At 35.5% G+C, this 57,671-nt stretch carries 56 protein-coding genes, 1 pseudogene and 1 riboswitch (1 of these 58 running past the window's edge); of the genes and pseudogenes, 44 read left to right on the top strand and 13 right to left on the bottom strand.

Annotated elements, in window-relative coordinates; translation table 11 throughout:
* From rpsC to BW926_RS02865, 23 genes are all read left to right on the top strand, one after another.
* Positions 1 to 503 carry the 3' portion of a 30S ribosomal protein S3 gene (rpsC, locus tag BW926_RS02975; RefSeq protein WP_076444036.1) on the top strand. 253 nt of this gene lie to the left of the window's left edge, so the window shows 503 of its 756 coding nt (coding positions 254-756); its start codon lies beyond the left edge, outside the window; its stop codon occupies positions 501 to 503.
* 97 nt (positions 504 to 600) lie between these two features.
* On the top strand, positions 601 to 1,026 hold the full coding sequence (gene rplP, locus BW926_RS02970; RefSeq protein WP_002983219.1) for a 50S ribosomal protein L16: 426 nt from the start codon (positions 601 to 603) through the stop codon (positions 1,024 to 1,026).
* A 12-nt stretch (positions 1,027 to 1,038) separates the two neighbouring features.
* Positions 1,039 to 1,224 (top strand): 50S ribosomal protein L29, encoded by a 186-nt coding sequence (rpmC, locus tag BW926_RS02965; RefSeq protein WP_076444034.1) that lies wholly within the window; start codon positions 1,039 to 1,041, stop codon positions 1,222 to 1,224.
* Positions 1,225 to 1,236: 12 nt separating this feature from the next.
* Positions 1,237 to 1,491: a 30S ribosomal protein S17 gene (gene rpsQ, locus BW926_RS02960; protein WP_029297775.1), complete on the top strand. Its 255-nt coding sequence runs from the start codon at positions 1,237 to 1,239 to the stop codon at positions 1,489 to 1,491.
* 2 nt (positions 1,492 to 1,493) lie between these two features.
* Positions 1,494 to 1,862 (top strand): 50S ribosomal protein L14, encoded by a 369-nt coding sequence (gene rplN, locus BW926_RS02955; RefSeq protein ID WP_007839504.1) that lies wholly within the window; start codon positions 1,494 to 1,496, stop codon positions 1,860 to 1,862.
* A 20-nt stretch (positions 1,863 to 1,882) separates the two neighbouring features.
* The gene (rplX, locus tag BW926_RS02950) at positions 1,883 to 2,209 is read left to right on the top strand and encodes a 50S ribosomal protein L24 (protein ID WP_039364078.1); all 327 of its coding nucleotides are present in this window, start codon (positions 1,883 to 1,885) and stop codon (positions 2,207 to 2,209) included.
* A gap of 13 nt (positions 2,210 to 2,222) precedes the next feature.
* Positions 2,223 to 2,774 carry a 50S ribosomal protein L5 gene (rplE, locus tag BW926_RS02945; RefSeq protein WP_007839502.1) on the top strand — a complete coding sequence of 184 codons (552 nt, stop codon included), beginning with the start codon at positions 2,223 to 2,225 and terminating at the stop codon, positions 2,772 to 2,774.
* Between the two features lie 3 nt (positions 2,775 to 2,777).
* The gene (gene rpsN / locus BW926_RS02940) at positions 2,778 to 3,047 is read left to right on the top strand and encodes a 30S ribosomal protein S14 (protein ID WP_029297771.1); all 270 of its coding nucleotides are present in this window, start codon (positions 2,778 to 2,780) and stop codon (positions 3,045 to 3,047) included.
* A 147-nt stretch (positions 3,048 to 3,194) separates the two neighbouring features.
* Positions 3,195 to 3,593, top strand: a complete 399-nt coding sequence (gene rpsH / locus BW926_RS02935; RefSeq protein ID WP_076444032.1) for a 30S ribosomal protein S8 — start codon at positions 3,195 to 3,197, stop codon at positions 3,591 to 3,593.
* 17 nt (positions 3,594 to 3,610) lie between these two features.
* Positions 3,611 to 4,156, top strand: a complete 546-nt coding sequence (gene rplF / locus BW926_RS02930) for a 50S ribosomal protein L6 (RefSeq protein WP_076444030.1) — start codon at positions 3,611 to 3,613, stop codon at positions 4,154 to 4,156.
* Between the two features lie 15 nt (positions 4,157 to 4,171).
* Positions 4,172 to 4,525: a 50S ribosomal protein L18 gene (gene rplR / locus BW926_RS02925; protein WP_076444028.1), complete on the top strand. Its 354-nt coding sequence runs from the start codon at positions 4,172 to 4,174 to the stop codon at positions 4,523 to 4,525.
* Between the two features lie 19 nt (positions 4,526 to 4,544).
* Positions 4,545 to 5,066, top strand: a complete 522-nt coding sequence (gene rpsE, locus BW926_RS02920) for a 30S ribosomal protein S5 (protein WP_062162717.1) — start codon at positions 4,545 to 4,547, stop codon at positions 5,064 to 5,066.
* Between the two features lie 11 nt (positions 5,067 to 5,077).
* Complete coding sequence (gene rpmD / locus BW926_RS02915; RefSeq protein ID WP_007839493.1) at positions 5,078 to 5,254, top strand: 50S ribosomal protein L30; 177 nt, start codon at positions 5,078 to 5,080, stop codon at positions 5,252 to 5,254.
* Positions 5,255 to 5,273: 19 nt separating this feature from the next.
* Positions 5,274 to 5,723 (top strand): 50S ribosomal protein L15, encoded by a 450-nt coding sequence (gene rplO / locus BW926_RS02910; protein WP_076444026.1) that lies wholly within the window; start codon positions 5,274 to 5,276, stop codon positions 5,721 to 5,723.
* Positions 5,724 to 5,732: 9 nt separating this feature from the next.
* Positions 5,733 to 7,112: a preprotein translocase subunit SecY gene (gene secY / locus BW926_RS02905; RefSeq protein WP_076444025.1), complete on the top strand. Its 1,380-nt coding sequence runs from the start codon at positions 5,733 to 5,735 to the stop codon at positions 7,110 to 7,112.
* 3 nt (positions 7,113 to 7,115) lie between these two features.
* Positions 7,116 to 7,331: a translation initiation factor IF-1 gene (gene infA, locus BW926_RS02900; RefSeq protein WP_029297754.1), complete on the top strand. Its 216-nt coding sequence runs from the start codon at positions 7,116 to 7,118 to the stop codon at positions 7,329 to 7,331.
* Positions 7,332 to 7,441: 110 nt separating this feature from the next.
* Complete coding sequence (gene rpmJ, locus BW926_RS02895; RefSeq protein ID WP_007839480.1) at positions 7,442 to 7,558, top strand: 50S ribosomal protein L36; 117 nt, start codon at positions 7,442 to 7,444, stop codon at positions 7,556 to 7,558.
* 9 nt (positions 7,559 to 7,567) lie between these two features.
* On the top strand, positions 7,568 to 7,945 hold the full coding sequence (rpsM, locus tag BW926_RS02890; protein ID WP_076444023.1) for a 30S ribosomal protein S13: 378 nt from the start codon (positions 7,568 to 7,570) through the stop codon (positions 7,943 to 7,945).
* A gap of 12 nt (positions 7,946 to 7,957) precedes the next feature.
* Complete coding sequence (rpsK, locus tag BW926_RS02885) at positions 7,958 to 8,347, top strand: 30S ribosomal protein S11 (RefSeq protein WP_034694697.1); 390 nt, start codon at positions 7,958 to 7,960, stop codon at positions 8,345 to 8,347.
* A 19-nt stretch (positions 8,348 to 8,366) separates the two neighbouring features.
* Positions 8,367 to 8,975 carry a 30S ribosomal protein S4 gene (gene rpsD, locus BW926_RS02880; RefSeq protein WP_076444022.1) on the top strand — a complete coding sequence of 203 codons (609 nt, stop codon included), beginning with the start codon at positions 8,367 to 8,369 and terminating at the stop codon, positions 8,973 to 8,975.
* Between the two features lie 33 nt (positions 8,976 to 9,008).
* Complete coding sequence (locus BW926_RS02875; RefSeq protein ID WP_076444020.1) at positions 9,009 to 10,004, top strand: DNA-directed RNA polymerase subunit alpha; 996 nt, start codon at positions 9,009 to 9,011, stop codon at positions 10,002 to 10,004.
* A gap of 6 nt (positions 10,005 to 10,010) precedes the next feature.
* Positions 10,011 to 10,538 (top strand): 50S ribosomal protein L17, encoded by a 528-nt coding sequence (rplQ, locus tag BW926_RS02870; protein WP_076444018.1) that lies wholly within the window; start codon positions 10,011 to 10,013, stop codon positions 10,536 to 10,538.
* A gap of 144 nt (positions 10,539 to 10,682) precedes the next feature.
* Positions 10,683 to 12,563, top strand: a complete 1,881-nt coding sequence (locus BW926_RS02865; protein WP_076444015.1) for a glycoside hydrolase family 35 protein — start codon at positions 10,683 to 10,685, stop codon at positions 12,561 to 12,563.
* Between the two features lie 55 nt (positions 12,564 to 12,618).
* On the opposite strand, the gene BW926_RS02860 is transcribed toward BW926_RS02865, so the two are convergent.
* Positions 12,619 to 13,041, bottom strand: a complete 423-nt coding sequence (locus BW926_RS02860; RefSeq protein ID WP_076444184.1) for a hypothetical protein — start codon at positions 13,039 to 13,041, stop codon at positions 12,619 to 12,621.
* Positions 13,042 to 13,107: 66 nt separating this feature from the next.
* On the opposite strand from BW926_RS02860, the gene BW926_RS02855 reads away from it, so the two are divergent.
* The 5 genes from BW926_RS02855 (at position 13,108) to ctlX (ending at position 20,597) form a co-directional block, all read left to right on the top strand.
* The gene (locus BW926_RS02855) at positions 13,108 to 14,976 is read left to right on the top strand and encodes a glycoside hydrolase family 35 protein (protein WP_076444013.1); all 1,869 of its coding nucleotides are present in this window, start codon (positions 13,108 to 13,110) and stop codon (positions 14,974 to 14,976) included.
* Positions 14,977 to 15,200: 224 nt separating this feature from the next.
* Positions 15,201 to 16,493, top strand: a complete 1,293-nt coding sequence (eno, locus tag BW926_RS02850) for a phosphopyruvate hydratase (RefSeq protein ID WP_076444011.1) — start codon at positions 15,201 to 15,203, stop codon at positions 16,491 to 16,493.
* Between the two features lie 82 nt (positions 16,494 to 16,575).
* The gene (locus BW926_RS02845) at positions 16,576 to 17,862 is read left to right on the top strand and encodes a citrate synthase (RefSeq protein ID WP_076444009.1); all 1,287 of its coding nucleotides are present in this window, start codon (positions 16,576 to 16,578) and stop codon (positions 17,860 to 17,862) included.
* Positions 17,863 to 18,677: 815 nt separating this feature from the next.
* Positions 18,678 to 19,592 (top strand): dimethylarginine dimethylaminohydrolase family protein, encoded by a 915-nt coding sequence (locus BW926_RS02835; RefSeq protein WP_076444007.1) that lies wholly within the window; start codon positions 18,678 to 18,680, stop codon positions 19,590 to 19,592.
* Between the two features lie 81 nt (positions 19,593 to 19,673).
* Entirely contained in the window at positions 19,674 to 20,597 is a 924-nt protein-coding gene (gene ctlX, locus BW926_RS02830; RefSeq protein WP_076444005.1) for a citrulline utilization hydrolase CtlX, read from the top strand.
* A gap of 68 nt (positions 20,598 to 20,665) precedes the next feature.
* Here the strand turns inward: ctlX and BW926_RS02825 are convergent, their stop codons facing one another.
* From BW926_RS02825 to BW926_RS02815, 3 genes are all read right to left on the bottom strand, one after another.
* Entirely contained in the window at positions 20,666 to 21,487 is an 822-nt protein-coding gene (locus BW926_RS02825) for a glycine betaine ABC transporter substrate-binding protein (protein WP_076444003.1), read from the bottom strand.
* Positions 21,484 to 21,954: a RidA family protein gene (locus tag BW926_RS02820; RefSeq protein WP_076444001.1), complete on the bottom strand. Its 471-nt coding sequence runs from the start codon at positions 21,952 to 21,954 to the stop codon at positions 21,484 to 21,486. The genes BW926_RS02825 and BW926_RS02820 overlap by 4 nt, the downstream gene beginning before the upstream one ends.
* 94 nt (positions 21,955 to 22,048) lie before the next feature.
* Positions 22,049 to 22,345, bottom strand: coding sequence for a hypothetical protein (locus tag BW926_RS02815; protein ID WP_076443999.1), 297 nt, complete (start codon positions 22,343 to 22,345; stop codon positions 22,049 to 22,051).
* A gap of 213 nt (positions 22,346 to 22,558) precedes the next feature.
* Between BW926_RS02815 and BW926_RS02810 the strand changes: the two genes are divergently transcribed.
* Complete coding sequence (locus BW926_RS02810; protein WP_076444182.1) at positions 22,559 to 24,313, top strand: discoidin domain-containing protein; 1,755 nt, start codon at positions 22,559 to 22,561, stop codon at positions 24,311 to 24,313.
* A 146-nt stretch (positions 24,314 to 24,459) separates the two neighbouring features.
* Here the strand turns inward: BW926_RS02810 and BW926_RS02805 are convergent, their stop codons facing one another.
* The 5 genes from BW926_RS02805 to recJ all read right to left on the bottom strand — a co-directional run bounded on the left by BW926_RS02805 (position 24,460) and on the right by recJ (position 31,485).
* Entirely contained in the window at positions 24,460 to 26,748 is a 2,289-nt protein-coding gene (locus BW926_RS02805; RefSeq protein WP_076443997.1) for a TonB-dependent receptor domain-containing protein, read from the bottom strand.
* Positions 26,749 to 27,173: 425 nt separating this feature from the next.
* Complete coding sequence (locus tag BW926_RS02800; RefSeq protein WP_083672245.1) at positions 27,174 to 28,274, bottom strand: acyltransferase family protein; 1,101 nt, start codon at positions 28,272 to 28,274, stop codon at positions 27,174 to 27,176.
* A 476-nt stretch (positions 28,275 to 28,750) separates the two neighbouring features.
* Positions 28,751 to 29,089, bottom strand: coding sequence for a DUF3817 domain-containing protein (locus tag BW926_RS02795; RefSeq protein ID WP_076443993.1), 339 nt, complete (start codon positions 29,087 to 29,089; stop codon positions 28,751 to 28,753).
* An 83-nt stretch (positions 29,090 to 29,172) separates the two neighbouring features.
* Positions 29,173 to 29,757 (bottom strand): nicotinate (nicotinamide) nucleotide adenylyltransferase, encoded by a 585-nt coding sequence (nadD, locus tag BW926_RS02790; protein ID WP_076443991.1) that lies wholly within the window; start codon positions 29,755 to 29,757, stop codon positions 29,173 to 29,175.
* A gap of 15 nt (positions 29,758 to 29,772) precedes the next feature.
* Positions 29,773 to 31,485, bottom strand: a complete 1,713-nt coding sequence (gene recJ / locus BW926_RS02785; RefSeq protein WP_076443989.1) for a single-stranded-DNA-specific exonuclease RecJ — start codon at positions 31,483 to 31,485, stop codon at positions 29,773 to 29,775.
* A 292-nt stretch (positions 31,486 to 31,777) separates the two neighbouring features.
* Here recJ and BW926_RS02780 point away from each other — a divergent pair, with 292 nt between their 5' ends.
* Both BW926_RS02780 and BW926_RS02775 read left to right on the top strand, forming a co-directional pair.
* The gene (locus BW926_RS02780) at positions 31,778 to 33,514 is read left to right on the top strand and encodes a T9SS type A sorting domain-containing protein (RefSeq protein WP_083672244.1); all 1,737 of its coding nucleotides are present in this window, start codon (positions 31,778 to 31,780) and stop codon (positions 33,512 to 33,514) included.
* Between the two features lie 318 nt (positions 33,515 to 33,832).
* A complete protein-coding gene (locus tag BW926_RS02775; RefSeq protein WP_076443985.1) occupies positions 33,833 to 34,639 on the top strand; it encodes a T9SS type A sorting domain-containing protein in 807 nt (268 codons plus the stop codon).
* 64 nt (positions 34,640 to 34,703) lie between these two features.
* Here the strand turns inward: BW926_RS02775 and BW926_RS02770 are convergent, their stop codons facing one another.
* Positions 34,704 to 36,326 (bottom strand): ABC-F family ATP-binding cassette domain-containing protein, encoded by a 1,623-nt coding sequence (locus tag BW926_RS02770; protein WP_076443983.1) that lies wholly within the window; start codon positions 36,324 to 36,326, stop codon positions 34,704 to 34,706.
* Positions 36,327 to 36,527: 201 nt separating this feature from the next.
* Here BW926_RS02770 and smpB point away from each other — a divergent pair, with 201 nt between their 5' ends.
* The 5 genes from smpB (at position 36,528) to BW926_RS02745 (ending at position 41,245) form a co-directional block, all read left to right on the top strand.
* Positions 36,528 to 36,986 carry an SsrA-binding protein SmpB gene (gene smpB, locus BW926_RS02765; protein ID WP_076443981.1) on the top strand — a complete coding sequence of 153 codons (459 nt, stop codon included), beginning with the start codon at positions 36,528 to 36,530 and terminating at the stop codon, positions 36,984 to 36,986.
* Positions 36,987 to 37,063: 77 nt separating this feature from the next.
* The gene (locus BW926_RS02760; protein ID WP_076443979.1) at positions 37,064 to 38,560 is read left to right on the top strand and encodes an OmpA family protein; all 1,497 of its coding nucleotides are present in this window, start codon (positions 37,064 to 37,066) and stop codon (positions 38,558 to 38,560) included.
* A gap of 91 nt (positions 38,561 to 38,651) precedes the next feature.
* Positions 38,652 to 39,392: a YebC/PmpR family DNA-binding transcriptional regulator gene (locus BW926_RS02755; protein WP_076443977.1), complete on the top strand. Its 741-nt coding sequence runs from the start codon at positions 38,652 to 38,654 to the stop codon at positions 39,390 to 39,392.
* A 57-nt stretch (positions 39,393 to 39,449) separates the two neighbouring features.
* Positions 39,450 to 40,277, top strand: a complete 828-nt coding sequence (locus BW926_RS02750) for a UDP-2,3-diacylglucosamine diphosphatase (RefSeq protein WP_076443975.1) — start codon at positions 39,450 to 39,452, stop codon at positions 40,275 to 40,277.
* Entirely contained in the window at positions 40,274 to 41,245 is a 972-nt protein-coding gene (locus tag BW926_RS02745) for a glycosyltransferase family protein (protein WP_076443973.1), read from the top strand. The genes BW926_RS02750 and BW926_RS02745 overlap by 4 nt, the downstream gene beginning before the upstream one ends.
* Here BW926_RS02745 and BW926_RS02740 read toward each other — a convergent pair.
* The gene (locus tag BW926_RS02740) at positions 41,234 to 41,524 is read right to left on the bottom strand and encodes a GNAT family N-acetyltransferase (protein WP_076443971.1); all 291 of its coding nucleotides are present in this window, start codon (positions 41,522 to 41,524) and stop codon (positions 41,234 to 41,236) included. The two genes, BW926_RS02745 and BW926_RS02740, sit on opposite strands and share 12 nt — an antisense overlap.
* A gap of 345 nt (positions 41,525 to 41,869) precedes the next feature.
* Here BW926_RS02740 and BW926_RS02730 point away from each other — a divergent pair, with 345 nt between their 5' ends.
* Positions 41,870 to 42,301 carry an OsmC family protein gene (locus tag BW926_RS02730; protein WP_076443969.1) on the top strand — a complete coding sequence of 144 codons (432 nt, stop codon included), beginning with the start codon at positions 41,870 to 41,872 and terminating at the stop codon, positions 42,299 to 42,301.
* Between the two features lie 619 nt (positions 42,302 to 42,920).
* Here BW926_RS02730 and BW926_RS02725 read toward each other — a convergent pair.
* Positions 42,921 to 45,536 (bottom strand): MGH1-like glycoside hydrolase domain-containing protein, encoded by a 2,616-nt coding sequence (locus BW926_RS02725; RefSeq protein ID WP_076443967.1) that lies wholly within the window; start codon positions 45,534 to 45,536, stop codon positions 42,921 to 42,923.
* A gap of 189 nt (positions 45,537 to 45,725) precedes the next feature.
* Positions 45,726 to 45,834, top strand: a riboswitch (SAM riboswitch).
* A gap of 58 nt (positions 45,835 to 45,892) precedes the next feature.
* Here BW926_RS02725 and BW926_RS14715 point away from each other — a divergent pair.
* The 7 genes from BW926_RS14715 to metF all read left to right on the top strand — a co-directional run bounded on the left by BW926_RS14715 (position 45,893) and on the right by metF (position 55,632).
* Complete coding sequence (locus tag BW926_RS14715; RefSeq protein WP_410493239.1) at positions 45,893 to 46,831, top strand: alpha/beta fold hydrolase; 939 nt, start codon at positions 45,893 to 45,895, stop codon at positions 46,829 to 46,831.
* Positions 46,832 to 46,834: 3 nt separating this feature from the next.
* The gene (locus BW926_RS14710) at positions 46,835 to 48,376 is read left to right on the top strand and encodes an ACT domain-containing protein (RefSeq protein ID WP_410493238.1); all 1,542 of its coding nucleotides are present in this window, start codon (positions 46,835 to 46,837) and stop codon (positions 48,374 to 48,376) included.
* A gap of 102 nt (positions 48,377 to 48,478) precedes the next feature.
* Positions 48,479 to 49,639, top strand: coding sequence for an O-succinylhomoserine sulfhydrylase (locus BW926_RS02715; protein ID WP_076444180.1), 1,161 nt, complete (start codon positions 48,479 to 48,481; stop codon positions 49,637 to 49,639).
* A 95-nt stretch (positions 49,640 to 49,734) separates the two neighbouring features.
* Positions 49,735 to 50,745 (top strand): homocysteine S-methyltransferase family protein, encoded by a 1,011-nt coding sequence (locus BW926_RS02710; protein ID WP_076443965.1) that lies wholly within the window; start codon positions 49,735 to 49,737, stop codon positions 50,743 to 50,745.
* Positions 50,746 to 50,828: 83 nt separating this feature from the next.
* Positions 50,829 to 51,920 carry a fatty acid desaturase family protein gene (locus tag BW926_RS02705; RefSeq protein WP_076444178.1) on the top strand — a complete coding sequence of 364 codons (1,092 nt, stop codon included), beginning with the start codon at positions 50,829 to 50,831 and terminating at the stop codon, positions 51,918 to 51,920.
* 5 nt (positions 51,921 to 51,925) lie between these two features.
* Complete coding sequence (gene metH / locus BW926_RS02700) at positions 51,926 to 54,586, top strand: methionine synthase (RefSeq protein ID WP_076443963.1); 2,661 nt, start codon at positions 51,926 to 51,928, stop codon at positions 54,584 to 54,586.
* 86 nt (positions 54,587 to 54,672) lie between these two features.
* The gene (metF, locus tag BW926_RS02695; protein WP_076443961.1) at positions 54,673 to 55,632 is read left to right on the top strand and encodes a methylenetetrahydrofolate reductase [NAD(P)H]; all 960 of its coding nucleotides are present in this window, start codon (positions 54,673 to 54,675) and stop codon (positions 55,630 to 55,632) included.
* Between the two features lie 704 nt (positions 55,633 to 56,336).
* Here metF and BW926_RS02690 read toward each other — a convergent pair.
* Positions 56,337 to 57,671 (bottom strand): annotated as a pseudogene (locus BW926_RS02690) (hypothetical protein); the annotation flags it as partial.

The raw sequence follows: 57,671 nt of genomic DNA, 5'->3' as shown, positions 1-57,671 counted from the left end.
AATTAAAAGAAGAGTTGAAAAAATTGACTAAGAAGGATATTCAAATCAACATCTTCGAAATCAAAAGACCTGAGCTGGATGCAGTATTAGTTGCTGATAGCATTGCTAAGCAAATCGAAAACAGAATCTCTTACAGAAGAGCTGTTAAGATGGCAATGGCAGGTACAATGAGAATGGGTGCAGAAGGTATCAAAGTTCAAATCTCTGGTAGATTGAACGGAGCTGAAATGGCAAGATCAGAATCTTTCAAAGACGGAAGAATTCCATTGTCTACTTTCAGAGCAGATATCGATTACCATATCGGTGAAGCACTTACTCAGTACGGAAAACTAGGTGTAAAAGTTTGGATCATGAAAGGTGAAGTTTACGGTAAAAGAGAACTTTCTCCACTAGTGGGACAACAGAAAAAGGGAGGTCAGTCAGATAGAAGAGAGAACAGAGGAGGAGACAGAGATAACAGAAGACCTAGAAAGAACAATAACAATAATAACAATAATAATTAAAAATTTTAGATAGAAATTTTGAATTTTAAATTACCGTTACTTTTTTAAAATAAAAAAAATCTAAAATCTAAAATCTAAAATCTAAAATTTAGAAATTATGTTACAACCAAAAAGAACCAAGTTCCGTAGAGTTCATAAGATGAAAATGAAGGGGAATGCCCAAAGAGGTAGTCAACTTGCTTATGGAACTTTCGGAATCAAGGCGACAGAAGGTGCTTGGATCACTGCAAGACAAATTGAAGCTGCTCGTATCGCTGCGACAAGATATATGAAGAGAGAAGGTCAACTATGGATCAAAATCTTCCCGGACAAACCAATTACTAAAAAACCAGCGGAAGTACGTATGGGTAAAGGTAAAGGTGCTGTGGAATATTGGGTAGCTGTAGTAAAACCAGGTAAAATTATGTTCGAAGTAGGAGGTGTTCCTTACGAAGTAGCGAAAGAAGCTCTTAGACTTGCTGCACAGAAATTACCAGTAGTTACAAAATTCATCGTTGCAAACGACTTTGTTAAACCTCTATAATCTTTGAATACAATGAAAAAAGCTGATATTAAAAATTTAAGCGCAGGGGACATTCAAGCTCAATTAGCTGATGCAAAAGCTCAATATTCTAAAATGAAATTGGCCCACAAAATCAGCCCACTTGAAAACCCAATTCAAATCAAAGATTTGAGAAAGACAATCGCAAGATTAAATACTGAGTTAACTAACAAACAATAATTTCATTTTACAATGGATAGAAATTTAAGAAAAGAAAGAATCGGAGTGGTTTCCAGTAATAAAATGGAAAAAACTATTGTTGTTAGCGAGACTACAAGAGTAAAGCACCCGATGTACGGTAAATTCGTTTTGAAAACGAAAAAATATACTGCACACGACGAGAACAACGAATGCGCAGAAGGAGATACAGTTCTGATCCAGGAAACTAGACCTTTGAGCAAAAATAAGAGATGGAGATTAGTAAGAATCATTGAAAAAGCTAAGTAATAATGTTACAAACAGAATCAAGATTAAAAGTTGCTGATAACACAGGTGCGAAAGAAGTACTAGTTATTAGAGTTCTGGGAGGAACCAGAAGAAGATATGCTTCAGTTGGTGATAAAATCGTTGTTACGATCAAAGATTCTACACCATCAGGAAACGCTAAAAAAGGTCAGGTATCTAAAGCTGTAGTAGTAAGAACTAAAAAAGCAGTAAGAAGAAAAGATGGTTCATACATCAAATTTGAAGACAATGCTTGTGTATTACTAAACGCAGCGGGAGAAATGAGAGGAACTCGTGTTTTCGGACCAGTTGCTCGTGAGTTGAGAGACAAAGAATATATGAAAATCATTTCATTAGCTCCTGAAGTACTTTAATATTTAAAATTTTAAAAAAAATGTCAAAGTTAAAAATAAAAAGAGGAGATAACGTAATCGTAACTACAGGTAAGAAAGGTCTTAAAGGTAGTACAGGTGAAGTTATTGAAGTGATCAAAAAAGAAGGAAGAGACCCAAGAGTAGTAGTTGCAGGACTTAACATCATCAAAAAGCACGTTAAACCCTCAGCTTCAAATCCTCAAGGAGGAATCGTTGAAAGAGAAGCTTCTATTCATATCTCAAACGTAGCTTTAGTTGGTAAAGACGGAAAAGCTATCAAAATCGGTTACAAAATCGAAGGAGATAAAAAAGTAAGAATCAACAAAAAAACGGGTGAAACTTTATAATTTTAAATAACACATGGAATATATAGCAAGACCCAAAAAAGCATATAAAGAAACGATTGTTCCAGCAATGATGGAAGAATTCGGATACAAATCAGTAATGCAGGTACCAAGACTTGAGAAAATCATTTTATCTCAAGGTTTAGGAGACGCTACTGCTGATAAAAAGATCATAGACTATGCTGTTGAAGAATTAACAAACATCACTGGTCAGAAGGCTGTTGGTACGATCTCTAAGAAAGACGAAGCTGCTTTCAAATTAAGAAAAGGAATGCCGGTAGGAGCGAAAGTTACTCTTAGAGCTAATAAAATGTATGAGTTCTTAGATAGATTAACTTCTTCTGCATTACCACGTATTAGAGATTTCTCTGGTATTAAAGCTGACGGATTTGATGGTAGAGGTAACTATAACTTAGGTATCACTGAACAAATCATCTTCCCTGAGATCGTAATCGACAAAGTGAAAAAAATCCAAGGGATGGATATTACTTTCGTTACAACTGCGAAAACAGATAAAGAAGCTAAAGCATTATTAACTCACTTCGGTTTACCATTTAAAAAGAACTAAGAAATGGCTAAAGAATCAATGAAAGCGCGTGAGCGCAAAAGAGAAGCACTAGTTGCTAAATACGCTGCTAAAAGACAAGCTCTTAAAGAAGCTGGTGATTACGAAGGACTTCAAAAATTGCCTAAAAATGCTTCTCCTGTAAGATTGCACAACAGATGTAAACTAACAGGTAGACCAAGAGGATACATGAGAACTTTCGGTATTTCCAGAGTAACTTTCAGAGAAATGGCAAATAACGGTCTTATCCCGGGAGTTAAAAAAGCTAGTTGGTAATAATTACTAATTAAAAAATCGGGACAATTAAGTTGTTCAGATACTAAAGATAAAAATATCAGACCGAAGTTTTCTGAAGTCTGATATTTTACTCTTCAAGTCTTTGCAAAACTGATTGTTCTTTAACCAATAATTTATAAAAGAAAAATGGTAACAGATCCAATTTCAGATTTCCTAACTAGAGTAAGGAACGCACAAAGCGCAGGCCACAAAGTGGTGGAAATTCCTGCATCGAAAATCAAAAAGGAGATTACTAAGATTTTATTTGATCAAGGGTATATCTTAAACTACAAGTTTGAAGATAGCGCTGTTCAAGGTACAATCAAAATCGCTTTAAAGTATGATAAGCAAACCAACAAACCAGCTATCAAGTCTATCCAAAGAGCTTCTAGACCAGGTTTGAGACAGTACAAAGGCTCATCTGAGCTTCCAAGAGTACTAAACGGTTTGGGTATTTCTATCATCTCTACTTCTAAAGGAGTAATGACTGACAAGAAAGCTAGAGAAGAAAAAGTAGGCGGTGAAGTAATCTGCTATGTTTATTAATTTTTAATCACAGGAAAATGTCAAGAATTGGTAAAGCAATTATAACAATTCCAGCAGGAGTTACAATCACTGAAAACAACGGTGTAGTAACTGTAAAAGGTCCTAAAGGAGAACTTTCTCAGGAGCTTACAGCAGGAATTACTATAGAACAGAAAGATGGTGAACTGAATGTAAACAGACCATCTGATGCTAAACAACACAAAGCGCTTCACGGTTTATACAGAGCGTTAATCAACAACATGATTGTTGGTGTAAATACTGGTTTCGAGAAGAAACTTGAATTAGTAGGGGTAGGATACAGAGCTTCACACGCAGGTCAAAAACTTGAGTTGGCTTTAGGATTCTCTCACGGTATTGTACTAGAACTTCCAAACGAAGTAAAAGTTGATACATTGACTGAAAAAGGTAAAAACCCAATTATTACTTTAACGTCTCACGACAACCAACTTCTAGGGATGGTAGCTGCAAAGATCCGTTCTTTCAGAAAGCCTGAACCATACAAAGGAAAAGGGGTAAGATTCGTAGGAGAAATTGTTAGACGTAAAGCTGGTAAATCTGCTTAATAAATTATAAGTATTATGGCATTAAGTAAATTAGAAAAAAGAATAAGAATAAAAAGAAGAGTAAGAGGAAAAATCTCTGGATCTTCTGAATTGCCAAGATTATCTGTATACAAAAGTAATAAGGAAATTTACGCTCAGTTAATCGACGATAACAGTGGAAAAACTTTAGCTTCTGCTTCTTCTAGAGAGAAAGGTGTTGAGGCTAACGGTACTAAAACTGAAGTTTCTGCTGCTGTAGGTAAAGCTATTGCTGCTAAAGCGAAAGCTGCAGGAATCGAAAATATTGTATTTGATAGAAACGGATTCGTATATCACGGGAGAATTAAAGCCCTAGCTGATGGTGCGAGAGAAGGTGGACTTAAATTCTAATCATTAAAATTTCGGAAATATGTTAGGACTAGATAATATAGAAAGAGTAAAACCGGGAGGATTAGAACTTAAAGATCGTCTCGTAGCTGTTAACAGAGTAACAAAAGTAACTAAAGGAGGTAGAGCTTTCGGATTCTCTGCTATCGTAGTTGTAGGTAACGAAGATGGAGTTATCGGTTACGGATTAGGAAAATCTAAAGAGGTTGCTTCTGCAATTGCTAAAGCAGTTGAAGACGCTAAGAAAAACCTTGTAAAAGTTCCTGTAATGAACCACACTATTCCTCACCAAACTACTGCTAGATACGGAGGTGCAGATATCTTCTTAAGACCCGCTTCTCATGGTACAGGGCTTATCGCCGGAGGTGCGGTAAGAGCGGTACTTGAGTCTGCCGGTATCCACGATATCCTTTCAAAATCTAAAGGATCTTCTAACCCTCACAACGTGGTGAAAGCTACTTTCAAAGCGTTATTGGATATCAGAAGACCTGAAGAAATCGCTAGAATGAGAGGAGTTTCTCTAACTAAAGTGTTTAACGGTTAAAATATAAAACAATGGCAACAATCAAAGTAAAGCAAGTAAGAAGCGCTATTGGAAGAACAAAAACCCAAAAGAGAACGCTTGAAGCATTAGGATTTAAGAAACTTCACCAAGTTGTAGAACACGAAGCTACTCCTTCTATCTTAGGAATGATAGCTGCAGTTAGTCACTTACTTGAAGTTCAAAAATAATTTTTAAAATAATTTTAAAATGAATTTAAACAACATAAAGCCAGCTGCAGGATCTACTTTCAATTCAAAAAGAATTGGTAGAGGACAGGGTAGTGGAAAAGGCGGTACTTCTACAAAAGGTCATAAAGGACAGAAATCAAGAGCCGGATATTCTCAGAAAATCGGTTTTGAAGGAGGTCAAATGCCCTTACAAAGAAGATTACCGAAATTCGGATTCAAAAACGTAAACAGAAAAGAGTTTAGAGGAATTAACCTTGATACAATCCAAACTTTAATTGAAAATAAATCTATCACTGGAGATATTACAAGAGAAGTTATGATTGAAAACGGTCTAATTACTAAAAACGAATTAGTGAAAATTATGGGTAGAGGAGAATTGAAATCTGCGGTTTCTATCTCAGCTGACAAATTCACTAAATCTGCAGAAGAGTTAATCTCTAAAGCAGGTGGAAAAGCAATTACCTTATAATAATTACTAATGAAAGAATTTATACAAACACTTAAAAATATTTGGAGTCTTAAAGAACTTAGAGATAAAATTCTCTTCACTTTAGGTATTATCCTTGTGTATAGATTCGCATCTTATATCTCTCTTCCGGCGATTAATCTCGCTGAAGTAGGAGATCTCTTAGAGCATTATAAAAGTCAAGGCGGAAACAAGCAAGGAGCAGGTCTTCTTGGCTTGCTTTCGTCATTTACAGGGGGGGCATTCAGCCACGCTTCTGTGATGGCGTTAGGAATCATGCCTTATATTTCTGCTTCTATTATCGTTCAGTTGATGGGAATGGCTATTCCTTATCTTCAGAAACTTCAGAAAGATGGAGAGTCAGGTAGAAATACATTGAACCAAATTACAAGATGGTTAACTATCGGAGTTTGTTTAGTACAAGCACCTTCTTATTTAACTTCTATTACTCAATTATTCTTACCATATGCTCAATTCTCTTCTGCATACTATGTAGAGCCTAATTCTATCATGTTCTGGTTGCCAAGTATTGTAATCTTGGTTGCTGGTTCAGTATTCGCAATGTGGTTGGGTGAGAAGATTACCGACAAAGGTATCGGAAACGGTATCTCTATCCTTATTATGGTGGGAATCCTTTCAAGATTACCAGAAGCATTCGTACAGGAAATGGCCGTGCAGAACGGAAAAGGAGGAATGGGGTCTATCATGATCCTTATTGAAGTATTGTTCTGGATGTTGGTTGTTCTTTTAGCAGTAATTCTATCAGTTGCTGTTAGAAAAATTCCAATTCAGTATGTAAGCAGAGCTCAAGCAAGAGGAGGTGTAAACAGAAATCTAATGCAAGGGGCAAGACAGTGGATTCCACTAAAAGTTAATGCTGCCGGTGTAATGCCGATCATCTTTGCTCAGGCACTGATGTTCGTACCAGGTTTATTAACGAAAGTAGATGAATCTAATACTTTTCTTGCAGGTTTCAAGAATGTTTTTAGCTGGCAGTACAATGTATTGTTCGCATTGCTAATTATTATTTTCTCATTCTTCTATACTGCGATCACAATTCCGGTAAACCAAATGGCTGATGATTTGAAGAGAAACGGAGGTTTAGTACCAAAGGTAAGACCAGGAAAAGAGACCGCTGATTATTTAGATGATATTTTATCAAAAATTACCTTGCCAGGTGCAATATTTTTGTCTATCTTTGCAGTCCTTCCGGCAATTGTACACGGAAGCTTTGTTCAGACAGATGCGTTCGCCCTATTTTTCGGTGGAACATCATTATTGATTATGGTTGGAGTAATTTTAGATACTGTTCAACAGATTAATACTTATCTGCTGAACCATCATTATGATGGCTTAATGCAGTCTAAATTATCAAGAACGACTGGATATTAATTTATGGCAAAACAAAAACATATTGAACAAGACGGCGTTATCACGGAAGCTCTTTCGAACGCTCAGTTCCGCGTAGAACTAGAAAATGGGCATGTTCTTATTGCTCACATTTCCGGTAAAATGCGTATGCACTATATTAAGTTATTACCTGGTGATAAGGTGAAATTAGAAATGTCCCCTTACGATCTATCGAAAGGGAGAATTACATTTAGATATTAAAACAATGCCAAATGGAGCACCCGTTCCATTTGGCTATTGTTAAAAAATAAATACTATTAAAATGAAATCGAAAGATTACATTTGACAGTTAAAAAAATAAATATTTTCAAATGAAAGTAAGAGCATCAATTAAAAAAAGAAGTGCTGATTGCAAAATCGTACGCAGAAAAGGTGTACTATTCGTAATCAACAAAAAGAACCCAAAATTTAAACAAAGACAAGGCTAAAATTAAATTATGGCGAGAATTTCAGGTATTGATTTACCAAAAAACAAAAGAGGTGTTATCGGTTTAACTTACATCTACGGAATTGGAAGAAGTACTTCTTCAGAAATCCTTAAAGCTGCCGGTATCAGCGAAGACAAGAAAGTCAACGAATGGAATGACGATGAATTGGCTGCAATCAGAACGTATATCTCTGAAAACATTAAAGTAGAAGGAGAATTAAGATCTGAAGTGCAATTGAACATTAAAAGATTAATGGACATAGGATGCCAACGAGGAATACGTCACAGACTTGGATTACCTTTAAGAGGCCAGAGAACGAAAAACAACTCTAGAACACGTAAAGGGAAGAGAAAAACTGTTGCTAACAAGAAAAAAGCTAGTAAATAATCGTTAGGAATTATGGCAAAACAAACTAAAGTAGTTAAAAAAAGAAAAGTAAAAGTTGAAGCTATTGGTGAAGCTCATATTCAAGCTTCTTTCAATAACATCATCATTTCTTTAACAAATAAAAACGGAGAGGTTATCTCTTGGGCTTCTGCCGGTAAAATGGGATTCAGAGGTTCTAAAAAGAATACTCCATTTGCTGCTCAAATGGCGGCTGAAAATTGCTCTGCTGTAGCTCACGAAGCTGGTTTAAGAAGAGTGAAGGTGTTTGTGAAAGGTCCAGGTGCAGGTAGAGAATCTGCAATCAGATCTATCCACAATTCAGGAATTGAAGTTTCAGAAATCGTTGACGTGACTCCTATGCCACACAACGGATGTAGACCACCAAAAAGAAGAAGAGTTTAATTTTTAGAATTTACCCATTATGGCAAGATATATTGGACCTAAAACTAAGATTGCTAGAAAGTTTGGTGCTGCAATCTACGGAGATGATAAAAACTTCGAAAAAAGAAAGAACCAACCGCCAGGACAACACGGTCCTAACAAGAGAAGAGGTGCTAAAAAATCAGAATATGCAGTTCAGTTAGCTGAAAAACAAAAGGCTAAATATACTTACGGTATTTTAGAAAGACAGTTTGCTAACCTATTTGATAAGGCACACAGAAGTAAAGGTGTAACAGGTGAAGTTCTATTACAACTTTGCGAATCTAGATTGGATAACGTAGTTTACAGATTAGGTTTTGCTAAAACAAGATCTGCTGCTAGACAGTTAGTTTCTCACAGACACATTACAGTGAATGGTGAGCTTGTAAATATTCCATCTTATTTGCTAAAAGCTGGTGACGTAATCGCTGTAAGAGAAAAATCTAAGTCTCTTGAAGTGGTTGCAAATGCATTAGCTTCTAAGGCAAATTATGAATGGTTACAATTCAACGATGAGAAGAAAGAAGGTACTTTCGTTTCTGCTCCTGAGAGAATCCAAATTCCAGAGGATATTAAGGAACAGCTTATCGTCGAACTTTACTCTAAATAATTTTTTAATCAAATTTTTGCTCAACCCAATAATATGGCAATTTTACAATTCATAAAACCCGATAAAGTAATTTTACTTAACTCTGATGAATTTAGAGGTCAATTTGAATTCAGACCACTAGAACCAGGTTTCGGGCTTACAATCGGTAATGCTTTGAGAAGAGTGTTGCTTTCTTCTCTGGAAGGTTATGCTATTTCATCTATCAAAATAGAAGGTGTAGAGCACGAATTTTCAACTATTCCAGGAGTAATCGAAGATGTTACCGAAATTATTCTTAACCTTAAGCAGGTAAGATTAAAGGCTACGGCAGAAAACCAGGCTAATGAGCAGGTTGTTGCTAAAGTTTCGGGTCAGACGGTTATTACTGCTGGTGATTTAGGGAAGTCTATCAACGGATTTGAGGTGCTGAACCCGGATCTTGTGATCTGTAACCTAAACAGTGATGTAACTTTCGAAATTACTTTCAATATAGAAAAAGGAAGAGGGTATGTACCTTCTGAACAAAATAAGTCAAACAATGCACCTGTAGGAACTATTGCGATAGACTCTATTTTCACGCCAATTAAGAAAGTACAATATAGCATTGAAAATTATCGTGTAGAGCAAAAAACAGACTACGAAAAACTTGTATTAGATATAGAGACTGATGGTTCTATCAGCCCTCAAAATGCTTTAACTGAAGCTTCTAAGATATTAATTTATCACTTCATGTTGTTCTCTGATGAGAGAATCACTCTTGAAACTGAAGCCGTAAAAGCATCTATCCAATATGATGAGGAAACTCTTCATACAAGACAACTACTTAAGTCTAAATTAGCAGATATGGATCTTTCTGTAAGAGCCCTTAACTGTCTGAAAGCTGCTGAAGTAGAAACTCTTGGAGAATTGGTTTCTTACAGTAAGTCTGATTTGATGAAATTCAGAAATTTTGGTAAAAAATCTTTGACAGAACTAGAAGAATTAGTGCATTCAAAAGGTCTTAACTTCGGTTTCGACGTTGCAAAATATAAGTTAGACGCTGATAAATAATTAATAATGAGACACGGTAAAAAATTCAATCACTTAGGAAGAACAGCTTCTCACAGAAGTGCTATGCTTTCTAATATGGCTTGTTCTCTAATTGAGCATAAAAGAATCAACACTACTGTAGCTAAAGCGAAAGCTTTAAGAGTATATGTTGAACCTCTATTAACAAAAGCAAAAGAAGATACTACACACAATAGAAGAATTGTTTTTTCATATCTTCAAAATAAAGAAGCAGTTGCTGAATTGTTCAGAACTGTAGCTCCTAAAATCGCAGAGAGAAACGGTGGTTATACAAGAATCATCAAAACAGGTTTCAGACCAGGTGATGCTGCTGATACTGCTCTTATCGAATTAGTAGACTTTAACGAGCTTTACAATCCTAATGCTGAAGAGAAAAAAGCTACAAGAAGAAGTAGAAGATCTACAACTGCTAAAAAAGTAGAAACTGTAGTTGCTGAAGCTCCTGTAGTAGAAGAAAAAGCTGCTGAGCCAACTGCTGAAGCTGCTGATTCTACAGAAGAAAAAACTGAAGAATAATATTCTTCAGATACATAAAAGAACCGTTCAGATTTCTGAACGGTTCTTTTGTTTATGTATATTTTTCGTAATTGTTCACTTTTTTTATTTGTTGAATTATTTGTGTGTTTTTATTTTTTAAATTAGTATAAAAACAATATTACGATGATGAAATTACGACTAAAATTATTTTTTTCTCTTATTGTATTATTTTATTCTTTACTAGCTGCTCAGCAAAATCCAAGTTTTAAAATTAAAGACGGTCAATTCTTACTAAACGGGAAGCCCGTAGAAATCCGTTCTGGAGAAATGCATTATCCAAGAGTTCCCAAAGAATACTGGAAACATCGTTTGATGATGATGAAAGCTATGGGGCTTAATGCGGTTGCCTCCTATGTTTTTTGGAATTATCACGAAGAAACTCCCGGAAAGTGGGACTGGTCCGGACAAAAAGATCTAAAAGCTTTTATCAAAACCGCTAAAGAGGTAGGATTATATGTTATTCTGAGACCTGGGCCATATATTTGTGGAGAGTGGGAATTTGGAGGATATCCGTGGTGGCTTCAAAATGTTAAAGGATTAAAGATTCGAGAAGATAATGAACCATTTTTATCCGCTAATAAAAAGTACCTTACCGAATTATATAATCAGGTTAAAGATTTGCAAATTACAAAAGGAGGTCCTATCATTATGGTTCAGGCTGAAAATGAATTCGGGCTTTTTGCCTATCAGCGAAAAGATATTTCAGATGAGTCACATCAGTCTTATCTAAATAAAATCGTCAAGCAGATCAAAGATGTTGGTTTTGATGTGCCGATGTATACTTCCGATGTTACCGACTTTTTCAGCGGTGGCCATGTTGAAGATGCTTTACCGGGAGGTAACGGGGAAAAAGATATTAACAAACTGAAAATGGTTGTGAATCAATATAACAATAATAAAGGTCCCTATATGATCGCTGAATTTTATCCGGGCTGGCTCACCCATTGGGGCGAAGGTTTTCCAAGAACAAGAACGGAGGATATTGTAAAATTAACCAAAGATTTTTTGAGCAAAGGGATTTCTTTCAATTATTATATGATTCATGGCGGAACCAATTTTGGCTTCACTTCCGGGGCCAATTATAATAAAGAACATGACATTTTGCCGGATTTAACATCGTACGATTACGATGCTCCTATTTCCGAAGCAGGGTGGAGAACTCCGAAATATGATTCGCTTCGTATGGTACTTGCAAAATATACTAAAGAAAAGCTCCCCGACGTTCCTGCTGCCGTAAAGGTGATCAGGATAAATAATATCAGATTTAAAAATTTGTATAACGCTTTCAGCTATGCACAAACCCAGGAGAAAGTAAAGGCAGAAAAACCTCTTACATTTGAAGAATTAGATCAGGGGTATGGTTATGTTTTGTATCAGCATCATTTTGATGAAGCCATTAAAGGGAAGTTGGACGTAAGCGGATTGAGGGATTTTGCAACTGTATATGTAAATGGCAGAAAGATCGGCGAGCTGAACAGATTTTACAACAGCTACACTTTGCCTGTTGATATTCCTAAAAATTCTGATTTACAGATTTTAGTGGAAAACTGGGGAAGAATTAATTATGATGCTCAAATTAATCAAAATACAAAAGGAATCATCTCGCCAGTAAAAATTAATGACCAAAATATTACAGGCATCTGGGAAATGACAAAGCTTCCTTTTCCAGACCGGTTTTCATCAAATATTAAGGCAAAGCCTTTATCTCAGCAGGAATATCCAACACTGAAAGATGTGCCGGCAATATATCAGGGAGAATTTGATCTGCAAGAAGCCGGTGATACTTTTATTGATATGCAGAATTGGGGAAAAGGACTTGTTTTTATTAATGGAAAAAATCTGGGCAGATTTTGGAAAGTCGGGCCGCAGCAAACATTATATATTCCGGGTGTCTGGATGAAACAGGGTAAAAATGAAATCATCATTTTTGATCAGCTGAACGGTCGGGTTCAGAGTTCTGTAAATACTCTTGATAAACCAATTTTAAATGATTTAACCAGATAATTGCAAAAAATCCTGCTATCTAATAAAATGGCAGGATTTATTTTTTATTGTCGAGTTAGATTTTCGTTTTTACAAGCTGAATCAGGTTATTTCCCTGATCCAAAATCAGGCTGTCGCCTTTTACCGTGGCCTTCATATCCATTTTCTCGTAAGTTGTTTCATTTCCTTTGGATTCTACTTTATTCAGGATAAAAGTTTTATTGTTGCTTCTTACGCTCATTGTTTTTTCGTCATAATTAAAAACCACTTTTACCAGAGCTCCATCAGTAGCTTTGTATACATAATCTGTTTTTATATATTTTTTTCCATTCACATCAGTTTCATAATGTATGGTAGAGTCCACTTTACCATTATCAGCCAATACGGGTGCGGAACCATCAGATTTTATTATGCTTTTATTTCCGCTTTCTGTTGATTTTTTACAGCTAATTACAGCTAAGGTCACTACAGCATTCACCAATAATACAGTTTTTTTCATGATTTTTACGGTTTTATACTTTGATTGATTTTTATTCTTTAATTTTATATGAATTCGCCATACAATATGAAAAAAATATTCCGAAAATTCAGTACAATTCTTTTGATTTTTTTGAGTGGAGTTATGTTTTCTCAAAATAAAATATCAGCGTTTGAAATAAAAAACGGCAGTTTCCTCTTACACGGAAAGCCATTTACCATCCATTCAGGCGAAATGCACTATCCGAGAGTGCCAAAGGAATATTGGAAGCACCGTCTGCAGATGATGAAAGCCATGGGGCTGAATACGGTCACCACATATGTTTTCTGGAATTATCATGAAGAGTCACCAGGACAATGGAATTTTTCCGGGGAGAAAGATCTTAAGAAATTTATTAAGACTGCTCAGGAGGTCGGGCTGTATGTGATTATACGCCCAGGGCCATATGTGTGCGCCGAGTGGGAGTTTGGCGGGTATCCGTGGTGGCTTCAGAAAAATAGAAATTTAGAAATCCGGACAGATAATAAAGCGTTTCTTGATGAATGCGAAAAATACATTATCCAGCTAACAAAACAGATTGTTCCTCTACAGATTGATCGTGGCGGGCCTGTTATTATGGTTCAGGCAGAGAATGAATTTGGCTCTTATGTGGAACAGCGAAAAGAAATTTCATTGCAAGCACACAGAAGGTACAGCCACAAAATAAAGGATATGCTTTTGAAACATGGAATTACCGTTCCGTTATTCACTTCTGACGGGAGCAGCCTTTTTAAAGGAGGATCTATTGAAGGCGCACTTCCAACGGCAAATGGGGAGAGTGATATTGATGTACTAAAGAAAAGCATAAACGAATATCACAACGGCAAAGGGCCTTATATGGTGGCAGAATATTATCCTGGCTGGCTGGATCATTGGGCGGAACCTTTCGTGAAAGTAAAAACGGAAGATGTCGTAAAACAATCTGAGATTTATATAAAAAATAATATTTCATTTAATTATTATATGATTCACGGCGGGACCAATTTTGCGTTTACAAGTGGTGCCAATTACGATAAAGACCATGACATTCAGCCGGACCTTACAAGCTATGATTACGATGCGCCGATAAATGAAGCGGGCTGGGCGACCCCAAAGTATACCGCTTTGAGAAGTGTTTTTCAAAAATTGAACAATAATAAGCTTCCCGAAATTCCTCAACCGATAAAAGTCATTACAATCCCTGAATTTAAAATATCTAAAACAGCTCCTTTATTTGATGTTATAAAAGGAAGGAAACCTGTTGTTAATAATCAGCCTTTATCTTTTGAAGATTTAAATTTAGGCAGCGGGTATGTTCTTTATCGAAGAAAATTTGATCAAAATCAGAAAGGGACATTAGAAATAAAAGGGTTGCGTGATTATGCCGTAGTTTATATTAATGAAAAAAAGATGGGCGAGCTCAACAGAATTGATAAAAAATATGATCTGGATATTGAAATCAGAAAAGGCGACCGGCTTGATATTTTGGTGGAAAATATGGGGAGAATAAACTACGGATCAGAAATTAATCATAATATAAAAGGAATTATCAGCCCCGTAAAAATTAACGAAAATGAAGTTTCGGAAAATTGGGAAATGTTTACTTTACCTTTTGATAGATTCCCTGATTACGACTATAAACTAAAGAATATTCCCCAAAACTCACCTGTCATTCAGGAAGCGGAGTTTAATCTTACAGAAACCGGAGATACTTTTTTAGACACCCGGGATTTCGGAAAAGGAATTGTTTTTATCAATGGAAAAAATATCGGACGGTACTGGAAAATTGGGCCACAACAGACATTATATGTGCCCGGAGTCTGGCTGAAAAAAGGTAAAAATGTTATCCAGATTTTCGAGCAGTTAAATCCAAATACCACGATAAAAACAATTGATCATCCAATTTTGGAGCAATTGGTTGGTTTAGGCGGAATGTAATTATAATTAAAGCATAAAGCATGAAAAAGTTTGATGATCTTTTGAAAGGAATTTTGTGCGATTAAAAAAGAATTCGAGCCGATACTTTTATTTTTATAAATCAAGAATTATCATAATATCAAAATTAACTAAAATTTAACTCTGAATAAGCATATAAATTGAATTCCCGATGCTTTGAGAATTTAAAAAATAATTAAATTTGTAGTAACTATAAAAAATAAAAGATGAGTTACATTTCTTACATTGAAGCAAGACAAATTTTAGATTCCAGAGGAAATCCTACAGTTGAAGTAGATGTATTCACGGAGAGTGGTGCGATGGGCCGTGCTGCAGTCCCTTCCGGAGCTTCTACAGGTGAGCATGAGGCAGTAGAGCTGCGCGATGGCGGTTCAGAATATATGGGGAAAGGTGTTCTTAAAGCTGTTGAGAATGTAAGAGAAGTAATTGCCCCGGAATTGGTAGGCCTTCCTGTTTATGATCAAAACCTGATCGATCAGATCATGATTGACTTAGACGGAACTAAAAATAAAGGAAATCTTGGTGCAAATGCCATTCTTGGTGTTTCTTTGGCTGCTGCCAAAGCTGCTGCTGCAGAATTAAAGATGCCTTTATACAAATATGTAGGTGGTGTAAATGCAAACACACTTCCTGTACCAATGATGAATGTTATCAACGGGGGATCTCACTCAGATGCGCCGATCGCGTTCCAGGAATTCATGATCATGCCGGTAAAAGCAGATTCTTTCTCTCACGCTTTGAGAAAAGGAACAGAGATTTTCCATAATCTTAAATCAATCCTTCACTCAAGAGGTCTTTCTACGGCTGTAGGTGATGAGGGTGGTTTTGCTCCGACTTTCAAAGGGACGGAAGATGCTTTGGATACTTTGCTTCAGGCTATTGAAAAAGCAGGTTACAAGCCGGGTGACGATATCATGCTTGCACTTGACTGTGCCGCTTCAGAATTCTACAAAGACGGAGTTTATGATTACAGAAAATTCCAGACAGCTGATGCACCGCAATTCTCAAGCAGTGAGCAGGTTTCTTATTTAGCAGAGCTTGCTGCAAAATACCCGATCATCTCTATCGAAGACGGTATGCAGGAAAACGACTGGGAAGGATGGAAAATGTTAACAGATAAAATTGGAGACAGAGTACAGCTTGTAGGAGACGATTTATTCGTAACCAACGTTGAAAGACTGTCAAGAGGAGTAAAAGAAGGTATCGCCAACTCTATCCTTGTAAAAGTAAACCAGATCGGTTCTCTTTCTGAAACAATGGCTGCAGTACAAATGGCTCAGCACAACAAATTCACTTCCGTAATGTCCCACAGATCAGGAGAAACTGAAGATTCTACCATCGCTGATCTTGCAGTGGCAATGAACTGCGGACAAATCAAAACTGGTTCGGCGTCCAGATCAGACAGAATGGCAAAATATAACCAGCTTTTAAGAATTGAGGAAGCACTTGGTGAAACTGCAATTTTCCCAGGATTAGAAGCATTTAAGGTAAAAAGATAATTGAAATTATAAATTACGGCAAGCGAAAATTTTTGTTTGCCGTATTTTGTAATAAGTAGTATATTTAGAAAAAAAATAAATAATGTCAGACAACAAAGTAATATTGAATTACAACGGTAATTCATATGAATATCCAATTGTGGATAGTACTATCGGAGACAGAGGAATCGATATTTCAAAATTAAGAGACCAGACGGGTCTTATCACTTTAGATTTAGGCTACAAAAACACCGGAGCTACACTTAGCGACATCACTTACTTAGACGGAGACAAAGGGGAATTATTCTACAGAGGATATCCAATAGAGCAAATCGCGGAAAAATCCAACTTTACAGAGGTAATGTACCTTTTATTACACGGTGAATTGCCTTCTCGAGATCAGTACAATTATTTTGAGAATAACATTAAAAAATATAATTTCGTGGCAGAAGAAATGAAAAAGCTTATTGATGCTTTTCCTCGTTCTGCTCACCCTATGGGAGTTTTATCTTCTTTAACTTCCGCATTGACTGCTTTTAACCCTAAAGCTGTTAACGTAAACTCTAAAGAAGAAATGGATCACGCTGCAGAATTGATGATTGCTAAATTCTCTCATCTTTGCGCATGGACGTACAGAAAAACTCAGGGTTTACCACTTAACCACGGTGATAACAGCCTTAACTATGTAGAAAACTTCTACAAAATGACATTCAGAATGCCAAATCAGGAGTTTGAAGTAAACCCTGTGGTAGTGGATGCTTTAGATAAATTATTAATCCTTCATGCTGATCACGAGCAAAACTGTTCTACATCTACAGTAAGAATGGTAGGTTCTGCTCATACAGGTCTTTTCGCTTCTGTATCTGCGGGAGTTTCTGCACTTTGGGGGCCACTTCACGGTGGTGCAAACCAGGCAGTTATCGAAATGCTTGAGTTAATTGAAAAAGATGGAGGAGATGTTAACAAATGGGTAGCAAAAGCTAAAGATAAAAACGACAGCTTCCGTTTAATGGGATTCGGCCACAGAGTATACAAAAACTTCGACCCAAGAGCGAAAATCATTAAAAAAGCTGCTGATGATATCCTTAACGCACTTGGAATTCAGGATAAAGCACTTGATATTGCAATGCAATTAGAAAAAGTAGCTCTTGAAGACGAGTACTTCGTAGAAAGAAAACTGTATCCGAACGTAGATTTCTACTCTGGTATCATTTACAGAGCTTTAGGAATCCCTACAGAAATGTTTACGGTAATGTTTGCTTTAGGAAGACTTCCGGGATGGATTTCTCAATGGAAAGAAATGAGATTAAAAGGAGATCCTATCGGAAGACCAAGACAGGTATACCAAGGAGCTCAAAAGAGAGACTATATCGATATGGTAAACAGATAATCTGTGACATAAAAAATAAAAATAAAATCCTAAAGAGCTAAGCTGCTTTGGGATTTTTATTTGCAATATATCCGGGTTTAGTATGAAGCTTTCAGGAAGGAAAATTTATCATACACGAATTTAAAGAATAGTAAATTCTTCCATATTGCTGACTTTGGAACATTGTTTAACTTTGTTTGATGTATAAAAAAATATTCCAAACCTGAATTGTAGCTTAGACCTAATAGGCAAAGTTATTTATGGCAAATGGAAAATCCTTATACTGTTGTTCATTAATAAAGGCTTCTTACACCCAAGCGAATTGCAAAGAAAAATTCCTAACGCTTTATACAGAGTCCTGAACATTATAACTAAGGGAACCTCAGGAGCATGAATTAATCACCAAGAAAATTTGTCCTGTAGTTTATCCAAAGGTAGAATACAGTTTATTGAACTTAAGAAAACTTTAATCCCTGCTTTAGGGTACTGGGAGAATACACACGAAGAAAGGCTTCAGGTCGTTACCCTCAACCGGTTGGAGAAATAATTTATAAGTGTAATTAGGTTTGAACGTAAGAATTCTATCCAAATGTTCTAAGAAATTGCATATTGGGCTAAGGTATTTTTTACTTTTCAGATTAAATAAATTTTAACCAATATTTATCTATAAACAGCCTTGTCAAGAGAAATAACTACGTAAATTTAGATATAGACTTAAGTAAAAACCTACGATACATAAATTTCGCAGAATAATGTTTAATTATTACCCTAAAAAACGTACAAAAGTTTCACAAATACAGACCTTTACTTATATTTGTAGTATTGCATAATTCTTTATGAAACTAAACATTAAAAACGAAACGGGAAGGCTCAAATCAGTAGTTTTAGGTCAGCCCAATTCAATGGGGCCGGTTCCTACATTAGAGGAAAGCTATGATGCAAAGTCATACTACTCGATAGAACACGATATTTATCCTAAAGAAGAGGATATTCTCATTGAAATGAATGCTTTTGAAAAAGTTTTAAAAAAATATGAAGTAGAGGTTCTTCGTCCGAATGTCATCAAAAACTATAACCAGGTCTTTGCTAGAGATGTGGCTTTTGTCATTGATGATAAAATGATCATTTCAAACGTGATTGCAGATAGAGCCGATGAGCAGGATGCCTATAAAAAAGTTTTTGAAAAAGTGGCTTGGAGGAAAATTATTAATCTTCCGGAAACGGCTCATATTGAAGGCGGTGATGTGATTGTCTGGAACGATTTCTTATTTATCGGAACATGCTTCAGTGAAGACTACAGAAACTATAAAACAGCAAGAACCAACGAATATGCAATCGAAATCCTTAAAGAATATTTTCCAAAGAAAAGAATCATTGATCTTGAATTAAGGAAAAATGATAAGATACCATACGAAGGAATCCTGCATTTGGATTGTACATTTAATCCAGTGGGTAAAGATAAATGTATTATTTATAAGGATGGTTTTGTGGATGAAAGTGATTACCGCCTGATCATCGATATCTTTGGAGAAGAAAACTGCTTTCATGTAACAGCGGAAGAAATGTTTGAAATGTTCCCGAATATTTTCTCAATTTCCCCTGAAGTGGTGGTTTCAGATAAAGCTTTTACGAGAATGAACAATCACCTTAAAAATGAATGGGGTATGACGGTGGAAGAAATACCCTATAGAGAAATTTCCAAAATGGGAGGCTTATTGAGATGCTCTACAATGCCGCTTGTTAGAGAGTGATTTGAGTCGGAGTCGGAGCGTTTTAACGTAGGAGGGTAGAGAAGTTAGTCTTTCAATCTTTTTAATTTTAAAATCAAAAAAATGCAGACAACAGATACAGTTTTAATGATTGAGCCGATAGCATTCGGTTACAATGCAGAAACAGCGAAGAATAATTATTTTCAGGTTGAGCAGAAAGGATCTGATATTCAATCAAAAGCTCTGGCGGAGTTCAATACATTTGTCGGGAAGCTTAGAAATAAAGGAATTAATGTCATTACCATTAAAGATACCATCGATCCCCACACACCAGACTCCATCTTTCCAAATAATTGGGTAAGCTTTCATAATGACGGTAAAGTGGTTTTGTATCCTATGTTTGCATCCAACAGAAGGGTAGAAAGAAGAGAAGATATTATTGAAAGTATCAAAAATCAAGGTTTTGAAGTCTCTGAAATTGATGACTGGTCTTTCCCTGAAACGCAGGGTCATTTTCTGGAAGGCACGGGAAGCATGATTTTCGATCATGATAATAAAATTGCTTACGGTTCGGTTTCCTTAAGGTTAGACGAAAAATTATTCAGAGAGTTTTGTTTGAAAAAAGGTTTTACACCGGTAGTTTTTCATTCTTTCCAAACGGTGGGTACAGAGAGACTGCCGATTTATCATACCAACGTAATGATGTGTGTAGCAGATAAATTTGTTGTTATTTGCTTAGATTGTATCGATGATGAGCTGGAAAGGGAAAAGGTAATAGAAATTATTAAAAATTCCGGAAAAGAAATCATCGAAATATCTGAGAAGCAGATGCAGCAATTTGCAGGCAATATGCTTCAGATTCAAAATAAAGATGGCCAAAAATTCCTTGTTATGAGTGAAACGGCTTACAGATCTTTAACTTCAGAGCAAATTTCAAATATCGAAAAATACTGCGAAATCATCTATTCGGATTTAAATACCATTGAAGTGAATGGCGGTGGAAGTGCACGCTGTATGCTGGCTGAGGTTTTTCTTCCCAAAAAATAACCTTTGCAAATTGTATATAATCTTCTGACTTAAAAAATAAGTCAGAAGATTTTTTTGAAATCAATAGATCACCCTGTTTGTGATTCTAAATACGAAAAATACCCTTCAATGCTTCCGTATTGTACTTTGATCCAGCTCAGGGCAGACTGTATAGCCGTTAATCCTTCTCTGTTAAAAGAATAATCCATAGCTGATACGGCTTCGTTTCCCAGCCATACGGCTGATAATACCTTTATTTCTTTTTCAGAAAATAAGAAAGCCGAATCTTTTCTCAACAAAGGAATGGCTTTATCTTGCTCCCTTAATAGATGTTTAGGATCTTTCAGGGATAAAACCGAAAAGCTGTGATGGAGAAATTGCGGATACCAGAGTGGTATAATGAAGTTATTATTATTCATGAGTTTTTTTTCTACAATTCTGTAAAAATCATCCGGATGATTACTGTTGAAATAAAATCCAAGTTCTTTCAATCCGTACTTTTCAATGATTTCCATAGAAAAACGACTAATACCTGCGCCCATTCCGATTCCATCAATTTTCTTTTCCATGATTTTAGCAATTTCAGGGTTTTTCAAATCATCAATAGATTTTATTCCTTTTTCTGCCAAATAATCCGGGATTCCCCAAATACAATACGGTTCGTAGATGGGATTTAGCTCTATTACATTATCACGATAGGACTGAAGATAGACTCCATGACTTCCGGGAATCCATGCACTAATCAGGAGATCTACTTCTCCTGTTTTTTGAAGTTCAAACATTTTTTCATGAGGATGATAAATAGTTTTTACATCATATCCCCAATGCTTCAGAATAAGTTCAAAAACGGCGGCAGCTACCTTATGAAAAGAAAGGTCTATGGCCCCTAAGCAGATAGTCTTTTTTATCATTCGAGTTCAGCAATTATGTAGATTAAAACCGGTGCATTCAACGGAGCTTGGTAAACGCCTATAGCAGATCTCGTATGATATCCCTTTTCTTTAAAGATTTCATTAATCAGATCTGAAGCTCCGTTCAATACATCAGAATGTTGTATAAATCCATCGGCTGCCTGAATATGCCCATCTATCCTTATAATTCTTTTTATTCGATCTAAATCTCCGGCTGCTTCTTTAAGCTGAATGACTGCATTCATAGCACAGATTCGTGCACATTCATATCCCTCTTCTATACTCAGGTCTGTACCTATTTTTCCTTCATATGCAAGTGCTCCATATTGTCCATCTTTCCATGGCAATTGTCCGGATGTGTATACGGTTTTTTGTGAAATAGCCCATGAGGCATAATTCCCAATGCCTTTAAGAGACGATGGAAGTATAATGCCTTTTCTTTTTAATTGGTCTTCAATAACATTCATACTATTATTTTTTAAATTCTACTGTCAGGAATATTAGTATTGTATTCCCAATATTTTCAAGATTATGAATAAATGATTCTTTTCATTCAGTTTTTCAAAATAAGTTGTGTCTCCCGGATTCATATTGTGTTTCGTATACACTACCATCATTATACCATGATCTGGAACTACCTGAGGAAAGTGCAGACCAGAAATAACGGGAGGTATGTTTATGAAAAGGAAGTTTATGCCCTGGTGCGAGATGAATGCTCCAAACCCTGGATTCATTATTTTCAAATATAATGCTGGCACCCACGGAGAGGCTATTCGTAGCTTTCTTTAAAGCTTCTTTCTGTGCCTCTCCCCAAAAGATCCAATTTTTGGTAGGATTAATAATTTTTGTTTTTTTCATTACGAAGTATTGAATTATGTTTAACAAATCTAGTAATAAAGTAATTCTAAGTATTTCAAGGTTAATAGATGTTGTCTAAATTTGAAATTTTTAAAAATTAAATTATGTATAGTTTATACTTTGTTGTTGACTTTGAATCTAAAATTGTTTGAAACTTTAGATGGACCCTAAAAAAAGTTACTTAAATTTGTTCCGTAAGTTAAAATTATGAATATGCAGAAGTACTTATTTTTGTTTGTTTTTTTATTGGAAGTTGGTTTTAATGCCCAGCAAAAAACATTTTGTAATCCAATCAATATCGATTATGGATACACCCCCTTTGAAAATTTTTCAAAACAAGGAAGACACCGTGCCACAGCTGATCCTGTGATTGTTAATTTTAAAAACAAACTCTTTCTTTTTTCCACCAATCAGGAAGGGTATTGGTATAGCGATGATATGCTGGATTGGAAATTTGTGAAAAGAAAATTTTTAAGAGACAACAAGTATATCCACGATCTGAATGCACCCGCTGTTTGGGCAATGAAAGATACTTTATATGTTTTCGGATCAACTTGGGAGCAGGATTTTCCAATCTGGAAAAGCACAAATCCTACAAAAGACGACTGGAAAATTGCTGTTGATACACTGAAAGTCGGAGCCTGGGACCCTGCTTTTCATTATGATGAAGACAAAAACAAACTGTATTTATATTGGGGCTCAAGCAATGAATGGCCATTGCTGGGAACCGAAGTGAAAGTAAAAACCTTACAATCAGAAGGTTTTGTAAAGCCAATCATTAGATTAAAGCCTGAAGATCACGGCTGGGAAAGATTCGGTGAATATAACGACAATGTTTTCCTGCAGCCTTTCGTAGAAGGAGCATGGATGACGAAGCACAACGGAAAATATTATATGCAGTATGGTGCTCCGGCAACGGAATTCAGTGGTTATTCTGATGGAGTATATGTAAGCAAAGATCCTTTGGAAGGGTTTGAATATCAGCAGCACAATCCGTTCTCTTATAAGCCGGGAGGTTTTGCAAGAGGTGCGGGACACGGAGCCACTTTCGAGGATAATTACAAAAACTGGTGGCATGTTTCAACGATTTTTATTTCCACTAAAAATAATTTTGAAAGAAGGTTGGGAATCTGGCCTGCCGGATTTGATAAAGATGATGTCATGTACTGTAATACAGCTTACGGTGATTATCCCACTTACCTTCCACAATATGCTCAGGGCAAAGATTTTACAAAAGGACTTTTTACGGGCTGGATGTTATTGAATTATAATAAACCGGTTCAGGTTTCATCAACGTTGGGAGGTTATCAACCGAATTTAGCAGTTGATGAGGATATTAAGACCTATTGGAGCGCAAAAACAGGAAATGCAGGGGAATGGTTTCAAACGGATTTAGGTGAAGTTTCTACGATCAATGCCATCCAGATCAATTATGCAGATCAGGATGCTGAGTTTTTAGGAAAGACTTTAGGTAAAATGCATCAATATAAAATTTATGGATCCATTGATGGTAAAAAATGGAGTATAATTGTTGATAAAAGCAAAAATACAAAAGACGTACCTCATGATTATATAGAGCTTGAAAAGCTTGCCCAGGCAAGATTCCTGAAAATGGAAAACTTAAAAATGCCTACCGGGAAATTTGCATTAAGCGGTTTCAGGGTATTTGGAAAAGCAAGTGGAACAGCTCCGAAGAAGGTGGAAGATTTTGTTCCGTTAAGAGCTGACCCGAAAAAATATGGCGAAAGAAGAAGCATCTGGATGAAATGGAGACAAAACCCGGATGCAGACGGATATGTAATCTATTGGGGGAAATCACCAGATAAATTATACGGAAGCATTATGGTATACGGTAAAAATGAATATTTCTTCACCGGAGCCGATAGAACCGATGCTTATTATTTTCGGATAGAAGCATTCAATGCGAATGGTATTTCAGAAAGAACGGAAGTTTTTAAATCGGAATAAATGATTTAATATTAAAAATTAGATTTATTAAAAAAATATATATTTTTCAAAGCCAAAATCACGCCGTTGAAGTAATGTAAATAAAGAAAACCCACTGATTTCTCAATGGGTTTACCACAAAATAAAATATATGAAGAATGATTGCTTTATCTGGTTCTGTTTTTAATGGCATCAGAAGCGCTTTCAATATCTCTTACTTTTTTCACTTTCTGGTTTCCAAAGCTGTAGGTAAGGCTTACGGTGATGCTTCTTCTATACTGATCGTTTCTGATGTAATTGTAATTTCCGTTGGGCTGATAATCTTCAATTTCTACTACGTTGGTTCTTAGAACATCGTTCACGTTGACAGCGAAGGTCCAGTCGTTCCAGTTTTTCTTTAAGCTTAAGTCTAAACTCATTAAGTTTTTAAGCATTCCAAGCTCGATCTGCTGTTTGTCTACAAAGAAATAATTAACTCCCAAAAACCATGTTTTCTTTTTATCAAGACGGATGGTATTGTTGCTGGTCACCACAAAGCTTGTAGATTTCACATGATTTTCATAGACAAGTGGTTTTCCATCCTTATCTACAAAAGTGTCACCTGAGGTAGGGTCTTCGGCTAGGGTTCCGTTGTTGATATTGTGCTGGATTCCGGCGTTGAAGTTCAGGGTTAAATACTGCTTGAAGAAAGATTTCTGGATTCCCACCATGGCAGACATTTCCTGCTTATCCCCGAAGTTGGTCCTGATGTATCGTAAAACCTGGTTTTGCATTTCCACACTTCCGTCAGGCCTTTTCACATAGCCCTGCAGAGGCACCTGTGTGATCTGATCTTTAAAATAAGAATGGTTCAGGATCAGGAAATATGAATTTTTATACATATATGTTAATTCCTGATTATATGTGGAAGATGCTTTTACGAAAGGGTTATTCTGAGTATAATTAAATTCCGTAATATAGTTTCTAACAGGGTTTAGCTCCCAGAAGCTTGGTCTTCTCATCCTGCTGGAAAATGAATAAGAGATGTTGTTCTTATCATTGATGGCATAATTAAAGCTTAAATAAGGTAAAAGATTATTATAGTTTCTTTCAATTCTCTGATGTCTTTGGCTTTCCATGTCGTGGTACGGGCTGTCGGCCGTTCCTAAGCTGTTCGTGATTTCATATCTTGCTCCGGCTTTCCCGGAAAATTTGTCTGAAAATTTCTTTTCAAGCGTGATATAGGCTCCATAAATTGTTTCATCATAAATGAAATGGTTGAAATCTGGCTTTGGATTAGGATCTACGTTTTCTAAGCTTCCGTCATCTTTAAATAAATATGTGTAATTTTTGGTATCATTATCGGTTTTAGTTTTATTAAAATTTCCTCCTACGGAAAAGGTGAAATCATTTTTAAACTTTTGGGTATAATCTACTGTTCCGGAAAAGTTATTGATAATCTGAGGAATATCCTGGGTAATTGTTTTTACTGGGGTTAAAGCTTCATTTAAAGTATTATTTTTCGAAAACTGGAATCTTTTATAGTTAAGATAAGCCGCATTTATATTGAATTTGCTTCCTAAAGAATCAAGTTTTAGCTCATAATTTAAATTAACTGAATTGTTGTAGCTTCTTGCATCTTCTTTATTTTTTGTCCAGCTGCGTGTCGTTATCGGATTTCCGTTTTTATCAGGCTGTATCAGTATATTGTAAAGATCGATTGTAGAATTGTAGCTCTTATTGGCCCAGGAATTCCAGGAAAGTGCAAGGTTGCTTTTTTCAGTAAGCTGATAATCAATATTTAAATATCCTCCGATGTTTTTGTTCGGATCATCGATATCACCTACGGATTCATTTTTTACCTGATCTGTCCCGTTTCTTAAAATATAAGATTGTGGATTGATGTTTTCACCACCACTTAGACTGGCATTGATTCCTAATTTGTCTTTTCTATAATTTACGGAAAAGCTTGCGTTGCTAGCGTTGTATTTATTTTGAGTATTCGACATTCTCATGTTTCCGCTGGTACCGTCGCTCATTTTTTTCTTTAGAACTATATTAATGATTCCATCTGAAGATTCCACTTGATATTCACTTCCCGGAACGGTAATCACTTCTATTTTCTGAATATTTTCTGCAGGCGTGTTTTTTAGAAATTGTGTTAAAGATTCCGCATCCATATTGGTTTTTCTTCCGTTGATATAGATGATTGCGTTATTTTTCCCTACAATTTTCAGGGTTTTGTCATCGGTGGTAGAGAGAAGGGGAGTCTGCTTCAAAAGGTCGAATGTAGTATTCCCTTTTGAAACAGGTGATGCGGCTACATCATATACAAAACGATCACTTTGTTTTTTGAAGACCTGCTTAGTCATGGTAATCCCTTCAATGGTTTTAGTTTTTACCGTATCTTGTTTTTTTTCCTGGGCGAAAATAAGTCCGCTGAAAAATATGGCTGCGATGAGAATTGGCGTTTTCATGTTTTATATTTTAGAAAGTTTATTAGCTTGTATTTGTTATTATTTAATATTACAAAGATATATAATAAATTTAGTATCATGCAATACAAAGTACTGAAAATGTTTTGAAATATCATTTAACTTACTGATTTTCAATGGTAAAAATTTTAAACTGAATTTTTATTTTCAGTAGCTCTGCTATTTATATAGACAGTTAAAGATAAAATAATGTTACATCAAAACTTGAGAAACTATTTTGTGTTAAAAAGTAGATAATGAAATTTTGAACAAAGAATATGATCGGAAATGACTTAATTGATATTTAGTATCCAAAAAAGACATAAAAATGTATAGACTAATTATCAAAAGTATCTTAGTATTCCAGGTATAAAACTATTCTTCTATTGAAACCAGATAAAAATAAAATGTTATTTTTTTAATGGTACCTAATTAAACTTTGATTTAAGTTTTAAAAAGAAATTTTCAAAATATTTATAAGAGAAATGTGAAATAGTAAAAGTCAATAAAAATGTTATTGGATAAATAATCCATAAGCTGTCAAAGTAAATAGCCGCTCTTATTGCAATTGTCAATGCTATAAAATGATACATATAAATGCCATATGATATTGAGCCTAGATAATTTGTGATTTTATTTTCCAGCAAATTTTTAAACTTTTCGTTACAGGCAAGATTTACAATAATAATTGCAAAAAGAACAGCATAAATATCATAGTGGAAAAAGCCAAAATGAATACCAAAAATTAATAAAGCTATTGTGGAAGCTGAGGTTAAAATGAATATTGTGTTATTAAAAATTAGCTTTAAAAGTTTAAATTTTTTTGAAACTATTACAGCAAAAATACCTCCAATAGCCATACAATTTATATTAAAAAAATAAAGAAACCCGGAAATAATTGATTTGGAATGGAGGTTTATAAACTTTGAGGGATAATGTGTCTCATTTATCACATACTTTAAAAACCAGTATCCTAAAATGATTATGAGCATTGCAGGTAGCAATTTCTTTCGGAAAAATATAAATAGAAAAGGCCACAGTAAGTAAAATTGTTCTTCAGTAGCAATTGACCAGGTTTGTGAGGTATAAGGAACATCTTTATAAATTGGAATAGCAAGATTTGCAAAAATTGTTAAGTAGAAAAAAATGTTAGGAAACCTATTTTCGAGAACATTTGGGAAAATATCTTTATTAGGAATGTCAAAAAATGGAATATAGGGGTAAACAAAAAAACCAAGAATGATTATCAAATAATAAAGCGGCCAAATTCTGAGTACACGTCTTAAATAAAAATTCTTAATCGATATTTTTCCTTTAAGGTCAATTTCATGAAGCAAAAGTGATGTGATAAGGAATCCGCTTAAAACAAAAAATAATACAACACCCAATTTGCCTATTATTTGAAAAAATGGGATGTCCCATAAATTTCTTAATCCGAATAAATATTTATAAAGTTCAATATGATGAATGATAACTAATGAGGCTGCTATAAAGCGGAGGGAATTAAGATTAGGATAAATTTTTTTCATGGCTTCAAAAATAATAAAAATATCATTATTTAGCCGGCAATTGATGTAAAATTTAAATTAAAAATGAATAAATATTGTTTATTTTTGTTTTTAATATTTAATTTGATCTGAGTTCGGGATAAGAAACAGAATGGAAATGTTTTACAAGTAGCTGATATTGAAAAAAATATAATTAAAATGTCAGTATTTTAGCTTTTCATTCTCTAAAAATTTTGTAAAAACGAATTCAATATTTTTATTCACGCTGATTTTCTATACTGAAAACTAATAAAATGAACTAAGAAATACTATTGCAAATTTAAGTAGCGTTTATGTAAAATTTAACCCGAACTCAGGTTAATTTAATTATTTCGAATTTTTGATTATGAAAATTGTTCTTTTGCTAAAAATATTCAACAAAATTTTGAACAAAAATAAAAAGAGTAGGTTTTATTAGTTAATATAAAAAAAGAACCATTTATTGGTTCTCATTATTTTTATTCTCTGTCGAAACGGGCGAGTTTTTTATCGATCCAAATCGTGGCGAATGGAAAGAAGGCTGCAATTAAAGCAAAAATACTGTCTTCATCATCCCAAATATATATTTTCCTGATCGAAGTTAGAAAGAGAAGGTAAAGCGTAAAGAAAACCCCGTGAATGCTACCAATGGTACTGATGTATATAATTGGCAAGACACCGGTTGCATCTACACGTATCCAGGTCATCGCGGTAAAAAGAAAAAACCATGAAATTGCTTCTGCAAGACAAATGTGCTTGAACCATTTGATGACCTTTTCTTGAGGGTATTTTGAGAAAAATTGTTCTAAGAAATTCATTTCCGAAGTTGTGAGTTATATTTTAGATTATGAATTCTTGAGCTGCGCCCTAAATTCTGAAACCTCATCTCTAAAATGCAAATTTACATATAAAAACTGCTCCCATCCAAATATTCAAAAACTTCGGGGGGAAGCATGGGTCTTACATTTTTTCCTGTTTTAATCATATTCCGGATTTCGGTTGCAGACAACTCGATAACAGGAGCTTTGATTAAAGAAATATTCTCGTGTTGCAGATATTCGGAATCTTTTTTTTCACCTTCAAACATTCTTGGATACACAATAATGTGATGATTTTTAATCAAAGTTTCAGAATTTTTCCATTTATGCAGGCTCTCCAGATTGTCTTCTCCCATAATCAGGCTAAAAGAATAATCAGGATATTTTTCATGAAGATAAGTCAAGGTATCAATGGTATAGCTTGGTTGCGGAAGTGAAAATTCTACATTGGAAGCACGCATTTTCGGATAATTTTTCACGGCAAGCTGCACCATATCCAATCTGTTGTGATCCTTTAGCAGAGATTTTTTTTCTTTAAAAGGATTTTGCGGACTTACTACAAACCACAACTCATCCATATCGGAGTTTTCAAGAATATAATTCGCCAGAATTAAATGTCCAATATGAATCGGATTAAAAGAGCCGAAGAATAAACCAATTTTTTTCATGACTAAATAGTAGGGCTAATCCCTAAATTTAACGTCTTTAATATTCAAATAATGAGTCACGTTACCTTTCCAGTGATTTTCTTCGAGGGTGAAGGCTAGATCAAAACTTTTGGTTCTGAAATCATCAGCAAACTGGCCCAGTTTAAAGCCTACACATTCGATATTTCTTCCGGATGATTCCTGTTTTATATAAAATTTCAGGTGATTATTATCTTTACCCATTGTCTTGGTATAGCCGGAAACTTTCTGGTTGGTCAGAGCAAGGATAGGCTTCATATTATGAGGGCCGAAAGGGGCAAGTTTTCTATGGAAATTAATAAACTCCCGGTTCAGATCTTCGATATGCACTTCAGAATCTATCGTAATAGAAGGTTCTTTCTGATGTTCTTTTATTTTCTCGGAAACAACTCTTTCAAATTTTTCCTTAAATGCTTCAAACTTGTCTTTTTCCATGGAAAGTCCCGCTGCAGCGTGATGTCCGCCGAATTTTAAAAAATATTCGGAACACATATCCAAAGCTTCATGTACGTCAAAATCAGAGACAGATCTTGCAGAAGCTACCATTTCCCCATTATTCCCGTCGGTAAAGACAAGAGTAGGTTTGTAATAAGTTTCGATTAATCTTGAAGCTACAATCCCGATCACACCTTTGTTCCATTCCGGATGATAAACAATGGTGGTGAATTTTGTTTCCTGCTGCGATTCGATGATCTGGTTGAGTGCAGACATCGTGGAGTTCATATCCAGCTCACGCCTTTCATCATTAAGGTTCATGATGTCACTTACGATTTGATGGGCATGTTTCAAATTGTCTGAGACCATAAGCTCTACCGCTGCTTTTCCGTGAGAAATCCTTCCGGCAGCATTGATTTTTGGGGCAATTTCAAAAACGATATTTGAGATTTCGAAATGGGATAGTTTTTCATCAGGAATTAATAATCTTAATCCTAAATTTCTTGTTTTACGTAAAGTTTTAAGTCCCATTTTTGCCAATACCCTATTTTCACCGGTCATCGATACAATATCAGCGGCAATGGAAATGGCAAGTAAATCGGTAAGCTCAAAAAGTTCGGTTTCTGGAAGCTTATAGATGGTATTGAGCCCCTGACAGAGCTTGAAGCCCACTCCACAGCCGGAAAGTTCTTTGAAAGGATAGCGGCAATCGCTTCTTTTGGGATCAAGAACAGCAACAGCATCCGGAATTTCGTCACCCGGTAAATGGTGATCACAAATGATGAAATCAATGTTTAAGTTTTTAGCATAATTGATCATGTCTAAAGCCTTGATTCCGCAGTCTAAAGCAATGATCAGCGAAAAACCGTTTTCTTTAGCAAAATCAATCCCTTCTGTGGAAATTCCGTATCCCTCTGAGTTTCTGTCCGGAATGTAATAGTCTAAATATTTTTTCTCAACTATCTTGCTGAGGTATAAGTACATTAGTGCCACGGCTGTAGTGCCGTCTACATCATAATCGCCGTAAACCAGTATTTTTTCTCCATTTTCAATGGCGGTGGCAATGCGCTCAACGGCTTTTTGCATGTCTGCCATTAAAAAAGGATTGTGGATGTCGGCAAAGTTTGGTTTGAAAAATTCTCTGGCCTTTTGATAATTGTCAATTCCTCTGAGAACGAGGAGTTTAGATTCAAAAGTTCCAAAACCAAGAGACGAACTTAATCCGTCCACAATTTCTTCATCGGGTTCGGGCTTGTAAATCCATTTTTGACTCATTTCACAAAAATAAGGAAAATAAATATAAATCCTGAAAATAGTATTTGGTTATTATCCGGAGCAGTAAACAAATCTTTTTTTTAAATGTGATGAATTTTAATGTGAATAATTAAAATTCGCATAGTGGTGAATTTTATTCATTTAAATGTATTAATAATTAATAATAATTTTTCATTTTTTGTTTTATCATAGTTAAATTTTAAGATTTAATATTATTGATATTAAGTTAAAATATGTTAATTAATTAGTTATTTTTAAATTTAATATATATTTGTATTGTAAAAAAATATTTATGAATAGAAAGATTACAGTAGGTCTTATTTGCATGATGGCAACATCGTTATTTTGTAAAATAGATGCTCAAAATTATCAAACTTTAAATGTTACCAGTGGGTACAATTATGATCTTATTGCAAACGGGCCAGGTACCGCAGGATCTAGTACTACAGAAAGCGTAGATGGTTCTTCTCCTACTACGGGTTTTGTTTTTATGTCTGCAGATTTTGTTAACGGTACAGGGGCTACGCCTGCATCAGGATTGCCTAGCTTGGGATTAATAAATTCGGCAAACACCAGCGGTTTGTCTTTTCAGCTTGCGCCTTACAGTTCTAATAATTCATTAAGGCTGGCTAATGCAAATGATGCTGGAACTTTGAGTTTCGGAACTACTCCTAAGGCTTCAAAGGTTTATATGCTTGCAACAACAGGGAGTGGCAGTTCTACTGCAACCATTTTGGTGAATTTTTCAGACGGAACCTCACAGTCTTTTACTAATATAACAGTAAACGACTGGTATGGCGGAAGTTCTTTTGCAATTAAGGGTATCGGACGTGCGAATAGGGCGACAGATAATATTGAAAATAATGTTAATGATCCCAGGTTGTATGAAATTCCTTTATCAATAAGTCCGTCTAATCAGACAAAAAATATTTCAAGCATAACGGTGACTAAAACTTCCAGTGGAGCAAGTATTTTATGTGTATTTGGCTTTTCATATGCTGTTCCCAGCAGCTGTATAACACCTGATAATGTGACATTAAGTAATCTTACTTCAAATTCTGCTACAGTTTCCTGGTTAGCTGTTCCAGGAGCTTCTACTTATGAGATTTACAGAGGTACTACTAGTACTGCTCCTGCAAATACTGCCACGCCAACCCTTACCGGATTGACAGGTACATCAACGAATATGACTTCACTTTCACCATCAACAACTTATTATGTTTGGGTGAGATCAAATTGCGGAGGAGGCAGTACAAGCAACTGGAGCCAGGTACCAGCCATGTTTACTACTCCGTGTAATCCTGTTAACGTTCCTTATCTTGAGGATTTTAACGGAAATTATGCTGATATTCCACCGTGTACTTATAAAGAATGGACTTCGGGTTTTGGTTTGATTATGGCAACTGGTTTTGGAGGTGCAATGCCTCAAATAACAAGTCCGGGGCTTATTTTGCAATCAATTCAAAATAACTCTAATGGATGGTTTTATACTAATGGAATAAATTTACAGGCAGGGACTACCTATTCTTTATCTTTTGATGGTATAGCTTTAGCGGGGCCTCGTAGTTTTAAGGTTGCGTATGGAACCTCACCTGTGGCTGCTTCTATGATGAACATTCTTAATGATAATCCGAACTTTGCTGCAACCAGCATGACGCCAACTTCTTATACCTTTACTCCGCCTTCCACAGGGGTGTACTATTTTGGGTTTAATGATTATTCTCCAACTGGTGAAGGGCCGGCTTTATTTTTAGATAATATTTCGGTGAAATCGGCTGTATTAGCTACTGCTGAAACCAACATAAGCAGAGATGTTAGTATTTATCCTAATCCGGCTGCAGATTATATTACTGTACAATCAAAACAAAAAATTGCAGGAGTGGAAATATTTGATGTTTCAGGCAGAAAGATATTATCGTCTGATAAAACTGATAGAATTAATCTTTCCTCATTGTTGAAAGGAACGTATATTCTTAATGTGAAAAAAGCAGACGGAACATCTTCTACACATAAATTCATTAAAAAATAATTACAAATAAATAATAAAAGGGAAGATAGCTGCTTATTTTGAGCGGCTATCTTTTTACGTTAGAAAGAGAAAAATCGCTTTCTGATTTTCCCTTTGCTTTTTATTGTCACTATTGGAGGTTTATATCTTTAACGCTAGCTGTGTTTGTTGAAAAAATATTATATATAAATTAAGAGAAAATCAATTTTAATTTGTTAATTTTTAGTTTTTATTTAAAATTAATTTATTTAGCACAACTTAAATATGTTAAAAATAGTTAAAATTTTATTTATAATACAAAATTAATTATATTTGCATTCATTATTATTAAAAAAACTTATGAGAAAGAATTTTACTTCAAAGCTATTGGCATTAATGGCTTTACCTTCATTTTTTATGTTGAATGCACAATGTAATCCTGTGAATGTTCCTTATCTTGAGGATTTCAATAGTACTACGGATGGTACTATTCCGGCATGTACAACTAAGGAATGGACTGTGGGCAGCGGAGAGTATTTTGTTCATGATTATACCGGGCAAATTCCTGGTATAACTTCGTCGGGACTTTTAGGGGCGCAGACTCAAGATCTTTCAAGCGGATGGTTTTATACAAAGGGGATTAATATGCAGGGGGGTACTACTTATACATTGTCATTTAAACGCGGTGCTAATGAAAATCAAAGCTTAAAAGTAGCCTACGGAACTTCGGCCGCTGATGCTTCAATGGTAAATTTGATCAATGATACTCCAGTCTTTAATACCATGGCAACCTTAGTTCCTGTTACATATACTTTTACGCCTGCTTCTACAGGGGTTTATTATTTAGGATTTAATTTATATACACCCAATAGTAGCGGAGCAATTCTACTTGATGATATTTCAGTAACAACAGCGACACTAGCTACTGCTGAAACAAGCGCAAGTAGGGATATGGCTATTTATCCTAATCCTGCTACAGATTATATTACGGTACAATCTAAACAAAAAATTGCAGGAGCGGAAATATTTGACGTTTCAGGCAGAAAGGTATTATTGTCTGATAAAGCTGATAGAATTAATGTTTCTTCACTGTTGAAAGGAACATATATTCTTAATGTGAAAAATGCGGACGGAACATCTTCTACGCATAAATTCATTAAAAAATAATTTTAGGTAAATATTAATAAAAAATAGCTACTCGTTTGAGTAGCCATTTTTTTATCGGTTATAATTAAGAGTACATTTTCTCTCTTAATTCTTTTACTTTTTTATCAGCAAGATATTCATCGTAAGTCATTTCTCTGTCAATAATTCCTGTCGGAGTTAATTCAATGACTCTGTTACAGACTGTTGAAAGCATTTCGTGGTCATGAGATGCTAATAAAAGATTTCCTTTGAAATTAGACAATGAATTGTTCAATGTCGTGATACTTTCAAGGTCTAAGTGGTTTGTAGGTTCGTCTAGTAAAAGAACGTTGGCTTTTTGAAGCATCATTCTGCTGAACATACATCTCATTTTTTCACCTCCAGAAAGTACCTTACAAGACTTTAACGCTTCATCACCTGAGAAAAGCATTCTTCCTAAGAATCCTCTTACGAACTCTTCGTGGCGCTCTTCATCATTTTTTGTAAATTGTCTCAACCAGTCTACCAAACTTATATCTTCTTGGAAGAACTTGGTGTTATCTAAAGGCATATGAGATTGGTTGGTTGTAACTCCCCAAGCAACAGTTCCTTTATCTGCCTCAATGTTTCCTGCTAAAATCTCAAAAAATTCTGTTATAGCCAATGAATTCTTAGATAAAATGGCTACTTTATCACCTTTTTTAAGGTTTAAATCAATATTTGAGAATAATAATTCGCCGTCTTTTGTTTTTTCTAAACCTTTAACATCTAAGATTTGATCTCCTGCTTCTCTTTCCATTTCGAAAATAATGGCAGGGTATCTTCTTGAAGAAGGCTTAATATCATCGATGTTTAATTTATCGATCATTTTCTTTCTTGCGGTAGCCTGTTTAGCTTTTGCAACGTTTGAGCTGAATCTCGCAATGAAATCCTGAAGTTCTTTCTTCTTTTCTTCTGCTTTTTTGTTAGCCTGGGCTCTTTGTCTTGTTGCTAACTGGGAAGCCTGATACCAGAAAGAGTAGTTACCTGTGTAAAGGTTTAATTTAGCATAATCCAAGTCACCGATGTGTGTACAAACCGTATCCAGGAAGTGACGGTCGTGAGATACAACGATTACCGTATTTTCATAATCTGCCAGAAAATCTTCCAACCATGAAATGGTGTCAATATCAAGGTCGTTCGTAGGCTCATCCAAAATAAGCACATCCGGATTTCCGAAAAGTGCCTGAGCTAATAAAACTTTTACTTTGTCTTTGTTTTCAAGCTCACTCATCATCTGCCAGTGCATATCTTCAGTAATTCCTACGTTTGAAAGCATGGTCTGTGCGTCAGATTCTGCTGTCCATCCTCCCATTTCGTCGTAGATTACCCCAAGTTCCCCTGCTTTGATGCCGTCTTCGTCTGAGAAATCTTCTTTCGCATAAAGCGCGTCCATCTCCTCTTTTATCTCGAATAATTTTTTGTTACCTCTCAAAACCGCCTCAAGAACAGTATATTGGTCATAAGCAAAGTGATCCTGCTCAAGAACTGACATTCTTTTTCCTGGTTCCAAAGATACGTGTCCTGTTGTTGGGTCTTGTTTTCCTGTCAATATTTTAAGGAATGTAGACTTTCCTGCACCATTTGCTCCGATAATCCCGTAGCAATTTCCTTTCGTAAACATAATGTTTACCTCGTCAAAAAGAACTCTTTTCCCGAATTGTAAAGATAAGTTAGATACTGTTAACATATAGTTTTGTAAATTTGGTGCAAAAATACGAAAAGAATTTGGGTATTTCGTAATAATGTAATAGTCAAGTTTTTAAATATAGGGGTATTTTTTATCTATTTTATTATTAATTTAATAAATACAGGAGACTTAGCATAAATATAATTAAAATAAGACAAGTCTTAGCGGATATTTGTATCATATAAAATTACACAGACTAAAATGAAGATTGAAAAAACAGTCAATATATTAAACAGGAGAGCCCGATTTGAATACGAAATTCTCGAAGAGTATGAAGCGGGAATGGTTCTTACCGGCACAGAGATAAAATCTTTACGCTCTTCAAAAGCATCTATTGCAGAATCATTCTGTCAGTTTATCGATGGAGAATTATACATTATAAATATGATGATTGATGAGTACAAATTGGGAACTTTTTACAATCACAAAACAAAAAGGGAACGAAAATTGCTGTTGCACAAAAAAGAATTGCAGAAACTTGAAAAAAAGTTAAAAGATGCGGGGAATACGATCATCCCTTTAAAATTATATATCAATGACAAGGGAAAAGCAAAAGTCCTGATAGCCTTATCCAGAGGGAAAAAACTTTTTGATAAAAGAGAGAGCATAAAAGATAGGGAAAATAAACGTAACCTGGACAGAATATTAAAGAAAGGTTAAAAATCATTTGAAAAACTTTGTGTATAAAGAAAAATTATATTTATTTTGCATTATCAATTATTTAATCATTTAATTCTATGAAAAATCTAAAATTAGGAATTTCAGCATTGGCACTTACTGTTGCTTCTACTGTGTTCGCTCAGACTACCAACAATCCGTGGATGATCGGGGTTGGTGCTCACGCGGAAAACCATTTGGCACAGAGAAACAGCTTCAGTAATACGTTCTCTGCTAATAATTTGACGAAGACAATGTTCAATATGAACAACTTCTCTATTACACCCCCATTGTCAAAGCTTATCGTAGCTAGAAACATTGGTAAAGGTTTAGTTATCGACTGGCAAACGACTGTAGGTAATGTTGAGAATAAAAGATTCAACATGGGGAAAGAATTCTTCCTTCAGACAGGTCTTGGTTTCCAGGCTAAAGCTGCAGGTCTTTTATGGGATGAAGAATCTTGGTTCGATCCATATTTAAGAGTAGGGGCTAATTACCTAAGACACGACCATACCTCTCTTACTTTCCCTAGAACTGATGCAAACGGAGAATGGGTTGTAAACGGAGATGGTGGTAACGAAAACGGGAAAGCTAACTTCTTTACAGTTGCTACTGGTGCTGGTATTAATTTCTGGGTAACTAAAAACTTCGGTCTTGGTATTCAGGGTGATTACGTATCAACTCCAGGAAATAAGTCTACAGTTGCTAACTTCTGGCAGGCTGGAGCATCATTAAACTTCAGATTCGGTAACAGAGATAGAGATAAGGATGGTATCTTAGATAAAGACGATTTATGTCCAGATACACCAGGTTTACCAGAGTTCCAAGGATGTCCTGATACAGACGGTGATGGAGTTCCAGATAAAGACGATCAATGTCCAGATGTGGCTGGTCCGGTTGAAAACAACGGATGCCCTTGGCCAGATACTGATGGTGATGGTGTAATCGACAAAGATGATGCTTGTCCTACAGTTGCAGGGCCTGCTGAAAATAATGGTTGTCCTTGGCCAGATACAGATGGTGACGGTATCTTAGATAAAGATGATGCTTGTCCTACTGTTCCAGGTCTTCCAGAATACAACGGATGTCCTAAGCCTAAAAAGCAAACTGCTATTGATGTTGAGAATGAAGTTAAGAATGTTTATTTCGACTTCAACAAAGCTACAATCAAAGCTGAATCTACTTCAGCACTAGATAGAGCTGCGGCATTAATTAAGAAAGATGGAGGTAATTACCTATTAGAAGGTCAAACTGATGCTAAAGGTTCTGAAGCTTACAACTTGAAGTTATCTAGAGAAAGAGCTGCGGCTGTAGTTTCTGCTTTAGATGCAAGAGGTGTAGATGCTAATGCCCTTAAATCAATTGGTGTAGGTAAAGCTAAGGCTACTGTACCTGCTACAGCTTCTGATGCTGAAAGACAAGTAGACAGAAAAGTAGTTGTGAAAGCTGTTGAAAACGCTGATGAGTGGAATGCAATCAAGAAAAAAGATTACGATGATGCTCCAGTGAAAAAAGCGGTTAAAAAAACTACTAAGAAAAAAGCTCCTGCTAAAAAAGTAGTTAAAAAGAAAAAATAATTAAATTTTTCTAATAATAAATACCTCCGGTCTCCGGAGGTATTTTTTTTTCGTTGACTTTTAATTAATTTTGTCAAAATTTAAAATAAAAATGGGAAGAGCATTTGAATATAGAAAAGCTTCTAAAATGGCCAGATGGGATAAGATGGCCAAAACTTTTTCTAAAATAGGTAAGGATATTGCTTTAGCGGTAAAAGCGGGTGGACAAGACCCTGAATCTAATCCCGCATTGAGAAGATGTATCCAGAACGCGAAAGGCGCAAATATGCCCAAAGATAATGTTGAAAGAGCTATCAAAAAGGCTAGCGGTGCAGATGCGGAAAATTATGAGGAAATTACTTATGAAGGATACGGACAGGGAGGTGTCGCTTTTTTCGTGGAATGTACAACAAACAATACAACAAGAACTGTTGCCAACGTAAGAGCAATTTTCAATAAGTTTGATGGAAATCTAGGAAAAAATGGCGAACTGGCTTTTATATTCGACAGAAAAGGTATTTTCACCATTGATTTAGCCCAAATCAAAATGGATTGGGATGATTTCGAAATGGAAATGATTGACGGTGGAGCGGAAGATGTAGAAAAGGATGATGAAGAAGTAATGATCACAACGGCTTTTGAAGACTTTGGATCTTTATCTCATAAGCTGGATGAGCTGGGAATTGAGGCAAAAAGTGCAGAACTTCAGAGAATTCCAAATAATACAAAGGAAGTAAACGAAGAGCAGTTCAAGGCAAATATGAAAATGCTTGAGCGTTTCGAGGACGATGATGATGTACAAAACGTGTATCACAATATGGAAATCACCGAAGAGCTGATGAACTCTTTATAAAAAATAATATAACATTCATATATAGTTAACTTTCAATTAGTTTCTTTGCATAAAACTATGAAAAGAAATATTGAATTAGTTGTCTTATCGGATGTTCATTTGGGAACTTATGGATGTAAGGCTAAAGAATTACTGAGATACCTGAATTCTATCCAACCGAAAACTTTAGTTTTGAATGGTGATATCATTGATATCTGGCAATTCAAAAAGTCTTACTTCCCTAAACCTCATTTGAAGGTGATCAAAAAGATCCTTTCATTTGCTACAAAAAATACGGATGTGTACTACATCACCGGAAATCATGACGAGATGTTCCGAAAGTTTACCGACTTCGAATTGGGTAAGCTTAAAGTCTGCAACAAGATCTGCTTAGATATCAACGATAAAAAAATCTGGATTTTTCACGGGGACGTTTTTGATGCATCTGTCCAGCATTCAAAATGGATTGCAAAATTAGGCGGAAAAGGATATGATCTGTTAATCGTTATCAATAATATCGTAAATTGGTTCCTGGAGAAAATGGGCAGGGAAAAATATTCATTTTCAAAGAAGATTAAAAATAACGTAAAAAAAGCGGTAAAGTATATCGGTGACTTTGAAATGACTGCTTCTGAACTGGCTATTGACAATCATTATGATTATGTAGTTTGCGGGCATATCCATCAGCCACAGATTCGTGAGGTGGTTAATAAAAAAGGCTCCTGCATTTATATGAATTCTGGCGACTGGATAGAAAATCTGTCTGCTTTGGAATACGATAACAAAGAATGGAAGATCTTTTATTATGATGAGCAAAAACATCTGCTGCAGGATGATGCAGCGGAAGAAATTCAGGAGATAGACAATGCCGAGCTTTTGAAAATGGTAACCAATTTTACAAAATGAAAATCTTATATGCCTTTCAGGGAACCGGAAACGGACATGTTGCGCGTGCGCAGGAAATTGTTCCCATTCTAAAAAAATACGCCTCGGTTGATACTTTAATCAGCGGACATCAATCGCAATTAAAGGCTGATTTTAATGTCAATTTTCAATATAAAGGAATTTCATTACTTTACGATAAAAAAGGAGGATTATCCTATAAAAAAACGTTTACGGATAATAATTTTCTTGAAGCCGTCAAAGCGATAAGAGAAATTGAACTTTCACAATACGATTTAATCATCAACGATTACGAACCATTGACAGGTTGGGCATGTAAATTCAAGAAACATCCAATGATTGAGTTGAGTCATCAAGCTTCAATGTTATTCAAAGAAACTCCCAAACCTGAAAAAAGAGATTTTTTTGGAGAATTGGTGTTGAAATATTATGTTCCGAGTGAAAGAAAGATAGGTTTCCACTTTGAAAGTTACCATCCTCAGATTAAAAAACCCGTTATCAGAAAGAAAATCAGGAATTTATATCCAGATAAAAAAGGTTTTTATCTTGTTTATCTTCCAAGTTTTTCAGACGAAAATATTATTAAAGTTTTAAAGCAAATTCCTGTTGAATGGAAGGTTTTTTCTAAATATTCCAAACTTCAGTTTAAAGAAAATAATGTTGAAGTTTTTCCGATTGATGAAATTCAATATTTAAAATCTTTCGAAAACTGCGACGGAATTCTTTGCAACGCCGGTTTTGAAAGTCCTGCCGAAGCTCTTTTTATGGACAAGAAATTATTCGTTATTCCAATTCATAATCAATACGAACAGGAATGTAATGCCTGCGCTTTAGACAAAATGAGAGTTCCAAATTCTAAGATTTTAAAGCTGGAAGAAATTCAAAATTGGGTAGCTTCAGCTCAGCACCTTAAAGTTAATTACCCCGATGATATTGAAGAAATTTTGGTGAATGAAGTATTATCTTTGTAGAAAGATATCGTCTATATCATTCATTCTCAGCATTACAGATCTTGCATAAGAGCAATGTGGGTATACTTTCCAATTATTTTCACGGGCAAATCTTATGGCCTCTTCTACTAAAAATTTCCCCATTCCGCGACCTTCAAATTCCGGGTGAACCAAAACAAAGGAAATGATGAATCTGTTGTCTTCCGGGAAAATAGTATAGGTTAATCTTCCTACTTCCTTGATTTCATTATTAAGTGTAATTACTCCGCCGTTTCCGGATTTATTATTTTCAAATTTCATAAATTAAGCTTTTATGCTTATAAAAATACAAAAACTGCACCGCTAAAGTTTTAACATAAATCAAGAAATTATAGGTGGTTATTTTCTTTAAAAATTCTGAATTGCAAACATTGATTCACAAAAGTTCCGAAAGCAAACAGAAAATTTATGATGAAATTATTGCTGAAAAATTTGAGTTTGAAAGAAATTAATCATACAGGAACTTCGGAAGTATGTAATTGACACGATTTATACCCTTCCTGAAAACTTAAACATCGATGGTATCAATAATATCTGGAGATAAAACAAAAGTAATTTTATACTTTTGTACAAGTAAGAAGCAACCTAAAAGCAATCAACAACACAATGAAAATAACACTAAATAGAATCAACAATGATTTTTTATTTGAATGTACCAATTCTCAGGGAAATTCAATTTTTTTGGATAATACTTCCCAGCCCGGCGCAAAAGGAGTGTCGCCGATGGAAAGCATTTTGATGGCTGTAGCGGGATGCAGCGGAATTGACATAGTTTCTATTCTCAAAAAGCAAAGACAGGAAATCACACATTTTAAAGCTGAAGTAGAAGGGGAAAGGATTCCGATGGGGGATGCAAAACCTTTTAAAGCAATCAAGCTAAAGTTTCTGCTGGAAGGAAATATTGATCCTAAAAAAGCACAGAAAGCGGCTCAATTGTCTTTTGAGAAATACTGCTCAGTTTCTAAAACTTTGGAGCCTAGTGTAGAAATTGGCTATGAAGTTTTTGTAAACAGAGAAATGGTTCCCCCCTCAATTTAATTATTTTAAAAATAAAATCGCATAACATTGAGGATTTCTCAGTTTTGAGTTGATATCCATTTCCACTACAATAGTTTCTCCGGTACTTGTTTCATCATTGAGTTTCAGCTTCATGTGCTCAAAAATTCGTCATTGGTATCACATCCGTTGTTATTTTCATCGAATCTTACGGCTCCGGTGATGGGGTTATACATTCACATTCACTGGGAGAATAAGTACAATATGAGCCAACAACGGCTATTTTTCCTTCGTGTCGTAAAACAGCATTGATCATCTCTAATTCAGATTCATCTGCACATCTGTATTTTATGTCAGTGTTTAGGAAATTGTCATATAGGATATATTTCTGGTCCTAAATATTCTGCGATGTATTGATATTTTCCGTTTTTAATGTAAAACGAATTGTCGTTAAGATTTTAAAAACCCAACCAATATTCAATTCGAGAAATGTTCTGAATGAATTGCCGAAGTCCTAATAAGGAAATTAGGAAAGCAAAGAAATTTGTTTTCATCTTTTATGTGTTTTTGTTGGTGCAAAGATAATCAAATATTTAAAACATTTTTTATTTTTTAAATTAAAATTAATCCATAAAAAAGCCCCTTAAAAAAGAGGCTTATATCATAAAGTCATTCTCGGTTTCATAAGCTTTGCAACAGTGGCCGTCCAACCCGTCTGATGTGATGCACCGACTCCCCGGCCGTTATCACCATGAAAATATTCAAAAAATGTAATATAATCTTTAAAATTTTCATCATAATTAAACTTTGCATTTCCCCCGTTGAAAGGGCGCTGCCCATATTCATCCTTTAAGAAAATCGAACAAAGCCTATTGCCTATATTTTGGGCCACATCGTCAAGGTTTCTTTTATCTCCGCTGCCGGTCGGAAACTCAACCTTCAGGCTGTTTCCATAATAAAAATGGAATCTCTGTAAGCTTTCTACAATCAGAAAATTAATGGGAAACCAAATCGGTCCCCGCCAGTTGCTATTGCCCCCAAACATTCGGCTGTCACTTTCTGCAGGAGTATAATAGACTACGTTTTCAGTTCCATGTACGGAAAACTTGAATGGATTTTCTTCATACACTTTAGACATTGCACGAATTCCGTACTGGCTTAAGAATTCTTTTTCATCAAGCATTCTTGATAAAACTTTTGTAAGGCGGTTTTTACGAAGAATACTCATTAAATGTTTTCTACCCTGTCCTTCCTCTTCCCAATGCGAAACGAGTTTAGTAAGCTCAGGTTTATTCTTTAAAACCCATTCCATTCTTTCCACAAAATTCGGCATTTTATCAAGCAAATGATGGTCGATAATCTCTACCGCAAACATTGGAATCAACCCGACAATACTTCTTAGTTTTAATGAAACACTGTCGCCGTTTCCAAGCTGGAGAACATCGTAGAAAAAGCCGTCTTCCTCATTCCAGAGACCTTTTGTGCCTTCACCCAGGTTTTCCATAGCCTCTGCAATATAAAGATAATGCTCAAAAAATTTAATCGCCATATCTTCATAAACTTGGTAATACTGAGCCAGTTCCATCGCAATCCTCATCATATTCAGGGCATACATGGCCATCCAGCTTGTTCCATCAGCCTGCTCAAGATGCTGGCCGTCTTTTAGAATCATATTTCGGTCAAAAGCTCCGATATTATCCAGTCCGAGGAACCCTCCTCCGAAAATATTCTTTCCGTTTTTATCCTTTCTGTTAACCCACCATGTGAAGTTTAGTAATAATTTCTGGAAAACTTTTTCTAAAAATAAAAGGTCAGGTTTGCCGTTTTGTTTTTCATCAATTTTAAAAACCCTGAAGCACGACCATGCATGTACAGGCGGATTTACATCACTCAGGTTCCATTCGTAGGCAGGAAGCTGCCCATTCGGATGCATGTACCATTCTTTCGTCAGTAAAAGAAGCTGCCCTTTGGCAAATTCAGCATCAATAATTGCAAACGGAACACAGTGGAAAGCCAGATCCCAGGTAGCATACCACGGATACTCCCATTTATCAGGCATCGAGATGATATCTTTATTATGGAGATGGTTCCATTCGGTATTTCTTACATAATTATTAAAGTCTCTTGGAGCTTCATAATTCGGATCGCCTTTCAGCCATTTCCCTACATTGTAGTGATAAAACTGTTTATTCCAGAGGAGCCCTGCAAAAGCCTGCCGCTGAACGTTTTTCTCGTCATCACTGTTGACGTCCTGCTGAATTTCATCATAAAATTCATTGGCTTCATCAATTCTGCTCTTGAAAATTTCATCAAACTGATCAAAAGGTTCATCCAGATCATTAGGAGATAATCTGAAATCAAAGGTTTTCGACTGACCTGCTTCAATGATCTCATCAATTAAAAAAGAGGCTTTCGTTCCTATTTTTTCAGGATTAATGGTATTGCTACTATACATGATATAATCATTAATCCCGTCCTTGAAATAAGTATTTCCAGGATAGGGAGCATCGTATAGCTTCGGGTGGTTTGTCTCATTGTCACAGAAAACGCTTTCTGCACCGGTGTTTCTTGAATAAAACTTTTTAATGGGAATACTGTCATGATTGATGTTGATGCATCCATCACGCATAGCATTTGTTTGACCTTTGTATGTGTTATAGCCCCACTTCCAGTTATTTCTGAACCAGACGGTCGGTGCAACTAGAATTGGTGCATCAATTTGGCTTCTGTTACAAACTGTAACTCTGACCAAAATATCATTGTGCTCCGCTTTTGCATATTCAATAAAAATATCAAAATATTCATCTTGGTCAAAAATTCCCGTGTCAAAAATTTCATATTCCGGCTCTTTTTTACTTCTTCTTGCGTTTTCGTTACGGATATCCTCATAAGGAAAGGCATTGATGGGATATTTATACACCATTTTCATATAGCTGTGAGTAGGTGTATTATCTAGATAATAAAAGATTTCTTTAATATCTTCTCCGTGATTTCCCTGAGGATTGCTCAGCCCAAAGAAACGTTCTTTTACCATTTTATCTTTTTTGTTCCAGAACGAAAAAGCGAAACAAAAAATCTGCTTCACATCGGATATTCCGGCAATTCCTTCTTCGCCCCAGCGATAGGCGTAGCTTTCCGCATTGTTGTGGTTGGCGAAATTCCATGCGTCGCCGTTCGAACTGTAATCTTCACGTACATTTCCCCATTGGCGGTTGCTTACGTAAGGCCCCCAGTTTTTCCATTTAGTATCTTGTAATCTTTTTTTTTCAGCACTCATGTTTCATCACTTTTCAATTACGAAGTTAGTTTTTTTGTGAAAAAATTCCAACTCACAAAATTTGAATTATATCTAATATAGCTCTCAAAACCGTCTGTTGATCAAGGTTTATAATATTAAATATTTTTTTTAAAAATATTTAAAAGAAAAGTTCTATCTTTGTGCCATTCGTTCATTCAAATATTGAAAATGTTATCAAGAAAGGTTGAGGGATTAGACCCTGTGAAACCTTAGCAACCCTTTGTGCAAGCAATGAAGGTGCTACGTTCTACCAAAATTATTTTTGGACAGATAACTTACTGAAGTTCTTTTCAGCCATTTCCTGTGGCATTTTCAATGATAATAAAATAATAGAATTGAAAACAGAACTAAAATATATTAATTTTTTGTATCAAACCAACTCCGGTAAGGAACATCATATCTCGTTGAGCTATAAGCTTTTCGGGAAAGACTTGTTTTCTGCTCCGATCATTTTAGTAAATCATGCTTTAACAGGAAATTCGGATGTTTCCGGAGAAAAAGGATGGTGGAAAAAATTAATTGGCAAAGACCAGGTAATCGATACCGAAAAGTATACAGTTTTGTGCTTCAATATTCCAGGAAATGGCTATGACAATTTTTTAATTGATGATTATGAGGATTTCACACCATCAGATATGGCAAATATCTTTTTAAAAGGTCTTGAAATTTTAAATATTAAAAGTTTACATGCCATTATTGGAGGTTCTCTGGGAGGGGGAATCGGTTGGGAAATGTTAGTGAAAAAAACAGATCTTGCCGAAATTTTCATTCCTATTGCCTGCGATTTTAAAACCCACGATTGGCTTCATGCACAATGTCTGGTTCAGAAATTTTTATTAAATCAAAATGATGAGCCATTACAAAAAGCAAGAATTCATGCGATGTTATGCTACCGAACGCCGGAATCATTAAATAATAGATTTCAAAATAAATACAATCTGAAAAAACAGAGATTGGAATCGGAAGATTGGCTTATTTATCACGGAAATGTTTTAAACGAAAGATTTAGTTTAAAAGCTTATAAGTTGATGAATCATTTACTGATGAATATAAATGCCACTGAAGATTATTTAAAAAAAATCCAAGCACGAATGCACATGATCTCCGTTGATACAGATATATTTTTTCCCGCTTCTGAAATCCGAATGTGCTTTAAAAAGCTAAAAGAGAAAAAAGAAAATGTTTTCTATCACGAGATCACCTCAATTCACGGGCATGATGCCTTCTTAATGGAATACGAACAATTAAATACTATCATTAAAAATATTTTGTAGAAGATGAAAAGTAATGTTAGCGAAATAAAATTTTTAAAAAACAGATCAATCATCAAATTTGATGGGGAAGATTTCTTAGGTGAAATTGGGATTGACGGACGAATCTTCAAAGCGCTGACATTAGCGCGAATCAGTGTGGGTGTAATTTCCCAGCAGGCGATTGAAAACGGAATTTCTATTCTTGTTCAGGAAAGTGATTCTGAAAAAGCAGTCAATTGTCTGATGGATGAATTCAAAGCAGAAAGAAAATCTGGGAAAGTTTCTCAGATTTACAGTATAAATAATGTGTCGGTTTTGGGCTTTGTTGCGGAAGATTTCAACAAAGTGTTGGCAGAACTGGCTAGAAATAACGTTTTCCCATTGCTTTTAAACCAAATTGCAGCGGAAAAAAGAGTAAATATTGTTGTAACTTCATCTCAGGACGAAAAAGCAAAAAATATCATCGAATCTGAAATTTCTAAAAAACCAAAGACAGTTCATTTAGCAATTATTGGTCACGGAAACGTTGGAAAAACTTTGATAGAGCAGGTTTTAGAATCTTCGGATGAAATCAAAAAACGTAAAAAAATCGATCTGAAAGTAGTTGCGGTTGCCAATTCAAGAAAAATTGCTTTCAATAAAAAAGGTTTTGATAATAAATGGAATGATGAGGTTGTCACAGCAGAAAGTCCTTCTAATATTGAGGAATTAATCAACTTTTCAAAAGAAAATCAATTGGAAAATCTGATTGTTGTGGATAACACAGCGAGTAAAGATTTTGTTAAAAATTATCATGCGTTGGCGGAAAACGGTTTCGATCTGGTTTCTTCCAACAAAATTTTCAATACGCTTCCGATTGAAGAATACCGTAAACTAAGATATACGTTGAACAAAAATAACAGACGTTATCTGTACGAAACCAATGTTGGTGCCGGTTTGCCATTGATTGATACCATAAAGCTTTTACACCTTTCAGGGGAAAATATCACAAGGATCAAAGGGGTTTTCTCCGGAACATTAAGCTATGTTTTTAATAATTTTTCGTTAAGAGATGATAAATTTTCAACCATCATCAATGAAGCATTGGAAAAAGGATACACAGAGCCGGATCCGAGAGAAGATCTGTCAGGAAATGATGTCGCCAGAAAATTATTAATTTTAGCCAGAGAATTGGATTTAATTAATGAATTTGAAGACATCAGCATTCAAAATCTTGTGCCGAAAAGCCTGCTTTCAGTTTCAAAACAGGAATTCCTTTCAAGATTGAAAGAATTAGACGAAGAATATCAAAAAATCAAAGAAAGTCAGGAGCCCGGGCATGTTTTGAGATATGTTGGAGATTTACACGGCGATTTACAAAAAGATAAGGGTGAGCTTGATGTAAAGCTGGTTTCCGTGCCTGCAAGCTCGGCTTTGGGACAACTGAAAGGATCCGATTCCATCTTCGAAATCTATACGGAAAGCTATGGTGAGCATCCTATTGTGATTATGGGAGCCGGAGCGGGAGCCAAAGTAACTGCAAGAGGCGTTTTCGGAGATATTTTAAGAGTAAGCGAGACGAAATAACCAGCGAACCCGAAGGGTTCAATATCAATAGCCGTAGGTGAAACCTATGGAAAGAAATAATAACAAACTACCGTAAAACCTACGGAAAATATAGAAATGGAAATTGAAAATTTTGAAACCTTTGCCATAAGAACTCAAACCGAAAGAACTCAGTTTGATGAGCATTCAACGCCTTTGTATTTAACATCCAGCTTTATTTTTCAGGATGCGGAAGATATGAGAGCAAGCTTTGCAGAAGAAAAATCAAAGAATCTGTATAGTCGGTTTTCAAATCCGAATGTAACGGAATTTACAGATAAAATTGTGAAGATGGAAGGTGCAGAAGCAGGATATGCTTTTGCAACAGGAATGGCAGCGATTTATTCAACTTTCGCAACTTTGTTAAATGCAGGAGATCATATCGTAAGCTGTCAGTCGGTTTTCGGTTCTACACATACATTGTTCACAAAATATTTCCCGAAATGGAATATTGAAACAACTTATTTCAAAGCAGAAGATGCAGAAAATGTTGAAAAATATATTCAGCCAAACACGAAAATTTTATATCTGGAAACACCTACCAATCCTGCAATTGAGGTTTTGGATTTAGAATTTTTTGGACGGATTGCAAAGAAGCACAATTTAATTTTTATTGTAGATAACTGTTTCGCAACACCTTATTTGCAACAGCCGATAAAATATGGTGCAGACATCGTGGTGCATTCTGCAACAAAATTGATAGATGGTCAAGGTCGTGTTTTAGGTGGAGTAGCAGTCGGAAAAGAAGATTTGATTCGTGAAATTTATCTTTTCGCGAGAAATACAGGCCCTGCAATGTCGCCTTTCAACGCCTGGGTGTTATCTAAAAGTATGGAAACTTTAGCGATTCGTGTTGAAAAACATTGTGAAAATGCTTTTAAGGTTGCCGAATTTTTAGAAAGTCATCCAAATGTAGAATTGGTGAAATATCCTTTCTTAAAATCTCATCCAAGCTATGAAGTGGCTAAAAAACAGATGAAATTAGGAGGAAATATCGTGGCATTCGAAATCAAAAACGGAATTAAAGGCGGTAGAAACTTTTTAGATAAAATTAAAATGTGTTCGCTTTCCGCAAATCTTGGTGATACTAGAACGATTGTGACGCATCCGGCTTCAACAACACATTCCAAATTATCAGACGAAGAAAGAAATGAAGTAGGAATAACCGCTGGTTTGGTTCGTTGTTCGGTAGGCCTGGAAAATGTAGAAGATATCATTGCAGATTTAAAACAGGCATTGGATTAGTGGCGAACCCGAAGGCTTCAACAACAATAGCCATACGAGGAACGTATGGAAAAATATCAAATAACAGATTAATTCAACGATGAAAAATAAATAAAATGAAAAATTCAGAACAATTATACAAAGCATTATCCGAAAGAATTTTAATTCTCGACGGAGCAATGGGAACAATGCTTCAACGATATAAATTTGAGGAAGAAGATTATCGAGGCGAACGTTTCAAAGATTGGGAGCATCCTGTAAAAGGCAATAACGACTTATTATCGTTAACGCAACCTCATGCGATCGAAGAAGTTCACAAAAAATATCTGGAAGCAGGTGCAGACATCATCGAAACCAATACGTTTTCAGGAACAACGATTGCGATGGCGGATTACCACATGGAAGATTTAGTGTATGAATTGAACTATGAATCTGCAAAAATAGCCAGAAAAGTTTGTGATGAATTCACGGCTCAAAATCCTGACAAACCAAGATTTGTAGCAGGATCCATAGGCCCAACAAACAGAACAGCAAGTTTAAGTCCTGATGTAAACGACCCTGGTTACAGAGCAATCACTTTTGAAGAATTGAGAATTGCCTACAAACAACAGTGTGAAGCTTTATTAGACGGAGGCTCAGATATTCTTTTGGTAGAGACTATTTTCGATACACTAAATGCAAAAGCAGCTCTATTCGCAATCGATGAAATTCAGGACGAAAGAGAAATTAAAATTCCGATCATGGTTTCCGGAACGATTACCGATGCTTCAGGAAGAACATTGAGCGGACAGACGGCAGAAGCATTCTTAATTTCCGTTTCTCATTTGAATTTATTGAGTGTTGGTTTCAACTGTGCTTTGGGAGCAAATCAATTAACACCATATTTGGAAACATTGGCTCACAATTCAGAATTCCACGTTTCAGCTTATCCGAATGCGGGGCTTCCAAACGCTTTCGGAAAATATGATGAAACACCCGAAGATATGGCAAGTCAGATCAAAGAATATGTAGAAAAAGAATTAATCAACATTATCGGAGGTTGCTGTGGAACAACACCGGATCACATTAAAGCGATCGCAGATTTGGTTTCACAATATCCACCAAGAAAATTGAAAGAATTTGTGTGATTTAATAGATTTTTTTTATTGAATTGATAAGAAAAGGAACGGTTTTTAATATTATCTTTAAATACATCACAAAATTTACGATAATGGAAAAGCCGATTTACTTAAAAGATTCAGAGGATGCAAAACTGTTTAATGAATTAAGAAAGAAAGTGAACCAGCGTATAGAAGCCATTCCCGAAAACAGGGATCTTTATATTCAGATCAAAGCCATTATTTTGCCTTTGGTCTATTATAGTTTATATGTGTTTGCGCTTTTTAATGTAGATAAACCGTGGATTTATATTTCGAGTTTTGTGTTGATGGGAATTTCTTTGGTTTTGATTTATTTAAATTTAATTCACGAAGCCGCCCACAACAATATTTACAAAAGCAAGAGATTAAACAATTTGGTTTTACAGATTTTCGATTTTGTTGGAGCAAATTCTTACATCTGGAAAAAAAGACACATTGCGGCGCATCACGCTTATCCAAATGTTGACGGTTGGGACACCGACATCGAGCAAAGCGGCTTGTTGTTAATAGTTCCGTGGATTAAAGCGAAAGGCGTTCAAAAATATCAGCATTTCTTTTTCTTTTTGGTGTATCCTTTATATCTGTTCAATTGGATGTTCATTCGAGATTTCAGAGACTTTTTCGATAAAGAAAGAGTCATTCTGAAAACCCAGGGAGCCATTCCGACCAAAGAAAAAATTAAAATGGTTACCTATAAACTGTTCTATTTTTTCTATCAGATTGCAGTTCCCGTTTTATTTTTTAAGGTATCCATTGGTTTAGCTTTGGGAGCTTGGTTTTTACAGGTGATTGCAGCGAGTATTTTTGCACTTTTTGTGCTGTTGCCTTTGCATCCGCTTCCTGATAATGCTTTTCCGAAACTGGATGAAAATAACGGACTGCCATTCAGCTGGCTCCATCATCAGTTTGAAGTCACCAACGATTTACAGGAAAATAACTGGTTCGTAAGAAATGTGCTGGGGAATTTCAACTTCCATGTTGCTCATCACCTTTTCCCGAATTACAGCTATTTATATTATAATGAAATTACAGAGGAAATCGAAGAATTTGCCAAAGAACACAATTTGGGTTATAAACGATTTCCAATTTTCACCGCTTTGAGCAAACATGTGGATTTGTTGAAGCAAAATGCGAATAACGCATATTATATTTTAGAAGAATAAATTTGATGAAATATTTAAGATTATCGGGGCTTGAGCCCTTGATTATTACACCGGAAAGTAATTTTATCAACGTTGGGGAGAGAACCAATGTTGCCGGTTCGAAAAAGTTTTTAAGATTAATAAAAGAAGAAAAATTTGCGGAAGCGCTGGATATTGCACGTCATCAGGTTGAAGGCGGTGCGCAGATCCTTGATGTCAATTTCGACGATGGATTGATCGATGGAAAAGCTTCTATGATTAAATTTCTAAATTTGATAGCCTCCGAACCGGATATCGCGAGAATCCCGATCATGGTAGATTCTTCAAAATGGGAAATTCTTGAAGCGGGATTGCAGGTTGCGCAAGGAAAATGTGTGGTGAATTCTATCAGCTTAAAAGGTGGTGAAGAAGAATTCATCAAACAGGCAAAAGCGATTAAAAGATACGGTGCAGCGGTTATTGTCATGGCATTTGATGAGGTTGGACAAGCCGATACTTATGAACGTAGAATCGAAATTTCAAAGCGTTCTTACAATCTTTTGGTTAATAAATTAAATTTCCCTGCAGAAGATATTATTTTCGATTTAAATATTTTCCCTGTTGCAACGGGGATGGATGAACACCGCAGAAATGCAATCGATTTTATCGAAGCGACAGGATGGGTTCGCCAGAATCTTCCGTATGCGTCTGTAAGTGGAGGGGTTTCCAATGTCTCGTTTTCGTTCCGTGGAAATGATACAGTAAGAGAAGCGATGCACTCGGTTTTCCTGTATCACGCGATTCAGGCGGGAATGAACATGGGAATTGTAAACCCTGCGATGTTAGAGGTTTATGATGAAATTAATAAAGAACTTCTTGAGCTTGTTGAAGATGTAATTCTTGATAAAAGAGAAGACGCAACAGAAAGACTTCTTGATTATTCCGAAAAACATAAGTCGATCAAAAAAGAGAAAGTTGAGGATTTAGAATGGAGAAATCATCCTTTGCAGGAGAGAATTACGCATGCTTTGGTTAAAGGAATCGACCGTTTCATCGAGGAAGATGTGGAAGAGGCAAGACAACAGGCAGAAAAACCATTACACGTTATTGAAATTAACTTAATGACAGGAATGGGCGTTGTCGGAGATCTTTTCGGAAGCGGAAAAATGTTCTTACCACAGGTTGTAAAATCGGCAAGGGTAATGAAAAAAGCGGTTGCTTATTTACAGCCATTCATCGAAGCGGAAAAGGACGGTTCAAAACCTGCCAACGGAAAAATTTTGATGGCAACGGTAAAAGGAGACGTTCATGATATAGGAAAAAACATTGTGAGCGTTGTTTTGGGTTGTAACAACTACGAAATTGTTGACCTTGGAGTAATGGTTCCTGCTGAAAAAATCATACAGACTGCGATTGATGAAAAAGTGGATGTCATCGGATTAAGCGGATTGATTACACCAAGTTTGGATGAAATGGTGTATATCGCTTCAGAATTGGAAAGACAAAATTTAGATTTTCCTTTATTGATCGGTGGAGCAACGACTTCGAAGGCACATACCGCAGTGAAAATCGATTTAAAATATAAAAATGCTGTTGTTCATGTAAATGATGCTTCCAGAGCGGTAAACGTAGTAAGTTCATTATTGGGCGACAGAAATAAAGAATATGTTGAGGATTTAAAGAACGACTATTCTGAATTCAGAGAAAAATTCCTGAACAGACAGGTGGATAAAGATTACGTTTCTATTGAAGAAGCCAGACAGAATAAATTTAAAATCAACTGGGAAAATGAAGAAATTTTTACACCCAATAAGTTAGGAATTACTGTTGTTGAAAATCAAGATTTAAGGGAATTATTACCTTTCATCGACTGGTCGCCGTTTTTCAGAAGCTGGGATCTTCATGGAAAATATCCGAATATTTTAGAAGATGAGGTGATCGGAGCACAGGCGAAGGAATTGTTCAAAGATGCACAGGTTATTTTAAATCGAATTTTAGACGAAAAATTATTGACTGCAAAAGCTATTTTCGGAATTTTTAAAGCCAATTCTAATGAAACGGATGATATTTTAATCTTCGATGAAAATGGTGAACAGAAAGTAAAATTCTTAACATTAAGACAACAGGCTCAACGTTCAAAAGGAAAAGATTATCTTGCTTTAAGTGATTTTATTGCTCCACAAAGTTCAGGAAAGACTGATTATATGGGAGCTTTCTGTGTAACGACAGGCTTTGGAACAGATGAATTGGCGGAAAAATATGAAAAAGCGAATGACGATTATAACGCGATCATGGTAAAAGCTTTAGCAGACCGTTTTGCAGAAGCTTATGCCGAATTTTTACACAAAAAAGTAAGAACCGAATATTGGGGATATGCCAATCAGGAAAATTTGAGCAATGAAGAATTAATTGCTGAAAAATATAAAGGGATTCGTCCGGCTCCAGGTTATCCTGCATGTCCGGATCACTTGGAAAAACATGCAATCTGGAATTTATTAAAAGTCGAAGAAAACATTGGAGTTTATTTAACTGAAAGTCTAGCCATGTTCCCGACGGCCTCAGTTTCCGGATACTATTTCGGAAGCCCGCGTTCAAAATATTTCGGACTGGGAAAAATTGCTGAAGATCAATTGAAAGATTATTCACAAAGGAAAGGAATTTCTTTGCCGGAAGCTAGAAAATGGTTGTCACCCAATTTAGCCGATTAATTTAGTTTTCGGGTTTCGGCGGTGGCAAAGCCACCGCCGAAACCCGAAAACTAATAAATACTCAAAACAGAACAATAAAATAGATAATGAAAATTACTGATCATATAAAAAACGCAAACGGAAAAACTTTATTCTCTTTGGAGGTGGTACCGCCACAAAAAGGAATCGGAATTGAAGATTTATACAGGAATATCGATCCTTTAATGGAGTTTAAACCACCTTTCATTGATGTTACAACTTCCAGAGAAGAATATATTTACATCGACAAAGGAAACGGGTTAATGGAACGCCGGATTACAAGAATGCGTCCCGGAACGTTAGGAATTTGCGCAGCCATTCAACATAAATATAATGTAGATACTGTTCCGCACTTGCTTTGCGGAGGATTTACCAAAGAAGAAACAGAATATCTTTTGGTAGATTGTATGTATCTCGGAATCGACAATGTAATGGCGTTGAGGGGCGATGCAATGAAAGGACATCAATATTTTGAACCAACAAAAGGCGGCCATGGAAGCGCGATGGATTTGGTGCATCAGATCAATGATTTGGGCAGAGGAAAATATTTACACAATCAGGATAAAGAATGTGATGAACATAATAAATTCTGTATCGGTGTTGCAGGTTACCCTGAAAAGCATATGGAAGCCCCTTCAATGAATTACGATTTAAAATGGTTGAGGCAAAAAGTAGATGCAGGAGCCGATTATATTGTCACTCAAATGTTTTTTGATAATAGAAAATACATCGAGTTTGTAAAAAAAGCCCGTGAAATGGGAATTACGGTTCCTATAATTCCTGGAATTAAACCAATTGCAACGAAAAATCATCTTAAAATTTTACCACAAATTTTTAAAATTGATTTACCGGAAGAGTTAATCATTGAGGTAGAGAAAGCAAAAAATAATGAAACGGTAAAACAGATCGGAATTGACTGGTCTATTAATCAATGCAAGGAATTGTTGGATTTTGGAGTTCCGGTTTTACATTTTTACTCTATGGGAAAGAGCGATAATATAAAGGAAATAGCGCGAGAATTATTTTAAATAGCTTTTAATGATGGTTTGACAAAGATTGTCAAGCTTTGATTTGAAAAAAAATTGTTTAAATTATGGATAAAATAGGATAAATAATACTTTTGTTCAGCCATTTTATGAAATGGAAATCAAGTTAGATAAGCGGAGGATTCTTAGGACCCGTTTGATGATTTTTGTCCAAAATCTACACTTAAACAATTGATACATGAAATAATTAATACCTATACCTTTCCGTATGCTTGGGTAATTCGGAAAAATACAAAGATGAAAGTGAAATATATTGTACCTATTCATATGCTAGAAAAAGAAAGATTTATGTTTAGGGACTGCTTATGTACAAAAGATACGAAGATGAGTAGGAAGCATAGGGATTAATTCTTATGTATGAACAAAAATATCCCGATATACTTTTATTAATATCGGGAAATAGTATTGTTAAGCCATTATGTTATTATGGAGCTTACGGGGCATTCACACGGAGATGTACATTCTATTTTGAGGGTAATTGCGTTAAATTTATACTGTTTGTAAATCCTTGTAGAGTTTTGATCGTTATTTTGGAACTCGCTTTTTACGAAAATAAAAATATTTCTTAATTTCCCAAAAACAAATCAGCCTCAACTTTTCTCACTTAACTTTGGCTGCAAATAACACCAATATTACCGCTTTAGTAGTAATTTTCCTTTCAATTAATAGAATTCATATAATAATAATTAAAGGACATAATAATGAAGATCAAACACTATCCCAAAGATTGTAAATGGCGGAAAGTATGCATATCCACCATGTGATGAAGGAGTTCCTTTAATATGGAATACCAAATTACCTTCACCACTTCCATTATCCGCATTCTGAGTAGTTTCAAGTGTTAAACCTGTAATTCCCGCTGAAGTTGAAGCTACACTAATAACTGGTATTGTTGCTCCTGTTCCTCCAGTATAATGATAAGATACAAAAGCACCATAATAAGGAGAAGTAGTATCAGGATTAATATGAATAATTCTAGTCTCTAATAGATTATCAGAAAGAACTGGTTGGCCTTGGCACTTTCCTAAGTTTTGCCAAGAACCATTAGCATATCCTTTAAAGCATTTATTATCATTTACATAAATAATCATACCATTAACAGGATTTGCAATAGCTGCCGTATTGGCCACACGGTTAGTAATAAAAGCCTGATTGGTTGCCCCTAAATCTAAACTCGCATTTGGATTTGGATTTGCAATACCAATTCCCATGTTACCTGTACCGGTAAAAGCTAAGTTGTGCCCATTTAAGTCTACATTACGATCCGATATTAATGAACCATTAGAATTATAAATGTTTGTACTTGCTGTGCTTGCATTTTGCCAGCTTGCCAGACCGTTTGCATCACTCACCAATATTTTTCCTAGCCCTTGGGTTCCATCTGCTATTTTTACATTTCCAGCTATATCCAGTTTAGCTGCGGGTGCTGCTGTACCAATTCCTACATTTCCGTTTCCTTGTATTCTTAAATATTCTATTTGGCCAGGAGTATTGTTACCATTTCCATACACAACTCTAAATACTGGATTTGTTGCAACCAAAGGCCATAATCCGTTTAATATTACAACTCCTTGGTTACTATTGCTTTGTAGTTCCAATCCTTCTTGGCTAAAAATTCTTGGCGAACTAGTGACAGGGTTATTCGAGGAACCTATAACTGATAAACCTGTACCCGATGAAGCCGGTATTACATTGAAATTACCTCCGGTAAAAGTAATCGAATGCGCTGCTTGGGTCACCGTCCTGTCGGTTGTCAATGTACCATTAGAATTGTAAATATTGTTACTTGCTGTACTGGAATTTTGCCAGCTTGCTAGACCGTTTGCATCACTCACCAATATTTTTCCTAGCCCTTGGGTTCCGTCTGCTATTTTTACATTTCCGGCTACATCCAATTTTGCTACGGGTGCTGCAGTACCAATCCCTACATTACCATTAGAATGTATTCTCATTCTCTCAACGGCGTTAGTGTTTGCAAATCCTGTCCAGAAAGAAATTATACCATTGGTAACAGCATCCCC

The sequence above is a fragment of the Chryseobacterium sp. RU37D genome, from assembly GCF_900156075.1.
Classification (GTDB): domain Bacteria; phylum Bacteroidota; class Bacteroidia; order Flavobacteriales; family Weeksellaceae; genus Chryseobacterium.
Note: the sequence above shows the minus strand (reverse complement) of the source record. Positions and strands in the feature narration are given on the sequence as shown.

What these genes read in the sequence shown, in the direction of transcription:
- rplP (WP_002983219.1), top strand. Translation starts at nt 601, where the DNA reads ATGTTACAACCAAAAAGAACCAAGTTCCGTAGAGTTCATAAGATGAAA.
- rpmC (WP_076444034.1), top strand. Translation starts at nt 1,039, where the DNA reads ATGAAAAAAGCTGATATTAAAAATTTAAGCGCAGGGGACATTCAAGCT.
- rpsQ (WP_029297775.1), top strand. Translation starts at nt 1,237, where the DNA reads ATGGATAGAAATTTAAGAAAAGAAAGAATCGGAGTGGTTTCCAGTAAT.
- rplN (WP_007839504.1), top strand. Translation starts at nt 1,494, where the DNA reads ATGTTACAAACAGAATCAAGATTAAAAGTTGCTGATAACACAGGTGCG.
- rplX (WP_039364078.1), top strand. Translation starts at nt 1,883, where the DNA reads ATGTCAAAGTTAAAAATAAAAAGAGGAGATAACGTAATCGTAACTACA.
- rplE (WP_007839502.1), top strand. Translation starts at nt 2,223, where the DNA reads ATGGAATATATAGCAAGACCCAAAAAAGCATATAAAGAAACGATTGTT.
- rpsN (WP_029297771.1), top strand. Translation starts at nt 2,778, where the DNA reads ATGGCTAAAGAATCAATGAAAGCGCGTGAGCGCAAAAGAGAAGCACTA.
- rpsH (WP_076444032.1), top strand. Translation starts at nt 3,195, where the DNA reads ATGGTAACAGATCCAATTTCAGATTTCCTAACTAGAGTAAGGAACGCA.
- rplF (WP_076444030.1), top strand. Translation starts at nt 3,611, where the DNA reads ATGTCAAGAATTGGTAAAGCAATTATAACAATTCCAGCAGGAGTTACA.
- rplR (WP_076444028.1), top strand. Translation starts at nt 4,172, where the DNA reads ATGGCATTAAGTAAATTAGAAAAAAGAATAAGAATAAAAAGAAGAGTA.
- rpsE (WP_062162717.1), top strand. Translation starts at nt 4,545, where the DNA reads ATGTTAGGACTAGATAATATAGAAAGAGTAAAACCGGGAGGATTAGAA.
- rpmD (WP_007839493.1), top strand. Translation starts at nt 5,078, where the DNA reads ATGGCAACAATCAAAGTAAAGCAAGTAAGAAGCGCTATTGGAAGAACA.
- rplO (WP_076444026.1), top strand. Translation starts at nt 5,274, where the DNA reads ATGAATTTAAACAACATAAAGCCAGCTGCAGGATCTACTTTCAATTCA.
- secY (WP_076444025.1), top strand. Translation starts at nt 5,733, where the DNA reads ATGAAAGAATTTATACAAACACTTAAAAATATTTGGAGTCTTAAAGAA.
- infA (WP_029297754.1), top strand. Translation starts at nt 7,116, where the DNA reads ATGGCAAAACAAAAACATATTGAACAAGACGGCGTTATCACGGAAGCT.
- rpmJ (WP_007839480.1), top strand. Translation starts at nt 7,442, where the DNA reads ATGAAAGTAAGAGCATCAATTAAAAAAAGAAGTGCTGATTGCAAAATC.
- rpsM (WP_076444023.1), top strand. Translation starts at nt 7,568, where the DNA reads ATGGCGAGAATTTCAGGTATTGATTTACCAAAAAACAAAAGAGGTGTT.
- rpsK (WP_034694697.1), top strand. Translation starts at nt 7,958, where the DNA reads ATGGCAAAACAAACTAAAGTAGTTAAAAAAAGAAAAGTAAAAGTTGAA.
- rpsD (WP_076444022.1), top strand. Translation starts at nt 8,367, where the DNA reads ATGGCAAGATATATTGGACCTAAAACTAAGATTGCTAGAAAGTTTGGT.
- BW926_RS02875 (WP_076444020.1), top strand. Translation starts at nt 9,009, where the DNA reads ATGGCAATTTTACAATTCATAAAACCCGATAAAGTAATTTTACTTAAC.
- rplQ (WP_076444018.1), top strand. Translation starts at nt 10,011, where the DNA reads ATGAGACACGGTAAAAAATTCAATCACTTAGGAAGAACAGCTTCTCAC.
- BW926_RS02865 (WP_076444015.1), top strand. Translation starts at nt 10,683, where the DNA reads ATGATGAAATTACGACTAAAATTATTTTTTTCTCTTATTGTATTATTT.
- BW926_RS02860 (WP_076444184.1), bottom strand. Translation starts at nt 13,041, where the DNA reads ATGAAAAAAACTGTATTATTGGTGAATGCTGTAGTGACCTTAGCTGTA.
- BW926_RS02855 (WP_076444013.1), top strand. Translation starts at nt 13,108, where the DNA reads ATGAAAAAAATATTCCGAAAATTCAGTACAATTCTTTTGATTTTTTTG.
- eno (WP_076444011.1), top strand. Translation starts at nt 15,201, where the DNA reads ATGAGTTACATTTCTTACATTGAAGCAAGACAAATTTTAGATTCCAGA.
- BW926_RS02845 (WP_076444009.1), top strand. Translation starts at nt 16,576, where the DNA reads ATGTCAGACAACAAAGTAATATTGAATTACAACGGTAATTCATATGAA.
- BW926_RS02835 (WP_076444007.1), top strand. Translation starts at nt 18,678, where the DNA reads ATGAAACTAAACATTAAAAACGAAACGGGAAGGCTCAAATCAGTAGTT.
- ctlX (WP_076444005.1), top strand. Translation starts at nt 19,674, where the DNA reads ATGCAGACAACAGATACAGTTTTAATGATTGAGCCGATAGCATTCGGT.
- BW926_RS02825 (WP_076444003.1), bottom strand. Translation starts at nt 21,487, where the DNA reads ATGATAAAAAAGACTATCTGCTTAGGGGCCATAGACCTTTCTTTTCAT.
- BW926_RS02820 (WP_076444001.1), bottom strand. Translation starts at nt 21,954, where the DNA reads ATGAATGTTATTGAAGACCAATTAAAAAGAAAAGGCATTATACTTCCA.
- BW926_RS02815 (WP_076443999.1), bottom strand. Translation starts at nt 22,345, where the DNA reads ATGAAAAAAACAAAAATTATTAATCCTACCAAAAATTGGATCTTTTGG.
- BW926_RS02810 (WP_076444182.1), top strand. Translation starts at nt 22,559, where the DNA reads ATGCAGAAGTACTTATTTTTGTTTGTTTTTTTATTGGAAGTTGGTTTT.
- BW926_RS02805 (WP_076443997.1), bottom strand. Translation starts at nt 26,748, where the DNA reads ATGAAAACGCCAATTCTCATCGCAGCCATATTTTTCAGCGGACTTATT.
- BW926_RS02800 (WP_083672245.1), bottom strand. Translation starts at nt 28,274, where the DNA reads ATGAAAAAAATTTATCCTAATCTTAATTCCCTCCGCTTTATAGCAGCC.
- BW926_RS02795 (WP_076443993.1), bottom strand. Translation starts at nt 29,089, where the DNA reads ATGAATTTCTTAGAACAATTTTTCTCAAAATACCCTCAAGAAAAGGTC.
- nadD (WP_076443991.1), bottom strand. Translation starts at nt 29,757, where the DNA reads ATGAAAAAAATTGGTTTATTCTTCGGCTCTTTTAATCCGATTCATATT.
- recJ (WP_076443989.1), bottom strand. Translation starts at nt 31,485, where the DNA reads ATGAGTCAAAAATGGATTTACAAGCCCGAACCCGATGAAGAAATTGTG.
- BW926_RS02780 (WP_083672244.1), top strand. Translation starts at nt 31,778, where the DNA reads ATGAATAGAAAGATTACAGTAGGTCTTATTTGCATGATGGCAACATCG.
- BW926_RS02775 (WP_076443985.1), top strand. Translation starts at nt 33,833, where the DNA reads ATGAGAAAGAATTTTACTTCAAAGCTATTGGCATTAATGGCTTTACCT.
- BW926_RS02770 (WP_076443983.1), bottom strand. Translation starts at nt 36,326, where the DNA reads ATGTTAACAGTATCTAACTTATCTTTACAATTCGGGAAAAGAGTTCTT.
- smpB (WP_076443981.1), top strand. Translation starts at nt 36,528, where the DNA reads ATGAAGATTGAAAAAACAGTCAATATATTAAACAGGAGAGCCCGATTT.
- BW926_RS02760 (WP_076443979.1), top strand. Translation starts at nt 37,064, where the DNA reads ATGAAAAATCTAAAATTAGGAATTTCAGCATTGGCACTTACTGTTGCT.
- BW926_RS02755 (WP_076443977.1), top strand. Translation starts at nt 38,652, where the DNA reads ATGGGAAGAGCATTTGAATATAGAAAAGCTTCTAAAATGGCCAGATGG.
- BW926_RS02750 (WP_076443975.1), top strand. Translation starts at nt 39,450, where the DNA reads ATGAAAAGAAATATTGAATTAGTTGTCTTATCGGATGTTCATTTGGGA.
- BW926_RS02745 (WP_076443973.1), top strand. Translation starts at nt 40,274, where the DNA reads ATGAAAATCTTATATGCCTTTCAGGGAACCGGAAACGGACATGTTGCG.
- BW926_RS02740 (WP_076443971.1), bottom strand. Translation starts at nt 41,524, where the DNA reads ATGAAATTTGAAAATAATAAATCCGGAAACGGCGGAGTAATTACACTT.
- BW926_RS02730 (WP_076443969.1), top strand. Translation starts at nt 41,870, where the DNA reads ATGAAAATAACACTAAATAGAATCAACAATGATTTTTTATTTGAATGT.
- BW926_RS02725 (WP_076443967.1), bottom strand. Translation starts at nt 45,536, where the DNA reads ATGAGTGCTGAAAAAAAAAGATTACAAGATACTAAATGGAAAAACTGG.
- BW926_RS14710 (WP_410493238.1), top strand. Translation starts at nt 46,835, where the DNA reads ATGAAAAGTAATGTTAGCGAAATAAAATTTTTAAAAAACAGATCAATC.
- BW926_RS02710 (WP_076443965.1), top strand. Translation starts at nt 49,735, where the DNA reads ATGAAAAATTCAGAACAATTATACAAAGCATTATCCGAAAGAATTTTA.
- BW926_RS02705 (WP_076444178.1), top strand. Translation starts at nt 50,829, where the DNA reads ATGGAAAAGCCGATTTACTTAAAAGATTCAGAGGATGCAAAACTGTTT.
- metH (WP_076443963.1), top strand. Translation starts at nt 51,926, where the DNA reads ATGAAATATTTAAGATTATCGGGGCTTGAGCCCTTGATTATTACACCG.
- metF (WP_076443961.1), top strand. Translation starts at nt 54,673, where the DNA reads ATGAAAATTACTGATCATATAAAAAACGCAAACGGAAAAACTTTATTC.